Source organism: Thermalbibacter longus (assembly GCF_023806485.1).
GTDB classification, from domain to species: Bacteria; Chloroflexota; Chloroflexia; order Thermomicrobiales; family Thermomicrobiaceae; genus Thermalbibacter; species Thermalbibacter longus.
The window spans coordinates 1-56,907 of record NZ_JAMSLR010000015.1 but is presented as its reverse complement, the minus strand read 5'-3'; the positions used below and the strand labels follow the sequence as shown (position 1 = coordinate 56,907).

The window sequence follows — 56,907 nt, the reverse complement described above, 5'->3', positions numbered from 1 at the left end:
GCCGAGCGTCATCCCGGCACCCTGCAGCCGCTCCTGCATCCGCCCGGCCACGATGTTGGCCAGCTCGCGCACGGCGTCTTGCAGCATCTCGTCGTCCTCCGCCGGGCGCTCGCCCAGCAACGCCTCTGCCAGCGAGGCCAGCGCCTCGAAAGGGCCGCCCACCCAGGCGACCGCCTGGAACCCGCTCTCGCCGGTGTCGGCCAGCGAGACGAGCGCGATGCCGACCGGTGGGTCGCTCCAGGGCAGCGGCCCGGGCCCGAGCACCGTCACCTCGACCCCGCAGAGCGGGTAGATGCTCTCCACCGCGGCCTGGCTCACGAAATCGAAGAGCTGTCCGCTGGCGACTAGCTCCTCGACGATCGCGTGGCTCATGCGTCCTCCCTCGCCTACGCCCGGGCCGCCAGCAGCATGTCGAGCGTGGCAGCCAGGGCCTCCGGTGTGACCGGCTTGGTGAGCAGCGTATCGACGCCGGCATCCTTGGCCCGGTGCATCTGCTCGTCAGTGCTCTGGCTGGTGATCATCAGGAAGGGAGTGCGCCGCTTGCCGGACGCCCGCTCCCGCTCCCGCGCCGCCCGGGCGAACTCCACCCCGTCCATGCCCGGCATGTTCCAGTCGACGATCACCAGGTCGAGCGTGCCTGGCTCGAAGAGCTGGAGCGCCTCTTCACCCGAGCCGGCCTCCAGGATCTCGGCCTCGTAGCCGGCCTGGCGCAGCGAGCGGGCGTGCATGATCCGCATCATCTTGGAGTCGTCGACAATCAGGACTCTCAGCACCTGGCGTCTCCTCGCGCTACGACTGTCCCACGAGCGCCCGCCGGCCGCTCCCCGCCCAGCGGGCGATCTCACTTGGGATATCGTCAGCCGGCAGCACCTTCTGAACTGCTCCCCGCGCCAGCGCCGCCTCGATCATCCCGGCCACGACGGCTTCCCGCGGATCCTGGGCCAGCGTGTACGCCCCGGCCGCCGCCAGCCGGGTCATCCCCTCGGCGCCGTCATCGCCCATGCCGGTCAGGACCACCGCCAGGGCGCGATCTGCCAGCCCAGCGCGCGCCACGCTGAGAAAGGCGCGATCGATGTTCGGCACGTAGATGTCCCCGGGCGCCGGCAGCTCGACCTTCAGCCGCCCGCCGTGGGCGACCGTCGTGTTGTGCTGGCCTGGCGTCACGTAGACCGCGTCCGCTTGCAGGAGATCGCCTGTCGCCGCCTCGCGCACGGTATAGCCGCTGAGGCGGTCGAGCCGGTCGGCGAAGCTGCGCGTGAAGTTCGCCGGCATGTGCTGCACGATCAGCACCGCCAGCCCCAGGCCGGTCGGGAGCCGACGCAGGATCTCGGTGACGACCGCCGGGCCGCCGGTCGAGGAGCCGATGAGCAGCAGCCGTTCCCACGACGGCCGGCGCAGCGATACCAGCGGCCCGGTGCCGGCCGGTGCCGGCCGGGAGCCCCGCGCGGCGACGGTGCGGATCCGGCGGGCCAGCTCCTCGCCCAGCCCCCGGAGGGTCTCTGCGCGGTCGTCGGGCAGGACGAGCACGCCGGTTCCCCGGAGCAAACCGCTCGCTGGCCCGGCCAGCGTGAGGGCCGGAGTCGCCCGCGCCCAGGTCTCCCGACCGGCCGTAGCCAGCGCCGGGTCGGTCACCGCGTCGAGCAGCACGATGTCGGCCCCGGTCTCCCGGAGCCGCTCGGCGACTTCGGCCGGCGAGCGCGCCTCGCCGGCCAGTTCCAGGCCGGTCTGGGCCTGAAGCACCTGGCGGAGCACGACGCGGGTGGCCGGCGAGCGGCTGACGAGCAGGACGCGGAGCGGCTCGCCCCGGCGGTGGGCCGGTGAGGTGGCGGGAGGCGCGGCGGCTTCCCGCCGGCGGAACAGGTACGCCCCGGCGAGGGTGACCCGTTCGAGTTCCGGCGGGGGCGCGTCCAGCGTCTCGGCCGAGCCGATGAAGAGCGCCCCACCGGGCGGCAGCAGCTTGACCAGTCGAGCGATGACGGCCTTGCGGTGCTCGGGCGTGAGGTACATCAAGGTGTTGCGGCAGAAGACGATGTGGAAGGGACCGGCCGGCGCCTGCTCGACCAGGTTCATCTGCTCGAAGTGGACACGCTGTCGGATATCGGCGCGGATGAGCCAGTAGTCCCCGTCCTGGCGAACGTAGCCCTGCGCGTGATGCAGTCCCTGCTCGCGGAACGACCAGCGACGGTAGCGCCCCTCCCGCGCGCGTTCGAGCGCCCGGCGGTCGATGTCCACGCCGAGCACTTCGAACTCGACACCCAGTGGGGTAAGAGCGCGGTGGGCGGCGATGGCGAGCGAGTAGGCCTCTTCGCCAGTGGCGCAGCCGGCCGAGAGGATCCGCACCGGTCCGCCGCCACGCGCCAGCTCGGGAAGAAGCTGGCGGAGGGCATCGAAGTGCTTCGGCTCGCGGAAGAAGTAGGTCTCGTTGATGGTGAGGGCCTCGGCGAGCCGGTCGAGCTCGCGCTCGCCCGCCCGGAGCAGATAGCGCAGGTATGCCTCGGGAGCGTCGAAGCCGGCCTGGCGTGCCTGGTTCTGGACGACACGAGCGAGCCGCTGCCACAACAGATCGGTCGGGCTGAAGCCGAGCCGGGGAAAGACCCGCTCGCCGACGGCGCGCAGTAGCTCTTCAGGCACAGAAGATGTCCCTTCGCCGGTGCTCCAGCCACTCCCCCATGAGACTATCTCGGCGGATCGCGCCGGCGGCTAAAGGGGGCGCGAGCGGCTACTGCGATCTCCGCTCTCGCACGGAGCGGCTGCGGGGGTGAAAACCGCGCGGAGACGGGCAAGTGCTGGTATAATGGTCCGTATGGGGCAGGAGTGGCAGGAGTGTCGTTCACAGTCGAGAACTTTCGCGATCTGATCAAGCTTCTCGAGGAACACCCGGAGTGGCGGGCCGAGCTGCGCCGGCTGGTGCTGAGCGAGGAGCTGCTGACCATGCCGGAGCGCCTCGACCGGCTCACGCGCGCGGTCGAGCAGAGCGACGCGCGCCTGGCAGCAGTCGAGGCGGCCTTGCGGGAGCTGGCAGCCGCGCAGGCCCGGACGGATGCTGCGCTGTCCCGCCTCGCCGAGCGCCAGGCCGAGACCGAGGCCGCGCTGGCCCGTCTGGCCGAGCGGGTCGAGCGGCTGGAGGAGGGGCAAGCGGCGCTCTCGGCGCGGATGGATCGGGTCGAGGCGGCGCTCGCGGAGCTGGCCGCGCGCCAGGCCGAGACCGAGGCTGCGCTGACTCGCCTGGCCGAGCGCCAGGAGCGCACCGAGGCAGCCCTGCGGGAGCTGGCCGCGCGCCAGGCGGAGACGGAGGCCGTACTGGCCCGCCTGGCCGAGCGGGTCGAACGGCTGGAGGAGGGGCAGGCGGCGCTCTCGGCGCGGATGGATCGGGTCGAGGCGGCGCTCGCGGAGATGGCTGAGCGCCAGGCCGAGATGGCTGCGGCTCTGGCCCGCTTGACTGAGCGAGTAGATCAGTTGGCCGCTTCGCACGCCACGCTCCGGAGAGAGTTCGATGACCTGAAGGGCTGGACGCTGGAGCTGCGTTACGAGCGCCGGCTACCTAGTATCCTGGGCCATGTGCTCCGCAGGGCCCGTGTCGCGACGCCAGTCGTCTTTCTCGAGGAGATCGAAGACCGCATCAGCGAGGAGGCGTTCGAGGAACTGCGCAACGCCGATTTGCTGGTGCGTGGGCGCTTGAGGGACGAGCCGCAGCGGAGTGTCTGGCTGGTCGTCGAGGTCTCGTCGGCGATCGATCCCAACGACGTGGCGAGTGCCGCGCGCCGGGCGGGCCTGCTCCGCCAGGCGGGCGAGTTCGCCATCCCAGTCGTGGCCGGCGCCCGAGTGACGGCGGAAGCCGAGGCGCTCCTCGGCACGCAGCCTGTGGTGGTGATCCAGGACGGTGCCGCCTCCGGCTGGGAGCAGGCGCTCGCGCACTGGGAATCGCCCCCGGCCTCCGCGTAGTAGCCGCCGCCGAAGGCAGGGCAATCGGCCCCATCGTCACAAGGAGCATGAGCGCGCCTCGCGCGACTTCAGGGCTGCCGCCGGCGCAGCGGCCCGGCTCCCGCTCGTCCACCGAGCGGCAGCGGAGCCGGGGTACAGAGGCGCGGTGCCAGGGCGCGAGCGTTCCTAGACCTTGCGCTTGCCCGCTCGCTCGGCCATCAGGCGATGGACGGCCTCCGGCCCCTGGCGTCGGAGGTCGACGAGCGCGTCGATGAACGCGTCGATCTCCTCTTCGGTGTTGTAGTAGTGCACCGAGGCCCGCACGATCTTGTCCAACCCGCGCGCCTCCATGTCGAAGCGCGTGGAGGCGACGGTGGAGATCGTGACGTTGATCCGCTTGCTCGCGAGGTAGTCCTTGATCGTCTCCGGCGCGATGCCGTCCAGCGTGAAGGTCACGATGCCGCCGCGCTCCTTGCCCAGATCGTGCACTCGCCCTCCGGGCAGCTCGGCGACGCGCTGGCGTAGCAGCTCGGCCAGCGCGCGCAGGCGAGCCGCCCCCTCCTCGATCCCCACCGACAGCGCGTAGTCGGCTGCGACCCCGAGGCCGATGCGCCCGGCGACGTACGACTCCCAGTTCTCGAAGCGCCGGGCGTCGCCCCTGACTTCGTAGCGGTCAGGCGCGACCCAGGTGGCCGCGTGCAGGTCGAGCAGCACGGGTTCGAGCTGGGGAACCAGCGAGCGGCGGACGTAGAGAAATCCGGTACCACGCGGTCCGCGCAGGTACTTCCGGCCGGTCGCCGAGAGCATGTCGCAGCCGATGGCCCGCACGTCGACCGGTATCTGGCCCACTGACTGGCAAGCGTCGAGGAGGTAGAGAACGCCCGCCTCGCGAGCCACCCGGCCGATCTCTTCCGCCGGCTGGATAAGCCCGCCGTTCGTGGGGATATGGCTGACCGCGATCAGCTTGACCCGCTCGTCGAGCATGGCGCGCAGCGCCTCGACGGAGAGCTGGCCATGCTCGTCGTTGGGCACGACCTCGACGACGGCCCCGGTCTTGCGCGCGACTTGCAAGAAGCTGATCACGTTGCTGGCGTACTCGGACACCGAGGTGAGGATGCGGTCGCCTGGCTGGAACGGGATGGAGTAGAAGGCCATGTCCCAGGCGCGGGTCGCGTTCTCGACCAGGGCGATCTCGTCCGGCTCAGCGCCGATCAGCCGAGCCACCGCCTGGTACGTGTGCTCGACTTTGTCCAGCGCGGCGTCGTGGGCCTCGTAGCCGCCGATCCGCGCCTCCAACTCCAGGTGGTCGACAACGGCCTCGAGCACTGGGCGGGGCATCAGCGCCGCGCCAGCGTTGTTGAAGTGGATCACCTCGCTACAGCCTGGAGTCTCCTCCCGCAGTCGCTCGATATCGAGCACGGCGCCCTGCCTCCTCCCACGCCTCGTCCGCGACCCATCGTCCAGCGGGATCTTACACGACGGCATGCACTTCCTCGGCTTCGTGCTGTGCTTCTCTGGCCGAGGCTGTGCCAGGCGCCGCGCGCCGTCGGCTTTGTGCGAATGCGGCATGTTCCGCGCGGAGCCACCGTCGCGCCTACGTGGCCTGGGCGATCTCCGAGCGATCGTTGCGCGCTGATCCCCGCGCGGCAGGCAGACACTATTCAGTCCGCACCCGGCACACGGCGACGAGGTCGATCGCCTGCTCGAGGTCGCCCTCTTCGACCCGGAAATCCTCGACCGTGATCGTCGCGACTAGCTCAGGGACACGCCTGTGCAGCCAGCCCCGCACAGCCAGTGTCCCCCAGGCATGCAACCGCTCGACCACCGGCCGCGGTAGGACACCGCGCAGGCCCAGCCGGTCGAGCGCGAGCAGTCGCCCCACGATTGACCGGTTGCGTGCCCGGTAAGCTAGAACCCGCTCACTGCCGAAGACGCCCAGCAGCCGCATCTCGGGGAAGACCGGCTCGAGCAACGCCCGCAGGGCGTCGGCGTCGTACTCGCGTACATGGTGGGGGTTGAGTCCGGCCACCACTGCCGCTCGGTTGGGCGTCGTCAGCAGCAAGCGGCCGCCAGGTGCGAGCACTCGTCTCGCTTCGTTCAGGAAACGAGTGGGGTCAGGCAAGTGCTCCAGCACCTGAAAACAACAAACCAGATCGAACGTGGCATCGGGGAATGGGAGAGCTTCGGCTCGCCCGGCGACCCAGCCAAGTCCAGGCTGCCGGTAGCGGAGACCCGCCCGGGCCAACACCGCAGGGTCGACATCGAGGCCGACGGCCCACCGGGCGACGCGGGCCAGCTCCGCGGTACCGTAGCCGTCACCACTGCCGATATCGAGCACGACCGCGCCAGCGGCGAGGCGGGCTGCCCAGCGGTAAGGCGCGAGGCACTGGAGCCATGTCACCCGCAGGGCAGCCGACTCAGGGGAGACCCGCTCCGTCGTGAAGCGCCGTGACACGCTACGGACTCCCTCCCTGCCCTTCCCAGCCCCACGCTCTTGCTCCCCTCATCCTGAGCTCCCCGTAACGTTGTGTGGCACCTGTCGCGGCGCCGGTGCCTGGCACCGGTGGGGCCAGAGCGATCGCCGTGAGCCGGGCGGGGCGCGCAGGCTGGCAGGCTGACCAGGGCTTCAGACGACCCCCTCCTCGCGCAGCCGCGCGATCTCTGTGGTCGACAAGCCAAGCCGCTCCCGGAGAATTTCCTCAGTGTGCTCGCCCAGCAGCGGCGGGTGGCTCCGTACCCCGGCCGGCGTCTCGGAGAGGACGAAGGGAGGGCCGGCAAGCCGGACCGAGCCCGCTGTCGGGTGCGGAACTTCTATCACCATACCCCGGTGGAGGATCTGCGGGTGGCTGAAGACGCGGTCGAGCGTATTGATCGGGCCGCAAGGGATGCCGGCCTCGGTCATCGCGGCGAGCCAGTCGTCGGCGTCGCGCGTTTCGAAGACGGCTTGGAGCAACGGGATGAGCTCGTCGCGGTGGGCGACCCGCTGGGGATTGGTGGCGAAGCGAGGATCGTCGGCCAGCTCCTCCATGCCGAGAATACGGCAGAGCTGGCGGAACTGGCGGTCGTTGCCGACCGCTACTGTCATCCAGCGGTCGCGCGCGCGGAATGTCTGGTACGGGACGATGTTGGGATGGGCATTGCCGTAGCGCTTCGGGATCTGCCCCGAGACGAGGTAGTTGCTGCCGACGTTGGCCAGCATAGCGACGGTGCTCGGGAGGAGGGCGACGTCGATGAGCTGGCCTCGGCCGGTCTGGGACCGCGCGTGGAGGGCGGCGAGGATGGCACTGGCAGCGTACAGCCCAGTGAAGAGGTCGACGATAGCGACGCCGACTTTCATCGGCTCCCCGTCGGGCTCGCCGGTGATGCTCATCAGTCCACCCTCCCCCTGGGCGACGAAGTCGTAGCCGGCCCGCTCGGCATAGGGGCCATCGAGGCCGTAGCCGGTGATCGAGCACCAGATGAGTCGCGGGTACCGCGCCGCGAGGGCCTGGTAACCGATGCCCATCCGGTCGAGCATGCCGACCCGAAAGTTCTCGACGACGACGTCGCTGTCCCGGGCGAGCTCGACCAGGATCTCGCGCCCGCGCTCGTGCTTCAGGTTGAGCGTGATACTGCGCTTGTTGCGGTTGACGCAGAGGTAGTAGGCACTCTCGCCACCGGCCCAAGGAGGGCCCCACTGGCGCGTGTCGTCCCCGCTGCCTGGCTGCTCCACCTTGATGACATCGGCCCCGAGATCGCCGAGGATCATGGTGCAGAAGGGGCCTGCCAGCACGCGCGACAGATCGAGCACCCGAATACCTTCGAGGGGGCCAGGCATGGTGTAACGCTCCTCCCACCAGATCGCTCCCGCCGGTCACACCAGGCCGTAGCCTAGCACAGGCGATTGGGTTGCGCTGCGGATCGGACTAGAGCGGCTTCTCCGCATGCGTTCGCCTGGGCCAGCGTCAAACGAGCCCAGCAGGTCCACCCGGGTGGAGCCCGGCCACCCTAGGTGCCAGCCACAGGCACCGTGGTACCAGCGCTGCCGGCCGTCGCTGTGGCGTGCCTTTATGAGGCGTGGAGCGACGCGCTTGTATTTCGCGACGTAGTCAGGTGCTACAATTAGGAAACCGTGAGATGCTTCCCACGACGCCTGGGTGGCCTTGCGGTGGCGCTACCACTCACACGCGCCAGGGATCGGTACAGCCAATGTGAGGGCTATTATGGCTGCATCTGGCGACGGTCCGCACTCGGTGAGTCTCGCTACCGCCTTGCCAGCTCCGCTTCGACAGGGGGTGCGGGTGGCCGATGTCGTCGGCAGGCGCGTCGGCGGAGTACTGCGCTTTCTCTTTCGCAAGCTCCTCTGGATCATCTTCTCGGTTCTCCGCCTTGCCTGGCGGCATCCGGCGCTGACGCTCCTTTTGGCCATCGGCGCGTATCTCGGCTACCAGCAAGCGCAGGCGTACTTCGCCCCGCCACCCAGCACTGCTCCTCCACCGGCCATCCAGGCCGCGCCGCTGATCCAGCCGCCCGAGAGTGTCCAGCAATACCTCGAAGGACAGCGCGCCTTCGACGCCGAGGCAATGTGGGAGGCGTTCAGCGAGGAGACCAAGGCCGCCCACCTGGCCGAGGGCAGCTCCCTCTCTACGTTCAAGCGAGCGATCGAGCGCATGCGTGAGAGCGGCCTGCGCTATGGAGAGAGCCAGTATATCGGCGGATATCACCTCGAGAACGGGATCAGCTACTACTTTTATGTCACTGAGGTGCGGAACGATGCTGGCCAGTCCGCGCAGGTATACCAGGTCTTCACCGTCGACGAGCAAGGCAAAGTGATCCAGGTCGACACTCCGCAGCTTCAGCAGTGAGGACGGTGACCCATGGCGCAGAAGATCGAACCGGCTCCCACCACGCTCAGCGGGCAACCGCGTCCCCGCTACCGCGACGATCTCGAAGCGCAGATCGACGAGTTCATCCAGGGCATCATCGACCTCTTCCGCTTCCACCTGCGCGGCCTGATCTTGATCGTGCTCCTAGTGACCGGCTTCTTCCTCTGGCTCTGGCCGTCGCGGGGCACCTGGGGTCCGGTAGCCCTCATGGTCGGCTTCGCTCTGTTGCAGATTGCCTTCGCCATCGTCTTCGTCATCATCCAGTTCGGCGCGATTTTCTGGTTCCTCGGCCGCGGACGAACCTACTGGATCAAGCCAGGTGAAACCGGGGTCGGCTTCGCCGACTACAAGGGCAATCCCGAAGTGCTCGAATCTGCCCGGCGCGTCGTCACGCTCCTCCGCGGCGTGAAGGAGTTCAAGGAGATGGGAGGCGAAGCCATCCGCGGCTTGCTGCTGGTCGGCCCGCCCGGAACCGGCAAGTCCTACCTGGCCCAGTGCATCAGCACCGAGGCGAACGTGCCGTTCGGCTACGCCAGCGCGCCGTCGTTCCAGAACATGTTCTTCGGCGTCAGCAACTTGCGGATCATGATGCTGTATCGCAAGGCGCGGAAGCTAGCCCGCAAGTACGGTGCGTGCATCCTCTTCATCGATGAGATCGACGCGATCGCTCAGGCCCGCGGTGGCCGCTACGCTGGGCAAGGCTTCCTCGGTCCACTCTTCGGCTTCGGTGGCAACGCGATGCTCAACGAGCTGCTCCTGCAGCTCGATCCACCGCCCCAGGAGCTGACCCTGATCGGCCGGTTGCTCCGCCTGCTCGGACTTCGCCGCCGCCGGGTGGAGCTGCCACCAGTACTCACCATCGCCGCGACCAACATGCCCGATGCGCTCGACCCCGCCCTGCTCCGCCCCGGTCGCTTCGACCGCAAGATCGTCGTCGACGCGCCCAGCGCCGAGGGCCGGCGCGAGATCATCGAGTACTACCTCAATAAGGTCAAGCATGACCCGAACATACCGGTCGACGACATGGTATACGATACGATCGGCTATACACCCGCTGCTATTCGTTATGTCATCAACGAGGCCGTCATCCACGCGCACTTCGCCGGCCGCAACTACATCACCTACGAGGACTTCACCGCGGCCCGCGAGATGCACGAGCTGGGGCTGCGCCAGCCGATCAAGTCGATGAGTTACGAGGAGCGGCGGCGGATCGCCTACCACGAGGCCGGGCACGCGCTGGCGCAATTCATGCTGCAGCCCAAGAACCGGGTGGTCAAAGTTTCGATCATCCGCCATGGCGAGGCGCTCGGCTTCTCGGCCACCAAGCCGACCGAAGAGCGTTTCACCAAGACACGCGACGAGATCATGACGGATATCCAGGTGGCACTCGCATCGCGTGCCGCCGAGGAGCTCTTCCTCGGGATCCAGATGTCTGGCGTGACCAACGACCTCGCCCAGGCGACGCACCTCGCCAACCTGGCAGTCTCGATGTGGGGCATGGACGGCAGCCTCTACTCCGCCCTGCCCTACAATCAGATGGTGCCCGACCTGTTCCGCAAGCAGCGCGTCGAGCGTATCCTGGCGCATCAGTTCGAGAACGTGAAGCGCCTGCTGGAAGCCAACCGAGAGGCGCTCATCGCCCTCGCCGAAGAGCTGCTCGCGCGCGACGAGCTCAACGAGCAGCAGATTCGTGAGATACTGCGGCAGTTCGAGCTGGTGATCCCCCCACCGCTGCCAGAGCCGGTCGAGTCGCTGGAGGTCCGACAGGCGCAGGAGGCGGTACTGAGTCGCGTGGCTTCGCCGGAGACCACGCCCCAGCCGGAAGAGTCAATTACCGGTCCCGATGGCTCCGAGGGGCCAGCAGGGGAGAACGGTCAATTTCCCGGTTGAACTCAGCGGCCTGTATGCGGGAGAGCCGGGGACGGGCGCACCTGGCGTCTCTCGCGCAGCAACAGAGTTGCCAGTACAGCGGGGCGACACCGGCCCTGATAGGGACATCTCGGCGAGGCGACCTCACGCCAGGTGGCTCTAACAGTCCGCTTGAGATCTACATAATTCGCTCCTGCGGATAGTCCTGGGCTGCCGCGGAGATCAGTTGCTGGCGGCAGCGATTCGCTACGCTTCGGATAGTGTCGCCGCCAGCCAGTCCGCCGCGGCTGCGGTCCACTGCTCGAGGTGCGTGAACGCGACATGATTGGCATCGTCGAGGAAGAGGAGGTACTTCGGGGAGGCAGCCGCGCGATAGAGCCGGAGTGCCTCTGCGGGGGGGACGACGAGATCGGCGCCCGCCCCGACGACCATGAGAGGGACGCGGAGCGCGCGCACAGCCTCGACCAGGGTGATGTGCGAGACTAGATTCGGGAGGTCTGCCGGCGCCACTCCGATCGCCCACGCCACGTCTTGCTGGACGACGGGATGCAAGTAAGGGAGATACGGAGCGGGATCATACGGCGGCGTCACCGCCACGACCGCTGGCAGCTCCGGGAGGTGAGTGGCGAGCTGCACCGCCATCGCGCCACGCAGGCTTACGCCGAGAAGCGACACTTTCCGCGAATCGAGCTCGGGCACACGCGACGTAAAGTCGATAATCGCCTCAGCGATGTCCTCCTGCCCGGGTGCCGCCAGCGCTAGATCCCACGCCTCGCCGCTGCCCGGCGTGTCGAGCGCCAGGACGGCGAGGCCTCGCTCCAGGAAGGGTGTCGCCCAGCCGATCGTCTCTTCTTTGACAGTGCTCGATCCGTTGAGGAGGACGACTAGCGGGGCCGGACGAGAGGACGACTCTGGCAGGCGCAAGTAGCCGGGCAGCGGTGTCCCGCGCCAGTCGACCTCGACGGGGAAGGCGGGCGGAGCGAGGTGCGGCGCCACGTCGCGGAATAGCCTGGCCGCACGGCGGTAGAGCCGGCGTCGACGCTCCAGGTTCTCGAGCTCGAAGATGTGCGCGAAGTGGTAGCACAACGCGGCCGAGCGTTGCTGCTCGGCCGCGATCGCCAGATCGCCCGAGCGTCGGCCAGTGCGCGCCTGATTCAGGTACGAGCGTGCCGTCCGCACCCAGGCGACCGGCCAGGATCGGATAGTGCGGATGCGAGCGAGGGTTGCTGCAAGCTGCCGCGGGGTAATGCCGCCGACCACGAAACGGTAGCGCCCGGCTCGCGAGAGCACTGCGGCGCTAGCGACGCGGAAGGTGAGATCGATCGCTGCCAGCGGAATCCGGTTGGCGATGACATAGCGTGCACTGAGCATCTGGACCACGCGGCCTGGCCCCTCCCGCCTGTCCCGCCCTCCGCGGGCACGCCTGAGGATAGCATGTCGGCAGGCGGGAAGCTGCCGAGCACGGACGCCGTCCACCCAGGTGGAGCTTTTCATACCGGCCTCGCTGGCGCGGCGAGCATCTGCTATACTAGCTGCACGATACCCCCACCGGGTATCGGTGGGGCAGTGCGAAGGACCGAGGAGGTGGTCTGTGGTTCAGCGCGTCTATCGCGTGCCCGACGTGAGTTGCCAGCACTGCATCCGAGCCATTACCAGCGAGCTCCAGAAGATTCCAGGGGTGCGGTCGGTGCACGTCGACCTCGACAGCAAGCTCGTGACAGTGGCGGCTGAGGAGTCGGTGAGCGACGAGCAGATCCGCGCTGGCATCGAGGAGGCTGGCTACGAGATCGCTGCCTGAGCGTGGCAGTACCGTTGAGTACCAGCACTGGGCATGAGTATCAGCTACCTGGACATGCCGGCATCCCGCGGCGCTCTCACCCAATCGTCCCTGAGAAGATAGGAGACATTTCCCTGGTCATGGCCGGGGCCATGGCCGATCCTTGACAGCGTCTGCGGTGAGGTGGTAGGGTCAGCGCTATACTGAACACTTAGGAGTTCGAGCCAGTGACGGATCGGGTGCGGATCCTCATCGTCGATGATGAGGAGGAGTTCACACAGGAACTCTCTCAACACCTGACGACCTGGGCCCAGGTGCAGGTCCTCACGCGGGGTGGTGAAGCGCGGGACTGGATCGAGCAGTGGCAACCCGATGCCGTCTTCCTCAACCCGCTGTTGCCGGACTGCGACGGCTTCGAACTGATTGATGCCATCTTCACGACGAGCCAGGTTCGCCCATTGGTGTTCTGCATCACGTCCGGCGGCACTGCCCGGCTGCGCATGCCCCCGGCGAGCCACTGGCCAGTCGGTTCCCTGCCCCGCACTGCCGACCTGGCGGCGATCAGCGTTAGCCTCCGAGTCGCCTGTACTGCCCGCCGGGAACGTGCCGTCTCAGGTGAGTCACGCGGCCCTTCGGTACTCATCCCCGAACCCTAGGCTGTCACCGCGCGGAGCGCCCTCGTCTTCTGCGGCGTGGTCAGCTTCCCGGGCGGGGAGCTGGCGGCGAAGTGGGCTCCCCGAGCTGGAGTGTCTCCAGAGTCGCGGTCTCGGCGCCACGGTCTCGCAGCTCGGCGAGCGCGCGTTCAGAGTCACCAGGCTGGACATCCACACCACGCACCGCGTCCACCAGGACAGTCACCTTCAGCCCCGCCGCAAGGGCGTCGAGCGCGCTCGCCCGGACGCAATAGTCGGTGGCGAGACCTCCGACATACAGGTCAGTCACCCCGTCACGGCGAAGCCGCTCGGCGAAGCTCTCGCCCTCCGGCGTGCGCCCCTGGAAGGCGGAGTAGGCGTCCTCCTCGGGATCCGCGCCCTTGGTGATGACCACCGCATCGGTTGGTACCTCGAGCTCGGGATGGAACTCTGCCCCGGGCGTCCCCTGGACGCAGTGCGGCGGCCAGGCACCGCCGAATTCCTTGAAATGTCGAGTCCGCTCAGGATGCCAATCGCGAGAGAAGTAAACCGGGAGGCCGGCCTCGCGAAAGCGCCGGATGTACTCGTTGAGCACCGGCACTACCCGGTCTCCCTCCGGCACCGGCAGCGCACCGCCTGGCACGAAGTCGTTCTGCACATCGACAACCAGCAGTGCAGCTCGTCGTTCGGCCATGTCAGCGCTCCTCTCGGCTCGTACCCGGTGCATCTCTCAGCGCTCGTTCGAGCAGGGTGCTGATTTCCTTCACGACATAAGTAACATCTTTGGCCAATGCACGTCAACGAGCATTGTACGCTGGGAGAAACCGGCTTGTTCCTCCCGTCCCGTCGTGCCGTGCGTCCCTCTGCTGGGCCAGTGGCGGCCGAGCGCGGGAAGCAGGCGGGGCACCAGCGTTCCCAGCGAGAGCGCCGATCGCGCGCGAAATCTGCAATCGCGGGGAAGGGGAGTGCCGCTCACCCGGCGTTCGAGCGAGCCACTGTCCAGCCGGTGCTTCCGGCGCTACCAGCGTGATGCCGGTATCATCGGGCTCACATCGAGAGCCGGCTCTTGCCGTCGCCGGAGCAGTCGCGGCACTACGATCCAGCATGCGGCGGCCAGCCCGAACCCAGCGATCACGTCGAGCACGTAATGGTTGCCGGTACCCACGACTGCCAGCGCCATCAGGGTCGGATGCGTGACCCCGAGGATCCAGTGGAACCAGCGCCGGCCGATCCAGATTACACCGATGCCGCTGAACAGCGCGAACGCCGCGTGCAGGCTCGGCATCGCGGCGAAGGGGTTGTAGAGCGTCGCGATCCCCGGGTGATCGTAGTTCACGCCGTGGTAGAGCGCCAGCGTATCGACGAAGCCGCGCCAACTGAAGAACCGCGGGGGTGCGAGCGGAAAGAGCGTGTAGCTGAGCAACCCCACGCCCAGCATCGCCAGGAAGATCGCTCGAACCTCACGATAATAGTGGTAATGCCGCAAGAACACCCAGGTGCCGAACAGGATCACGCACGTCAGGTGGGTATAGGCGTAGACGAAGTTGAGGAAGCGTACCAGCGCCGGTGCCGCCAGTACCCAGCTCTGGACCCAGAGTTCGCGGAACAGACCGAGCTTCTGTTCGAGGTGCATGACCTCGAACGCGTTGGCGAATGCATCGTAGGCGCGCCCGGCAGCGATCCCTCGGGTAATGTAGTAGAGCACGAACAGGCTCGCCATGAGCCCGAACTCGAAGGGCGCGGCCCGAAGCCGGCTACCCGTCACAGCCTGGGCCTGCACCGCAACGCGCTCTGGATTCATCCCTGAGTGACTCCTCGTCTCGTCGGTCGCCGCGGCGTAGTCGGCTCGCCAGCGGCTCCTGCCAGGGAGGTATCGGCGACATCGCGAGGCAGGTGCTGTCCCCCGGCTCGACGAAGTCTTACACGAGGAGGCGCAGGCTGTCCAGGCGGCAAGCGCGGCGCGGGGACGCGGCAAAGCACGAGAGAAGCGCCGACACCGATCGCCAGCCAGGCAGTCCGCCAGCATCTCACCGTCCCGCGCGGCTGGCTATCCCGACACGCCTGCACCTCTGGCTCGACGTCGAGGTCACCCGCCTGCGCGCGGCTGGCCATCCTCAGCCGGTGCCCCGGAGGGCGCTGTAACGGTCTGCCACCTGTTCGCGCGAAACCAGTTGTTCGCTCGTCCACAATGATCTACTATGCGCCTAGCGGAGATGAGGAGCACCGTGCTGCCTGGGACACTCCGTAATCGGATCGCGAACGTCGCGTTGCGGGACAGCGTGAGTGTACGTACACTACTCGCAGCGCAAACGTTTGCCGATATCCGCAACGGAGGTACCCATGGCCGACCAGCCGGTGACCATCCAGGCAGCCGTTGAGGACTTCTTCGAGGATCTGCGCTTGTCGCCACGGAGCAAAAAGACGTATCGAATCGCTATCCAGGAGTTCCTGGTTTACCTTCGCGAGCACTGCCAGCTCGACCCAGCATGCGCACCGGTAACCGTGCTGACGGAGGACCATGCGGCCGGCTTCGCCACTACCCGGATGCCGGCCGATGTCCGCTCCCCCGAGGAGGTCTCTCAGATGCGCACCGCTCAGACGAAGCTGGCTGCCGTGCGCAAGTTCTACAGCTACCTCGTCTCCTTCGACGTGCACCCCGCGCTCTCGACCGAGAAGCTGCGTGCCCGGATCTCTGCCGTGATGCCGCGTTTTACCCCGCCTCCCCCTGATGTCTCGACTGCCGACCTCGACCGCATCGTCGAGTACGTGCGGCGGCTGCCGCGCGAGGGCAATCCTTCGCGCGACCTCCGCCGGCTCAAGCTGCGAGCACTCGTGCTGTTCCTCTACCGAACAGGGGTACGGGTCTCCGAGCTCTGCGCGCTGCGCCGGCGCGATATCGACCTCGCAAGCGGTACGGCCCACATCTATCGCGCCAAAGGAGGGAAGAGCCGCACCGTTCACTTCGACGCCGAGACCGCTGAGGCGCTGGTTGCGTACTGGACGGCACGCGGCGATGCCGGGCGTGGCACTGATTCGCTCGCAGCGTTCAGCGGGCGCGACAAACCGGGCTCTCCCGGCCGCCCGATCAGCCCGCGGACTGTTGAGCACCTCATCGGCCAGCTTGCCCAGGCCGCCGGGGTCGAGCGGCAGATTACGCCGCATTCCTTCCGCCACGGCCTGGCCACCGAACTGGTACGCCGACGCGTTCGCGAGTCGACTGTGCAGACGATCCTCGGGCACGCCTCGCCGGCGACCACGCGCATCTACGTCCATAAGACCGCGCTCGAGGTGGCCGAGGAGTACCAGGAGGCATTCGGCCGCTACCGGAGGCCTCCCGGATGGGGAACGAGCTGATGCGACTCGCCGCGCTCGGCCGCTCGATCGGTGCTCTCATCGCCCTCAGCCTGGCGCTGATTGCCTGCGAAGTCAGCCCAGCAACTCCACAAGCTACTCCCGAAGCCCGAGCCGGCTTCCTCGCGCAGCCAGAAACGCAACCTCGGCCGACGCCGGTCGCGGCGTTCCACCCGCGCATCGGCCGCTTGATTCTCACCACGGCCATCGGCGACGGTGAGGCGCCAGCCGAGGAGCTGACGAGCGTTCCCGGTGACGCTGAGGTCATCTACCTGGTCATCGAGGTCGCCGAGATGCCTGCTGGAGCAACGCTGACGGCCGTCTGGCTCCACAATGAAGCCGAGCTCTCACGGAGTGACCGGGTGCTCACCGAGCCGGTGCGCGAGCCGCGCTGGTTGGCGTTTCCTCTCCGCCCCGCGAGCCACCTGCCAGGCGGCGAATACGTCGTTCGGCTGTTCCTGGATGGCCAGATGCTCGACTCGCTGGTGTTCCACGTCAGTGGCAGCGCCAACGGGACGCCAGCCGCAGCAGAGCGCGCGCAGCTCGCCTTCGTCGGCGCGTTGCCGGCTGATGGCGAGGCCGTCGAGCCACGCACGCTCTTCTCCCCTGACACGACGCAGGTCGTTGCTGTGCTCACCGACCCACCGGCGACGTCCGAAGACCTGGTCAGCCGCTGGTACTACAACGACGGCATCCTCGCCGAGATCCCGCCTGATGAGCTACTGACGCCGGCGATGCGCACCTTCACGCTGCGCTCCGATCAGCCGTTGCCGTCCGGCTCCTACCGGGTCGAGGTCTTGATCGACGGCCAGGTGACCGCCTCGGGGCAGTTCCTGATCCAGGGGCCGCCTCCTTCCGCCAGCCAGGCCTCGGTCGAGGGCCTCACCGTCGCCGCGGCCATCGACCCGGCGAGCCAGGCGCCGGCTGGGGCGCCGCTCACCCAGATCGAGGCCCCAGCTACGGTCTATGTCGCCGTTCTGGTCCGCGATCTCGCCCCCAGCGACCTGATCGAGATCGTCTGGGTGAGGAACGACGTCGAGATCGCTCGCTTCCCGGTCACCGGCTTGCGGCTGAGCTACAACTGGGTCAGCCTGCCTTACGAGATCCCGGCACAGCCGGACGAGGGCGCCGTCACCTACCGCGCCATCGTCGTCCTGAACGGCACCCCGGTCCGCGACCACACCCTGGCCGTTCAATAAGATCGGGCGACTGCCCGCTCCGTCGACAAGGTTCTTGGGACATCGGAGATGTCCCCAGGACGGCACCTCGCGGGTGGTGTGGCGGGCCGGAGCCTAGCGGAGCTCTTCAGCGATCTGGCGGGCCGCGTGCAGCCAGCGCTCGTCGGTCTCGTCGGGCACCGAGCAGCCATTCGCCAGAATCAACTTGCGCCCGCCGGTCTGGCGCACCGCATCCTCGGCTTCTTCCCGGATCTCCTCGACCGGCCCGCGCGAGAGCGCGCCGAACTCGTGCCAGCCGCCCATCAGGCACTTGTCCGTCTTCTGGCGCGCCTCCGCCAGGCTAGGGCCTGCCAACCGGTCGCTCCAGCTCAGGACCGTGACCGGGTAGTCGAGCACCTCATCGAAGAGCAGATCCCGCTCGCCGTGCACGTGCAGCACGTTGAGCCAGCCGTCCACCGCTCCCTGCAGCGCCAGCAGGTCATAGGGCCGGCCGAGTTCACGATAGCGTTCGGCGGGCATCATGGCCCGCGTGCAGCCCTGGAGCGCGAAGAAGACACCGTCCGCGCCCTGCTCGATGCAGTCCCGGATGTGCTCGCGCAGGTTCTCGGCGATGGTCGCCAGCGCCTCGTGGACCAGTCCCGGATGGCGCTCGGCATGCTCCAGGACCAGCTCAGGGGAGGCCGCAAAGTGCATCGCTTCGGCCAGCGGGCTGAAGACGGTCATGATAATCGGGACATCGAAGCCGACGGCGTCGCGCAGGAGCCGGATAGCTGCGGCACGCTCACGGAAAAAACGGGAGCGCTCTCGGGCGATCGGCTCGATCAACAGCCAGTCCTCGGGCCGGGAGATTGCCCGCCGTGGAAAAGGATAGGGGATATCAGGCATGATCTTGATGATGTCGAGATCGAACGTATTCACGAAGAAGTCGAGCGTCGCCTCCGCCAGGCGACGGCCGGAGCCGGCGGGACGGAAGTGGTGCCAGAAGCACACCGGAACCCGATCGACCTCCTCGCCGTGGACTGCCGCCATCACCCGCTCGGTCTTGGTCATCTCCGCCGCGATAGCCATCACCCCTCCTGTCTCGCGCTTCGAACTCACCCGCTCACGACTGTATCGCTGATCGGCCCTGGCAACGCTATGCCCATCTCGATCTCGCCCGCGGGGCCGAGGATCAAGGCCCGGTCACCCGCCCCCTCGGTGCGCTCGATCGCGACCACTGTGCCTGCATCCGTCACGGTGACGGCAATGATCGGATGGCCCACGAGCCAGCGGTCCACGACCGCGAGCGTACCGGCGTCGAGCACCCAGATGCCATCGCCGAAGCCAGTCGCGCCCCCGACCGGCGCGACGACGTACAGCCGCTGTCCTTGCGTGTCGGCCACCACCCAGCGCGAAGGTTGTCCCGCAGCACGGGCATCGGATATCACTGCGCCGACGAGCCAGCGGATGATCCGCTCGATGGGCGAGAGCGGAGGCTCGCCAGCGGTCGTCAACTGAGCGCGCCGCACCTCACCGGTGACCAGGTCGACAGCGATGGCCTCCGGCGCCCAGGATGCAACGGCATAGAGCGTCTGCCCGGCGATCGCTAGTGCTGGGCTCGCGGTGTTCAGCTCTGATAGGTCGATCTGCTGCGTTACCTGCCCCGCCACTGGGTCCCAGATGAGCAAGACCGGCCCTGATGCTCCCCCAGTACAGAGCGCGTACCAGCGGAGCTCCGGCCCGGTGGCTAGCCCGCTCATCCCCGGGTAGGTAATGGGGCAGCCGGCCCAGGGCGTTGTAGCCTCGCCGGGCGAGCGGTGACTCGCCTCCACCTCGAGGTCTGACGTTCTCAGCACCGTGAGCCGGAATCCCGACTCAGGCTCCACCCGAACGACCTGCTCGGCGAGCACCAGGTGTTCGCCATCGCCGGAGACGGCGAGCTGCGGCACCACGCGGTCGCCGAGCAGCGCGCCCGGCATGATGCGCGTCGCGACGACGGTGGCGCCCTCTGGATCCATCGCGGCAAGCTGGGCATTCCAACCCTGGCCGAGCTTCCACGCCCAGTAGGCATAGAGGCGTGCCCCGCTCGGGTCAGCGGCCACCGCGCTCACCAGCGCTGGCGAGCTGCTGCTTCCGTCCTGTACCGCGGCTCGCACCTCGCCGAGCTGCACCTCGCCCGCGGGCTCGCCGGTTTGCCCATCAGTAACGACCAGCGAGAGATTCCAGCGCCCGCCGTACGCCTGGCTTACCCGATCTACCGGGCTAAGCCGGCGCTCGGTGACGAGCCAACGCTGGCCGGCGCGTAGCACCTCGTCACCGCCCAGGAGCGCCACCTGGCCGGTCGCGGGATCGACCCGATAGTAGGTCTTCCAGCGCTCACCCCGGAAGAAGACCAGGTCTTGGCTACCGGTTTCCGGGATACGGAAGCGCGGCTCCACCTCGATGAAGCGGCTCAAGCGATCGTGCCGGCCGTCGGCTGCATTCAGCTCCACTTCTACCCACCAGCGCCCGGCAGTGTTGAGCGGCACCCGGACCTCGTATCGGCCAGGCTGCTCGCCGCCCTGGCCGCGGACCGTAGCGGCCGGCGGCGGTGGCGGCTGGTTGTATCCGGTGATCGGGGCACGCAGCGCAGCCGTTACCGCCAGCTCGGGCAGTGGCTGACCGGCTTCGTCCAGCACGGTAAAAGCGAGCGTCAGGAGATCACCGGCCTGGGGGCTGATCGGCTCCATCGCCACGTCGACGAAGCGCCAGCCGGCGTCGCCGTCGGCCGCGACCGGGGCGAGGCTGGCCAGCAGCCCACAGCAGAGAAGAGCTACCAGGCCTCCCACCCGGAGTACTCCGGGACCGCGCCTTCGTGGGCTCGATGTCTCGGCCACAGCGCGCCCAACCGTCCCTTCACCGGCCGCATCGAGAGCCCCTCTTCCTGGCTATTCAGCTATCGCGGCCGGTAGTCTCCAGTATGCGCCACTTCCAGATAGCGGGCAATCAACTGCACGGCAGCTTCGATATCGGCCAGGTCAGCCATCTCATTCACCGTGTGCACATGGCGCGTCGGGATCGAGACCGTGACTGCCGGCACGCCGGCCCGCGCGCGCTGGATGGCTCCGGCATCGGTACCCCCGCGCGGCAACACCTCGAGCTGGTAGGGGATCCCGTGTTGCTCGGCTACCTCCCGCAGGTGCCGCACCAGCCGGTAGTTGGGGATATGCGAGGTGTCGAACACCTTGATGGCGACCCCTCCGCCGAGCTTCGTCACCTGCTCGTGCGCGTCGATCCCCGGCACATCGCCGGCGATCGTGATGTCGAGCGCGATCCCGATGTCGGGCTCCACCCCGAATGCCGAGGTCTGGGCGCCGCGAAGCCCCACCTCCTCCTGGGTCGTCGCGACGGCCACCACGTCTGCCTCGTGCGCGCCGAGCGCGCGCAGCGCTTCGATCATCACGAAGACGCCGACCCGATCGTCCAGCGCCTTGCTGAGCACCCGTGGGCCGGTCACCTCCAGCGGCCGGTCGAGCGTCACCATATCGCCGATCTCCACGCGGGCCCGCACCTCACTGGAGGGCAGGCCGAGGTCGACATAAAACTCCTCGATCCGAGGGGGCTTCTGCTCGTTGGGCTGGAGCAGGTGGATCGGCTTGGTGGCCAACTGGAGCGCGCCGATCAATCCCTCACCGTCGCGAGTCCAGACGCGCACGCGCTGGGCTGGCAGCACTCGGGCATCGAAGCCGCCGACCGGTTGGAGACGAAGGAAGCCCTGCTCGTCGATGTAGCGCACCATGAAGCCGATCTCATCGAGGTGAGCGGCCAGCATCACGCACGGCCCCCCGCGACCCGCCTTGCGCGCGATCACGTTCCCCAGCGCATCGACCTGGACGTCCTCAGCGACCGGTTTCAGTGCCTCGCGGGCGACTGCCGCCACGCGCTCCTCGCGCCCGGGGATGCCTGGCGTCTCGCACAGCCGCTTGAGCAGATCGAGATCGAGCTCCATGGTTCCCTCCTACCTCACCGCCGCTACTCCGCCCAGCCATGCTAGCATGCCGCCCCGCGCGACGCACCCTCGCGCGAGCGCGGCCTCGCCGGCTTCCCAGCCGTGCCCGTGTCATCAAGCCCACTTGTGGTCAAGAGGGGAGCCTGCGCTAGGAACGGGCCTGGTGTCTGATCTCTGCCGGCCCTCGGGACGTGGCCCGGGGCCGCTGGTCGGCCGCCTCGGCCACGCTTCCAGCGGCCCGCCCGAGGGCGGCGTCACGCGAGCTCAGCTCCGGCCTTAGTGCTCGCCCAGGCGCTCGACCAGGCTCTTGCCGCTCGGGGGCCGGCCGGTGCGCTCGGCCTCGTCGTCGATGCGCATGAAGCCGCGCTGGACGAAGCGCACGCCCAGCCAGCGGAGCGGCTCTGGCTCCCAGGGGCGGATCCGGTGGCTCGTCATCGGCAGCCGGGTCAGCTCCGACTCGTGCCCGGTGATCAAATCGGCCAGCACGCGACCCGAGAGGTTGGCCGTGGCCACGCCCTGACCAGTGTAGCCGCAGGCCATCGCCAGCCCCTGGCCGGGGTCGTAGCGCATGGTGGGCATCCAGTCGCGCGGCATGCCCAGCGGGCCACCCCAGGCGTGGGTAAAGCCGACTCCCTTGAGGCGCAGGATCGGGAACCAGTCGTAGCACATTTGGCGGAGCATCTCGTGCGTCGGCCCGTGGCGATCGTAGGCGTCGTCGATGCGCGAGCCGAAGTGGTAGGGGGCACCACGCCCACCGAACAGGATACGGCCATCAGCCGTCTGGGAGAGGTAGTCGACCGTGTAGCGGTTGGAGGCCACGCATTCCCGATTTCGCCAGCCGATCTCCTCCCAGACCTCGGCCGGCACCGGTTCGGTGAGGACGATCAGCGAGTAGACCGGGATCAGCGCGCGCCGCAGCCGGGGCAACTGCGAGAGATACGCCTCGCCAGCCAGCACCAGCACCCTGGCCCGCACGTCGCCACGCGGGGTGACGAAGCGGGGGGCCTGGCCAGTCACGAAGTCGACCACCGGTGTCTGCTCGTAGATGGTCGCGCCCAGCCGCTCGACCGCCCGGGCCAGCCCGCGCACCAGTCTTCCCGGGTGGACGACAGCGCACTGCTTGACGAAGATCGCGCCTTCAGCCCTGGTGACGCGGATGCGCTGCGCCAGCTCATCCGGGCCGAGCCGCTCGTACCACTCGGTCAGACCCAGGCGCTCATAGGTGCGCCACGACTCCTCGATCGCCGGGAGCTGGTGCCGGCCACGGGCGATCCTGAGCGCACCGCCCTTGTGAAAGTGCGCGTCGATCCCCTCGGCAGCCAGCACCCGCCCCACCTCGTCGACCGTCTCGAACATGGCGAGAGCGATGGCCCGCGCGGCGTCGGCGCCATAGCGCCTGGCCAGCAGGCCGAGCGAGAGCGGGAAGCCGGGAGTGACCCAGCCACCGTTGCGGCCGGAGGCGCCGAAGCCGGCGACCTCGCGCTCGAGGATGGCGACCCGCAGCGAGGGGTCTCGCTTGAGCAGGTAGTAGGCCGTCCAGAGGCCAGTGTAGCCGGCGCCGAGGATGGCGATATCGACATCGATCGAGCCGTCGAGCGGCGGGCGAGGGGTAAGGTCGTCGTCGCAGGTCTCGAGCCAGTAGCTGTACTGGCGGTAGCGCATGGCTGCGGCCGGCCCGCTGACCGGCACCGCCCAGCTTCCGGTGGACATCGCACACTCCTCCCTGCACGCGCGGCCGGACGCCCTCACGGCCACGGCCGTAGTCTACCGTGCCTCCCTCAGGTGGTCACGAGGGAGACAAGGTGACAGGTCTCGAATCGGGATCCGGAGCTGCGGGCAATCCTCGGCCCAGGAGGCAGCCACCACGAAGCCGAAGTCGCCAGCGCCTCACGCAGTTCGGCGGCTACACTCGTTGGGATCTCGAACTACGCAGGGCGGGGCACCGCCCACTCCTGCTAGTGGGTGCCGAGCGTCTCGTTGAGGAGAGCCAATGCAGTATCGCGGTGATCCGATGCCTCCTCGCCGCTCCGGGCACGTCGCCTGCCGGCCATCTCTATCCGACACCGGCCGCTAGTGCCCACCTGCCCGCTCGACCGCCGTGAACAACAAATGGCTATACAGTGGCCAGCACCCGGCCACCGATTGGTCACTACCAGAGCTGGCGATGCCGAGCAGCGCTCGCTAGAGTCTTCATACGTTTCGGATCGCTCTGAACGCGGCTGAACGAAGGCGATTGCGCGGGCGGCGTTCCACTCTTCTCCTGACCATGCCCGTCCGTGCCGCCGATGGATGTCCGGCCCAGTCACCTGGATCTCCCCGGGCATCACCGGTGCCCGCTTACCGCGCAGCGCCGTGCCGCCCCCTCGCGCCGGGTTGAGTCTGCGCAGCTCCGCCCGGGTCGCTCCAGCCCTGAGCTCGCCACCTGCAACCGGCTGGAGATGGTCAAGCCAGCATGGCGAGCCGAGGCTAGTGCCCGACCGAAGTACCGCATCGGACTGGGGATGGGAGGGCTTCAATGGATTCCAAGCATGAGCAACGAGAACACTGGTCGAGCATCAGCATGCTGCCTGCTGGCCGGCTGCTCCGCAGCGGCCTCCAGCAGGCTCGCCGCTTTCGCGAGGTGCTGTTGCTGGCGGCAGTCGCTGGCGCCATCTGGCTACTGCTGGCCTGGCCAGCGACCGGTGGGCCACAGGAGATGCGGTTCAGTCCTGACGCGGACACCTACGTCGAGGAGCGGTCTCCGGACACCAGCTTCGGGGCTGAGGCAGAGCTGCTCATCGATGGCTCACCTCGCCGGGAGACTTACCTCCGCTTCACCGTGACCGGCATCCAGGGGCCAGTCCAGCGGGCGACGCTGCGCGTCTACGTCACCGATAGCACCGCCAACGGGCCGATCGCCTACGCCGCGAGCAACGATTGGGACGAGGAGACGCTCACCTGGAGCAACCGGCCAGCAATCAAGGGAAGCCCGCTGCACGACCACTGCACCCTGAAAGCGGGCACCTGGGCGGAGTTCGATGTCACCGCGCTAGTAACGAGCGATGGGACCTACACGATCGCCCTGATCCCGAACTCCGACGACGGTCTCGATGTCTCTTCGCGCGAAGGACAGCACGCCCCGGAACTCGTGGTGGTCCTTGCAGAGTCGGAAGAGCCCACGACCCCACCGGTAGAGGACTCCGAGCCACCGGACACGCTCATCGACAGCGGCCCTCACGCACTGAGCTCGAGCACGAGCGCGAGCTTCGCCTTCCATGCAACCGAAGAGGGGAGCAGCTTCCACTGCCGCCTCGACGGAGGCGCAGCGAGCCCCTGCACCAGCCCGGTCGAATACACCGGCCTGAGCGCCGGTGACCATACTTTCGAGGTACAGGCGACCGACGCGACCGGAAACGTCGACCCCACTCCCGCGTCCTTCACCTGGACGGTCGACACATCGCCACCGAGCGTGCCCACCGGCCTGACCGCAAGCGCCGCCGGCCCCACCCAGGTCGACCTGAGTTGGTCAGCCTCGAGCGACGACCACGGGATAGCCGGCTACCAGATCTACCGTGACGACGAGCTGCTCGCCACCGTCGGCGATCAGACCGCGTATTCCGACACCACAGTGACCGGTGGATCGACCTACTCCTACAGCGTGCTCGCCTGGGACCTGGCCGGCAACCTCTCCAGCGCGAGCACCCCGGTCACGGTCACCCTCCCGGTCGCTACATCGCCGCCCGACACCGTGATCGACAGCGGGCCGCCGGCGTTCACCGATAGCCAGGAAGCCAGCTTCAGTTTCCACGCAACCGAGCAGGACAGCTCGTTCCAATGTCGCCTGGATGGCGGCGCCTACTCGCCCTGCTCCAGTGGCCAAACCTATACCGGCCTCGCGGAGGGCGAGCACAGCTTCGAAGTCCGCGCGCTCGACGCCGACGGCAACGCCGACCCCACACCCGCCGCTCACGCCTGGATCGTGGACCGCACGCCGCCCAGCCCGCCGGCCGACTTGAGCGCGGTGGTGGCAGGCCCAGGGCAGATCGATCTCACCTGGACGGCGGCGACCGATAGCAGCCCGATCGCCGGCTACGATCTGTACCGCGACGGCGCGCTGCTGGCGAGCCTGGGTGACGTGACCAGCCACAGCGACACGTCGGTCTCTCAGGGCACCACCTATACCTATGAGGTCCGAGCGCGCGACGCTGCCGGTAACCTCTCCGAGCCGAGCGCCTCAGCAACGGTGACGATGCCCGAGCCCGCTCCGCCGCCGTCTAGCGGAGACCCCGTCGTTATCGTGGCGGCTGGGGATATCGCCTGCGACCCGCAGTCGGATAGCTGGAACGACAACGCGGGGACGGACTCCGCCTGCCGCCACAAGTACACCTCGGACGTCGCGCTGGCGCAGAGCCCGGACTACGTGCTCGTTCTCGGCGACACGCAGTACGAGGACGGGGCACTCCAGGAGTACCGGGCGAGCTACGACCCCACCTGGGGCCGCCTGCTCGACCGTACCTATCCGGCGGTCGGCAACCACGAGTACCGCACCGGTGGCGCGGCAGGGTACTTCGCCTACTTCGGAGACCGCGCCACGCCATTGGAGCCGGGCTGCCGCAAGGACTGCAAGGGGTACTACGCCTGGGCGCTAGACGAGCACTGGGTCGCGATCGCTGTCAACTCGAACTGTGATGAAGTCGGAGGCTGCCGGGCCGGTTCCCCGCAATACCAGTTCGTCGCCAGCGTATTCGAGGCTAACGCCGGAAAGCACTTCCTGGTCTACATGCACCACCCGTACTGGTCGACCGGCAAGTACCACAACTGCTGCAAGGGCGAGCTCGGTGATCTGTACAAGCTGTTCGAACGCTACGGCGTGGAGCTGACGCTCTCGGGCCACGACCACAACTACCAGCGATTCGCGCCGCAGACGGCCAGCTCGGTCTGCTCGGCAGGCGGCATCCGCCACTTCGTAGTCGGCAATGGCGGGAAGAACCTGCAGGACACCGATGCGAACAAGAGCAAAGAGCCGTGCGACGAGTACCTGAACGAGACCAGCTTCGGAGTTCTGGTCCTCCGCCTCTTCCCTGACCGCTACGAGTGGTCCTTCGTGAGCGAGAGCGGCGCAGTGCTGGACCAGGGCACGACGCCTGTGGACTGACGCCTGGCTCGGAACACCACCGGGATATGGTGGCAGTATCGCCTGTACTCTGAAGCGTCCGGGAGTCGGGTATAAAGGCGGGCCAGAGAAGGCGAGAGGCACAGGGTGTGATCGCCCCTTCAGCCTCATCCCGGCTTGACAGATTGTGTAACCTCCGATACGATTTCGGCCGGTTAGGGCATCGTGTCTGTGAATTACTTGCCGGTACGGCTCTCGAACGTCGTCAGCCGGTGCGACTCGGAAGGGACAAGCTGGCCTCGTGTACGTCGTAGACGTGCATCCACCAGATAGCGGGAACCTCGCACTCGCCTTCGCTAATACCGCCGACTGGCACGCCAGCGCGCAGCCCGTCGAGACCCTCACCAGCTACGAGGCACTTCTCGATTGGGGAGAGCGCATCGGCCTGCTCGACGCCACCAGCGCGGCGCTGCTACACGAGTCAGCGCAGCGAGACCCAGCGGCCGCGCGGGCTGCGCTGGCCCGGGCCATCGAGCTGCGCGAGTCGATCTATCGCATCTTCGCCGCTATAGCCCACCGGCGACCGCCCGATACCGCTGACCTGGATCTGCTGAACGCCGCGCTCGGAGAGGCAGCGCATCACCTGCGGATCGCCAGAGTGGGTGAGCTATTCACCTGGGGCTGGGCCGATTGGGGCGAGATGCTTGACTGCCTCCTCTGGCCGATCGCGCGAGCGGCAGCCGAACTCCTGGTCTCGGGCGAGCTGGATCGGGTTCGAGCATGCGCCAACCCGCCCTGCGGCTGGCTGTTCATCGATCGCAGCCGCAATCGCAGCCGGCGCTGGTGCGACATGCGGAGCTGCGGGAACCGGATGAAGGCTCGCCGGCACTACCAGCGCAAGAAGCAGGCGGCCTCGCGGGCGACGACCGAGCAGCTCGCGCCGCCGTCGGAGCCAGCGTAGGGGTTTGGCCGTCACATGCCGGGCCATGCCTCGGCGCTAGCTCGCCTGGTAGCGAAGGCACCGCTCGACCCGGCGCGGTAAACGTGCCGCTTGCTGGGAGCGAAGGCGCCGCGCGGTGTGAAGCGATGCGAGATCGAAGGCTGGTTCAATAGGCCCCACGACCAGTGAGGACAACTGGCACGGTACGGAGCATCAGCTTGATATCCAGCCAGGGCGACCAGTGCTCCGCGTAGTAGAGATCGAGCCGGACCATCTCGTCGAAGCTCAGGTCACTGCGCCCGTTCACCTGCCAGAGTCCAGTCAAGCCCGGAGTTACCATCAAACGCTGCAAGTGCCAGTCCTGGTACTCGGCTACCTCGGCCGGGACCGGCGGGCGCGGGCCGACCACGCTCATCTCACCTTTGAGCACGTTGAAGAACTGGGGCAACTCGTCCAGGCTCGTCCGGCGCAGGAACCGGCCTACCCGTGTCACTCGAGGGTCGTCGCGCAGCTTGAAGAGGAGCGCACTGCGCCCGTAGACCTCCTGGAGCACTGGCTGCTGCTGCTCCGCTCCGTCGACCATCGAGCGGAACTTGTACAGGATGAAATGGCGCCCGCCTTTGCCCACGCGCACCTGCCGGAAGAGGATCGGGCCGGGCGAGTCGAGCTTGATCGCCAGCGCGATCAGGGCCATCACCGGCGCGGCCAGGACCAGCACAGTCAGCGCGATAGCGATGTCCATCGCTCGCTTGATCCCATAGTTCCAGCCCTGGATCTGGCCTTCCTTGATCCCGATCAGCGGTAACCCGGCCACCTCGCTGATCTGAACCCGGTCGAGCGCCAGCTCGAAGAGATCGGGCACCAGCGAGAAAGCAACGTCGAGTTCGCGGCACTGCTCGACGATCTCCAGGATCTGGTCATGATGGGCAGGTGGCAACGCGACGATTACCTCGTCGACCTGGGACGAACGCACGATCTCGGTCACCTCGCTGAGATCGCCGAGGTAGGGCGGGTGAACGACGCGCCGCTCGGTCGCCAGGGCCAGCTCCTCGGCAGGAGCCTGCACGTCGGCGAACCCGATCACGCGATAGCCCAGGCGCGGGTGGTTGTAGAGATACTGCATGATCCGCTGGCCAGCCGGTCCGGCCCCGACAACCAGCACCCGGTCGACCCCGATGCCGCGTGCCCAGAGCTGGGCCTTCACCCAGCGCCCCAGCAGCCGCTCGCCGATCAAGAGCGCGATCATCAGGATCCAGGCATAGATGAAGATCAAGCGAGACGGTGAGAAGCGGAGCAGGAAACTGTACAGAATGACGATCGCCATCGCGGTCGTGGCGCCGCTGGCGATGATCGAGCTCTCGTCCACGAGGCTGGTCCAGCGCGGCAGCCGGTAGAGCCCGCGCACGGCGAAGATACCCAGGGATACCAGGACGAGGAGCGCGGCCTTGTCGGCGAAGGCGCCGAACGGCTGCACGAAGGCCGCTGGCACATCACCGCCGAGCTCAGCTTGATAGCGCAGCGTGTGCGCCAGCCAGAACGCAGCGAGGACAAGCCCCGCGTCGATCACCATTTGGACGACGCTCGGTATCCGGGGGGAAACCTTCGAGCGCCGGCGACGCGGCACAGGCGGCACAAATAACCCGTTTATCCCGCTCGCCGGATCCCTTCCCTCTCCCGCTTGCCTCAGCGCTGCCATGCGAGTGTCTATCTCCTCGATAATGACGTTCCCTCGAGGCAACGCCTGCCGGCGTAGTATGGTACAGCGAGAGTAACGGAGTCAACCCACCCGCAGGCGATAGCTCATTTTACTGCGATCGTACGCGGGGTGCCAGTGAGGGCTGGAAGCGCGGGGGCGTGCGGGCAGTTGTCAGGACTCCTCCGATCTCGCACGCTGCCGGTCGGATACATGGGACAGGATGGGACGAGGGCTGTGTTCCTGGAAGCTGGCCAGGCAGAGGAGCTACACTCGTACTAGCCCGAAATACCTAGCCATGATCTCCATCCAGCCGGCAGACCTTTTGGGCTGAGGAGAGAGACGTCTGTGTTACGATCTGTACTGAATGTCTCGTGGGGTATGAGCGGATTCGCGGGCACGACGATGGAGCGACTCTGGACTCCCTGGCGGCTGCGCTACGTGGCCGGCGATGTACGCCACGAGGGTTGCATCTTCTGCGCCAAGCCGGCCGCTGGTGACGATGTCGAGCATTTGATCCTCTACCGGGGCGAGAGGGCGTATCTGATCATGAACCTCTTCCCCTACAACACCGGGCACGTCATGGTCGTCCCCTTCCAACACGCCGCCGAGCTGAGCGAGCTCGACCCAGCCACGAACGCCGAACTGTTCGGCTTGCTGCCCTGGCTTACCGAAGCCCAGCGCCGTGTGCTGCGCTGCGACGGGTTCAACATCGGCCTGAACCTGGGTGCCGTCGCCGGCGCAGGCATCAGCGATCATCTGCACGTTCACGTGGTACCGCGCTGGCAGGGTGACGCCAATTTCATGCCGATCCTGGCCAACACGATGGTCTTGCCCGAGCTTATCCCAGTCACATACGCCAAGCTCCGGGCCGAGCTCGAGCTCTCCGCGCTCGCCGGAGGCACCGAGACGGCTATCCCCCAGGCCGGGGCGGTCGTGCTCCTCGAGGGTCACGGCAAGGTCGCGCTCCGCCGCGCCTCCGACGGCACGATCGTCCTGCCCAAAGGCCACATCGAGCCGGGCGAGCCTGTATACCGAGCCGCGCTACGCGAAGTGCGCGAGGAGATGGGGCTGAGGGCACAGGTCATCGGCTGGGCGGGGACACTGCGCTTCACCGTTGACAGCCAGGAGAGGCTGGTCGCCTACCTCGTCGTCTCGGCCGAGCCAGAGCCTGACTTCGAGCGACATCTCGAGTCCGACACCCTGCTGCTCGACCCGGCTGACGCGGTCGTGGCGCTCACCCACGAGCCGGCGCGCGAGCTGCTGCGCGCTTCCCTCAGCCGGTTGGGTCTCCCGGTCGGAGCCAGCCGATGAGCCGCGATCGCTGGACCACTGCACTGGCTTCACTGGCGCTCGCCGCGCTGGCCGGTCTTCCGTTCGTGGCCATCCGGCCGGTAAGCGCCGCACCGGAACCGGTCTGCCTGGCGCTGGGCGACTCGATCAGCGCCGGGGTCGGCACCACGCTGCCACGCAAGCGGGCTTTCCCACGGCTGGTCTGCGATCTGCTCGCACAGGCGACGGGCCGGTCGACCCGGCTGGTCGACCTGGCCGTACCAGGCGAGACGACCCGGTCGTTCCTCCAGGGCGACCAGCTCGCTCGCCTCCGCGACGAGGTGACGCGCATCCGCTCGCAGCAAGCCGAGATCCGCGCGGTGATGCTCAGCCTGGGCGGCAACGACTTGCTCGAGCTCACGGACGCACCCCCCGAGGAGCGCCAGGCCGGGCTCGATCGCTTTCGCCAGGACTACCCGGCCGCGCTTGCTGCCCTGCGCGAGGCCGTTGGCAGGGAAACTCCCGTCGTCGTCACGACGGTGTACGACCTCAGCGAGGGAGATCCCTCCGCCGAGCGAACCGACGCCTGGTGGGTGGCCCAGTTCAACGCCGTGATCCGGGAGGCGGCCTCTCAACACGGTACCGGGATCGTTGATCTGGAGGCAGCCTTCCGCGGCCACATCGCGGAGTGGACCTGGTATCCAGGCGACGTCCACCCGACCAACGAGGGGCATGAGCAGATCGCCCGCCTAGTCTGGCAGGCGCTCGCCATCGATACCGAAGCGCCGAGCGTGCAGATCGAGCGCCCGCAGGCGGGCACGTTGCCGCGCCGCTTTGTCACCGTCCGGGTGCGGGCGACAGACAACGTCGGGGTCGAGCGGGTCGAGCTGCTAGCCGGCGATCGACCGCCGATCGAGCTCCGTTACCTGCCCGAGCAGCAGGTGTGGATCGCCCTCTGGGATAGCGCCAGCGCGACCGGCCAGGCGACGCTGACCGTCCGCGCTTCGGATTTCGCTGGCCACGTCGGCGAGTCACGGATCACAGTCACGCCGTTCGGAGGCACTCCATGACCGATCGGTTCGATCCCTCGCGGCTCGCGACCGGCGTGGAGGACTATGACCTCCAGGGCCGGTTGGGCGCGTTCACGCTCTCCGACCTTCTCCAGATGCTGAGTTTCCTCCGGAAGACAGGCACGCTCACCCTGATCCAGGGGTGGAACACGCGGACGATTACGTTCGAGCAGGGCGCCATCACGTATGTCGCGGCGGGGTCTCGCCTGCCGAGCATCCCAGACCTGCTGATCCGCACCGGCAAGGTCGAGCTCTCGCACTTGGAAGAGCTCCGGCGGAGAGGAATCCGCACCGAGGACGCGATCATCCGCCACCTCAAGATCACCCGCACCATCACCGATGCCGACTTGCAGGCCTGCCAGGAACAGCTCCTGGAGATCTCGATCTACACCCTCTTCCTCTGGCGGAACTGCCGCTTCACCTTCAAGGCTGGTCACGGTGTCTACGAAGGTGGCGTGCCGGTCAGCATCGACAGCATGCAGTTGATCATCGAGGGCACCCGCCGGGTCGACGAGTGGATCGAGATCAGCCCGGTGGTACCCTCAGTGTATGTGATCTTCCGAAAGCGAACTCCGATGCCGGTCGAGCCGGTGCCCGAGGAGCTCCAGCCGGTTTTCCGGCTGGTCGACGGGCATCGCGACGTCGCGGCGATCGCCCTCGAGGCAGGCATCACCCAGTTCCAGGCAGCCCGCGCGCTCTACCATCTCGCCCGTGCCGGCTACGTCGAGGCGGTGCCGCCGAACCGCGAGAAGATCATCGAGCTGTTTACGCTCGCGGTCGAGTCGATCTACCTGAAGCTGATCTTGTTCGACTACGCGCGCATCGCGCTTGAGTTCGAGCACCAGTTGAATCGCTTCGCCCAGCAGCACGGGCTCAAGGTGCGCATGGCCTCCGGCCGGATCATCAAGACGGACCGCGACACGCGCCTCTCGGCCACCGAGCTGATCGACCTCTACAAGCTGTTCATCGCGATCCAGAACAACAAGTTTTCGAAGATGTTCGAGCCGGTAGTCGCGCAGGGGTTGATGGAAGGGCTGTACCGTCACGCCGACCCGGAACTGCAGCAGATGCTGCGGATGTACGAGTTCTACGAGATCGAGGGCCTGCTCTTGCTCGATATGTTCCGCCAGCCTCGCCAGCAGCCAACCCGCCGCGATCGGCGGCGGTAGCGGCGGCGGGATACCACATTGAACGCTTGGATTGCTTCCGACCGGGGTTGTTCACACTGGGCAATTCTGTCCAACCTTCCCGAAACGTCGCAATGCAAGCGAGGCTGGTCTCGCTGAGCGCCTCATGAGCCGACATAGCGGTTGCAAGCCGCAAGGTTGTGTTAGGCACGGTACTTGAGCGTCATGCAGTCACAGATCGGGCCTCAGAGATCGGCTGACAGGCGAGCGACCTAGAGGTCGAGCTGGGGAACGAATCTCGGCGCACATCCCCACTCTAGTAGACAGCATCTACCTAATATGATTTCCTATTGACGAGTTTCACTACTTGGCCGATAATGGTAGTAGCTCATCCACCATGTGTGGAAGGAGCATCGGCGTCGTCTGTCGAGGCGGCGCCTGTTGTTTTCCAAGTCTCGTATTCCTTCTCAAGCTGCTGGCGTCGACGCAGGTGCTCCACACAGTAAGCAGTCCACAGCAAGACGTAGCTTCTGCGCTCGGCAAGAACAACCACGTAACTGAAATCTTCGATAGCTATGACAATTCGTTTCTGGCCTTTTCGGTCATTTTTCCACCACTTTACACGATTACACGACGCTGCCTCGATCATGGGGCGTATCCAGCGAATACGCTCACAACGCCGCAGATCGGGTCTTCGCTCCGGTTCGATACTTCCCTCAGATATGAGATGCCAGAAGGTCGACTCTCTCCCGTCTTTCTCCCGTCTTGAATCGATTCGACATGGAGTACCCAAGAACGTTGGCCGTGAACGGACGAAGTCCTCGTAGAAGTAAGCATAGACCTTTGAAACGTACCGTTCCCAATTACCCCCAAAATCCTCAAGACGAACTAACGGAGGAAGCCAGCTGGTATCATTCTCCGAAACCACGGCTCGCCCTCGGCGTCCAACAAAATACATTTACCTTCTTCTCAGCCAGAAGTGTAGAGCGTGTTAGGCTATATCCAGATCGCTCCCGCATCCGCTCAACCAAGGTGATCTTTGCAGAACTGCTGGTCAGCTTCCGATTTGCGTAGCTCACGATCCCGGTCAGCAGATCAGCCAATTGCACTTGTTCAACTTCATGCGACCGGACTGCCTGGACGCGCTCGATAATTTCACGCCGAAAGTCATACATATTATTGCATAAAACATCATGGAGTCTCCTTATTTTTTTATTTCCGTGTGTATCCTTGTAATCCAGATAGATGCGATAACGAAACGAAGGGTCGAAGAGGACTTTCAGCATATCGAAATACATCTTATAGTACCAAGTATCATGATCTTGCTTAAACTCATCGTGCCGCAGAATAGCCTTGTCCATTGCCACGAGAGCTCGAAAGTGGAGATCGTCATCGTCAAAGAAATAGTCCAGGACATCGAGGTAGAAGTGCTTCAGAGCTGGAGAAACCTTGCCCCATTTGATCTCGAAATGCGCTGGCAGGCCGTGCCGCATCTTGATTTCACGAATTCGCTGCGCGATCTCGCGTGTCCTGTCCAACGGGCACCACACCGCTCCGAGAACCATGATGGGCTGCCTATCGTGTTCCAGGTGACAACTCTCGTCGCAATAGATGTTGATGGTTTCGGCCATGGCTGCGTCCTGGAGTTTGCATCACCAGCATACAAGCGTGCGATGCGAGCGCGCCTAACGAGCAACATATTATATGCTGATGCTCATCGCAGGCGGTCGATAGGCTTGACGAGAATTTCTGCGAACTAGTTTCTCGTCCTGCTACCCGCCCTGAGTGATCACGTGAAGCATATCAATCATGTTCCGTAAGTCCCATACAAGGATCTAGCCCACCTTCTCGGACGGTGTGAGATAGCCTTCAGCTATGAGTTCGGCTGTTGCGCCCGGGGTAGGCCGCCAGGCCGGCGGCCAGGATCTCGACCGCCCGGGCCAGGGTCTCCGGTGCGTGTACCAGGGCCAGGCGCACTTCGTCGCGACCAGCGCCCGGCGTGGCGTAGAAGCTGCGCATCGGCGTGACCATCACGGTCTCGCCCCGGTGCTCGAACTCAGCCAGGAGCCAGGCGGCGAAGCGCTCAGCGTCGTCCACCGGTAGCCGTGCCACGATGTAGAACGCCCCACCGGGCCGGTGGGCCTCGACCCCCGGAACGGCCGCGAGCGCCGCCAGCACAGCGTCGCGCCTGGCACGGTAGGCCGCTACGACCTGATCCACGTAGGGGCGCGGGGCAGCCAATGCTCCGGTGACTGCAAGCTGGTCGATGACCGGCAGCGCCAGCCGAAGCTCGGCCAGCTCCAGCGCCGCTGCCATCACCGCGCGGTTGCGGGTCGCCAAGGCACCGATACGGAGACCGCAGACGTTGAACCGCTTCGACAAGCTGTCGATCACCAGGGCGTGCTCTTCGAGGCCCGGCAGCTCGAGCACGCTGGTCGCCCGCGGCCCATCGAACACGATCTCCCGGTAGGTCTCGTCGGAGAGGAGATAGAGACCAGCCTGGCGGGCCAGCTCGCCGGCCGCCGCCAACGCCGCCCGATCCCAGACGGCACCGGACGGGTTCGCCGGGCTGCAGAGCAGGATAGCCCGGGTACGAGGAGTGACCCTCGCCCTCAGCTCGACCGGATCGGGCGGCCCGAGGCTCGGGCCGGGCGGAACAGGAACCAGGCGCAGGCCCGCCGCCGCGAGTAGCCCCTGGTAGGGCGCGTAGAACGGCTCGGGCACCAGCACCTCGTCGCCGGGGTCGGTCGTCGCCAGCAGCGCCAGCCAGAGCGCCTCGCTGGCGCCGGAGGTGACCAGCACTTCCGCCGGCTCGATCTCGATCCCCTGCCGGCGGTAGTACGCACACCACGCGTCGACGGTCTCCGGCAGCCCACGGGCCGGCGCGTACACCAGCGGCAGCCGGCGAGCCTCCGCCAGCGCTTCCAGCACGCACGGCGGTGGCGGCAAGTCTGGCTGGCCGATGTTGAGATGAAGCACGCGCACGCCTCGCTGCTTCGCCGCCTCGGCGAGCGGCGCGAGCGCTCGGATCGGCGAGGGCGGCAGTTCCCGTGCCCGCCTCGATGGCCTAGTCCGCGTCGCCTCACCCATCAGCGATCTCCATCTTGCGCATGCACCTGCCCACGACTGCTGCCATCGTACCACCGCGGCTACCAGGCGATCTCATGGCACGCCCGGAAGACCGGTCTGTGATGAGGACTGAACGATACAGGCGACTGGATGGAGCAGTTTTCGGCGGGAAGGGCCCTGGAGCAGGGCCAGGGAGGGCCGAACGGGGCCAGCAGCGTCGCGATCGCTGCGGCTCTACCAAACGCGATCCCCTCGAGCAGATCAGCGCTCGCTCGGCAGTCCCGGCCAGTCCCGGCGAATGACTCGTCCCGAGGCACTGCGCGATCTTGCTCTCGCCCAGAAGGCGCGGTATCGTGCGCTGGCGCAGCTTCGGGTCGAGGGAGGGAGGCGATCAGGCATCATGGGAGTGGGCTTCGGCACCGGCAGGCCGACCCTCAAGCGCGAGGCGGTCGCCTCGCTGGGGATGGTGACCTCCAACCATCCCCTGGCATCGCTGGCCGGCGTCGAGATGCTGATACGGGGCGGCAACGCGATCGACGCGGCGGTGGCGACGCTGTTCGCGCTCTCGGTCGTCGAGCCGATGATGGTCTCGATCTTCGGGGCCGGCTTCCTCACCATCCGGCTCGCCGACGGCACGCTGACCACGATCGACGACTATGCCGTCGTTCCGCTGGCGGCGCGCGAGGACATGTACGTGCCGATCCCTGGCTCGCTGGACAACGAGGTCGAGGGCGGCCTGAACGACACCGGGTACCTGGCAGTGGCCACGCCGGGCAGCCTGCTGGGCTGGACGACGGCGCTCGAGCGCTATGGCCGTCTCCCACTCGCCGTCGTGGTGGAGCCGGCGGTGCGCTACGCGCGCCAGGGCTTCTGGGTCAGCCCCTAACTGCACGGCTTCATCCGCCTGTGCGAGGCCGCGCTGAGTCGCTTCCCCGCCTCAGCCGAGATCTTCCTCCCAGGAGGCAGACCGGCTGCCGCTGGCTCCGTCCTCCGCCGCGTCGAGTACGCGGCTACCCTCGAGCGGGTCGGCACCGAGGGCGCTGGGCACCTGTACGGAGGTCAGCTCGGCCAGGTCGTCGCGCGCGACATGGCAGCCAACGGCGGGCTGATCACGCTCGACGACCTGGCTCGCTACCGCGTCTACGAGCGAGAGCCGGTGCGCGGCACGTACCGTGGCTATGAGATCGTCTCGATGGGGCCGGCCTCTTCCGGCGGCGTCCACATCGTCCAGATGCTCAACATCCTGGAAGGGTTCGACCTGCCCACGCTGGGCTTCGGCACACCTGATACCGTGCATCTGATCGCCGAGACCATGAAGATCGCCTTTGCCGATCGCGCCCGCTACCTCGCCGACCCTGAACGGGTGCAGGTGCCGGTGGAGTGGCTCACCTCCAAAGACTACGCTGCCGAGCGACGAGCGCAGATCGACATGGGGCGAGCGCAGCAGTACGCGGCTGGGATCGCGCCGGACGGTGAGGGCACCTGCACGACCCACTGCTGCGCCGTGGACGCCGAAGGGAACATGGTCTCGGCTACCCAGACTCTGAACGGCGCCTTCGGGTCGAAGGTGACAGTGCCAGGCACCGGGATGCTCCTCAACAACTGCATGAAGCTGATGGATCCGACGCCGGGCCGCACCAACTCGATCGCTCCCGGCAAGCGCATCCTCTCCTCGATGTCGCCCACCATCGTCCTCAAGGATGGGAAACCACTGCTGGCGATCGGCACTCCTGGCGGGGTGCGCATCTTCGGCTCGGTCCTGCAAGCGATCCTGAACGTCATCGACTTCGGCATGAGCGTGCAGGAGGCTATGGAGGCACCCAGGCTCTTCGACCGCGGGCCGGTTTTGGAGCTGGAGCGCGGGTACGACCGCCTGCCGGAGCTGATGGCCGACCTGGAGCGCCGCGGGCATACCGTGCAGGTCGTGCCGAAGGTAGCCGGCGGGATGAACGGCATCCTCATCGATCCCGAGACCGGGCTACTCCGCGGGGGTGCCTGCTGGCGGGCCGATGGTGCCGCGGCCGGATACTCCGGAGGCGACGCGGCCATCACCGAAGAAGAATTCAGCCCCGGCATCCCAGTCTGAGCGGGCTGTACCTGGTCCCAGCCGGCTGCTACCCTTGGAGACTGGGAGCGGTTGTTCTCTGGGAGCGCGCATGGCCTCGCTGCCGGCGGCAATCACCTATGCGGAGAGCCAGAGCCTGCCGAGGGTGACACCTCGGCCAGCTCCGCTGGATCTCAAGGAGCCGGGAGCGATCCTGCTGCTCTCCTGCTACGAACTGGGCCACCAGCCGCTCAACCTGGCTTTCCCACTGGCCTACCTGCGTCGCGCCGGCTACCGGCCTGTCGCCGTCGACGCGGCGGTGGCCCCACCGGACGACGCGGCCATCGCCGCCGCGCGGCTGGTCGCCATCTCGGTGCCGATGCACACCGCGCTCCGGCTCGGTGTCGAGCTGGCCGCGCGCGTTAGGCGCCGGAACCCGGACGCGCTGCTCTGCTTCTACGGCCTCTACGCCTGGCTGAACGCCGAGTACCTGCTGCGCGAGTGGGCCGACTTCGTCATCGGCGGCGAGTACGAGGCTCCGCTACTGGCCCTGATCCAGGCGCTCGAGCGCGGCGATCCAGGCCCAGTCCCCGGCGTCAGCGATCGTGTCCACCGGGCAGGCCCATCACTGGCCCGGATCGACTTCCCGGAGCCTGACCGCTCCGATCTGCCGCCGCCGCGCCACTACGCCCACCTGGTCATGGACGGCCGTATCGTACCGGCTGGCTATACCGAGACAACCCGCGGCTGCCACCATACCTGCCTGCACTGCCCGATCGTCCCGCTGTATCGGGGCCGCTTTTTCGCCATCCCTCGCCAGGTGGTGCTGGCCGATATCCGCCGGCAGGTACGCCAGGGAGCGCGCCACATCACCTTCGGCGATCCGGACTTCCTCAACGGTCCCACGCATAGCCTGCGCATCTGCCAGGCGCTGCACGAGGAGTTCCCGGAGGTCACCTTCGACTTCACGACCCGGATCGAGCATATCCTGCGTCACCGCGAGCTCTTCCCCGAATTCCGGCGGCTGGGATGCGTCTTCGTCGTCTCGGCCGTCGAATCGGTCAGCGACCTGGTGCTGGAGAAGATCGACAAGGGTCACCGCAAGGCCGATATCGTCGAGGCGCTGCGCGTGCTGGACGAGGCTGGCATCGCCATGCGCCCCTCTCTGCTTCCCTTTACCCCCTGGACCACGCTCGAGGACTATCTGGAACTGCTCGACTTCATCGAGGAGCAGGGGTTGATCGAGCATGTGGATCCGGTACACTTCTCGATCCGGCTGCTGGTGCCGCCGGGTTCGGCGCTGCTCGACCGGCCGGACGCCGCCGAGTGGATCGGCCCGCTCGACGAGGCCAGCTTCACCTACACCTGGACGCACCCTGACCCGCGAGTCGATCGCCTGCAGCAACAGGTGGCAACGCTGGTGGAGCAGGCAACGCGTGAGGGCTGGAGCAGCCACACGACCTTCGCGGCCGTGCGGGCGCTCGCCTGCGAGGCTGCGGGAGTCGCAATACCAGCAGAACCACCGCGGCGTGGGCATCGCCCTCCACCGCCACGCCTCACCGAATCGTGGTTCTGCTGAGCAGAGCCGACCGCGGACCAGTTGGGTCCGATCAAGTCGTAACAGCGGGGAGATGAATGGATCGATCGCACTACGCGCCGGCAGGCACGGCCGTCTGGGTACTCACGCAGGAGTGGCCACGGATCGATCGGTGTTCAGTTATCGGCGTCTTCACCTCGCGCGATGGAGCCCTCCGGTTCCTCGCGGAGGACGTCCTCGGCACCAGCATCGCTAGCAAGATCTCCTGGCGCTGCTCACCGGATGACCCGTACTACTGGGAAGGATCGGGGCCCGATGAGCGGCGCTTCATCCTGGTGCTCGAGTTCGTGGACGGGCCGTACCAGCTCGCTCACTAGAGACCGCGGCGGTTGGCAGCGGATAGCATCGCGCGCGTTCTGTTTACGGATGCGCCAGGATCACGTCGAGCACGGCTGACTGTCCATCCCGCACGCGTGCGAGCCCGCGCTCCAGTGCCGGCAGGATCTCGGCCGGATCTTCGACCCGCTCACCGTATGCCCCGACCGACGCTGCCAGGATGTCGTAGCGCGGGGCCGGCTCGAGGTCGATCCCCACATAGCGGTCCAGCCGCACGGAGTATCCCTCGGGATAGGCGGCGATCAATGGCTGCTTCGTCGCGTTGTAGCAGGCATTGTTGCAGATCACGACGAGCACCGGCGCCCCGCTCGTCAGCGCAGTCCACAGCGTGGCCACCGGGGCGCCGAAGAGGAACGACCCGTCGCCCACCACGGCCGCGACTGGGCGATCTGGGTGGGCCAGCTTAATGCCAACCGCCGCCCCGATGCCCCAGCCGAGTCCCGAGCCGCCGCTTTGGAACCAGGTGCCGAACTCAGCCACTTGAACCTGACGCGCGATCGTCGCCCCGTTCGTGACCGCCTCTACAACGAAGATCAGCTCGGGAGCCTTGCGACGAAGCTGCTCCAGGCAGTAGCCGAGCCACTCTGGCGCGATCGGCCGGGCGCTCGCCTGCTCCAGCGCCGAGCGGTTCCACTCGTCGCGCAGCCGGGCATAGCTGGTCGCCAATTCGACTCGCCGGCTCTCGACCCGCCGCCGGTCGGCGTCGGTGAGCAGCTCGCCAGCGTAGCCCGCGATCACGTCGAGTGCCCGCGCGGTGTCGGCCCGAACGGGTAGATCCACCGGGAACGTCCAGAGCGGTACCCGCTCCTTGACCGGGTCGAGGTCGACCTGGACGACGGTCGCCTCGGGCGCAACGCTGGTTCGGGTGGGGATATAGGGAACATCGTGATCCAGGATGAGGACGACGTCGGCCGAGCGGAGCAGCGCATCAGCGGCATACCCCTGATACAGCGGGTGATCGGCCGGGAAATTCACGCGGTCGCGCCACTCAGCCACCGGCAGAGCGAGCAGCTCGGCGAGGCGCAGCAACCCCTCGAAGCCTCCTCGGGTGCGACCGCTGCTCCCAGTCAGTACCACTGGTCGCTCGGCCTGCACCAGCAGCCGCGCCACCTCGTGTAGCGCCTCAGGATCACCGGCACCGATCCGGGCCGGGGGAAAGCGTTCCGGGCGATAGATCCGCACGTCACCGGGAGAAGCCATCAGCACCTCGCGCGGCAGCGTCAGGTAGACCGGGCCAGGCGGATCACTGGCCGCGATCTGGAACGCCCGGACGATAACCTCGCCGACCTGATCCGGGCGCCTCAGCTCGTAGTCCCACTTGGTGTAGTTGCGCACGATCCCGTGCTGATCCATCTGCTCCTGCAGCCAGTGGATGTACGAGTCGCGAGCGCCGCGCACCTCGCGGTCGATGGTATAGGGTGCCCGGCCGGCCGAGATGACGACCGCCGCGCGGCCGCGCTGCGCGTTGTGCAACATGGAGCCGAGGTTCTGCGTCCCGACGTCGACGTGCACCAGCACCGCCTGTGGGCGGCCGGTCGCCGCGTAGTAGCCGTGCGCGCCGGCCAGGGCAGTGATCTCGAAGGGGCAGAGCACGACCTTCGGCACCGGCCGCCCGAGAGCCTGGCGCTTGGCCACTGCTTCCTGAATCGGGAAGGTGTCGGTGCCGGGATTCAGGAAGAGGCAGGATACCTGCTGAGCAATCAAAGCCTCCACGTACGCCTCGGCCGTCTCGGCTGCCTGGATCCACGTGACGGTTCGCTCTCCAGAGGAGATCTCTGCGCGCTGCCCGCTCATCGCCTTCCCCGATAGCCCTGTAGCCTGATCCGCGTCGTCGCCAGTGTAGGCCCGGCCCGCTCCCTGGTCAATCGACCGCGCTGCTCCCCGGGAATGCTCGCGAGGCTCGAAAAGCGTTCAGCACCTGACGCAGGACACGACAAGGCGGCGGACGACACGCGAGATCGAACCTTCCCCTTGCTATACTCAAGCCCTATCAGTGGCCGCGCCTGAATGAAGTCATCTCCCACGCCACGACCCAACGAGAGGAATCGACGCGTCATGTCCGAGCGACAGCAACCGCAGCTCCCGATCGGCTCCCGGATCGAGCAAGCCGATGAGGCCCTTACCGCCCGGATCGATCAGGCGCAGGCAGCCAACGGGCTCTCGCGTACCGGCTGGCAGATCGTCAATGCGCTGCACGAGGCCGGCACGACGACGCACGAGCAGCTCGCCGAGCTGTTGCGTCCCTTCGCCAGCGCCGAGTCGCTCGCGGAGCAGATCTCCCACCTGGCTGGGCGAGAACTTATCGAAAGCGAGCGAGGCACGGCCGCTTACCGGCTCACCGATCGTGGCCGCCAGGTCCATGCGGAGGCACTCGCGACCCAGCACCAGATCCGCTGGCGGGCCGTCCAGGGTGTGAGCGAGTCCGACTACCTCACAGCCGTACGAGTCCTCCGGCGGATCGTGGAGAACCTGAGCGAGGGCAACGCGCAGATGTCGCCAGGCACCCCTCCGCCGGAGCAGGGCAGATGACGCCCTCGTGCTCGCCAGCCGGCGTTCCTAAGAAATCTGATTAGGATCTGCCGCCGCCGGGAGGTCGACAGTGACAGTCGAGATCCGCGCTGAGCGACCGGTGGAGCGCGCTGCGATCCGAACCGTACACCTGGAGGCGTTCTACCCGAGCCCCAACGAGGCGTATCTGGTGGAGTTGCTCCGCCGGGCCGGCAGGATGACCTTCTCGCTCGTCGCGATCCACGAGGGGCTGGTCGTGGGCCACTTGGCATTCTCGCCCGTCACGATTCATCCCACACCCGCTGAGCGGATCCAGGGACTCGCGCTCGGGCCGATCGGGGTGCTACCCGCGCACCAGCGGAAAGGCACCGGCTCCCGGCTGGTCCGCGAGGGGCTGGAAGCCTGCCGGGCGAGCGGCTACGGCTTCGTCGTGCTGCTCGGCGACCCGCGGTATTACCGGCGGTTCGGATTCGTGCCGGCGAGCACCTACCGGCTGGGCAATGAATACGGGGCAGGTGACGCCTTCATGGCACTGGAGCTGCAAACGGGCATCCTGCGCGAGGTCGAGGGGCTGGTACGATACCCACGCGAGTTTGCCCAGGTAGGGTGTTGATCGCGGCGGAGGATAGCCAAATGAGCGATGATCGCGGGGTCGCGTTGATCCGCGGCATCAACGTGGGCCGGGCCAAGCGGGTCGCGATGAGCGAGCTACGCGCGCTCGTGGAGGGGCTCGGCTACAGTGGCGTGCAGACGGTGCTGAACAGCGGCAATGTGGTCTTCACCGCGCCCACCGTGTCGCCCCGCGAGGCCGCTGCTCGCATCGAGCATGCGCTGGAGACACAGCTCGGCGTTCCGGCACGGGTGCTCGCCCTCACGTCGACGGAGCTGGACGAGATCATTCGCGACAACCCGCTCACCGGCATCGCCGACGACCCATCGCGGTTGCTCGTGGCCGTCCTCGCAGACCCGGCGGACCGCGCCCGGCTGGAGCCGCTGGCAGAGCGGGAGTGGGCACCAGAAGCGCTGGCTCTCGGCAGGCGCGTCGCCTACCTCTGGTGCCCGGAGGGCGTCATGGCCAGCCGCGTCATGGAGGCTGTGAACCGGACGCTCGGCGACGCGGTGACGACCCGCAACTGGGCTACGCTGGCGAAAATCCATGCCCTGGCGATGAAGCCGAACTAGTGCCCCCGGGTGCGCCGGCGCTGAGGATCAGGGGTGGAAGAGCGCCTCACCGAAAGGAGCTGTCGTATCCAATGAACTACTACCGCACCCTGATCGCCGTCGCGGACGACTGTCCGGTATCTCACAGCGTGGTACCACCCGACCGCGGCGAGAGGAAGACGGTGGCGAGGATCCAGTACGAGCTGCTCGCGGCCCATCCCTACCGGTACACGCAGGAGGACGTGCTCTTCGCCACTTGGCTCGCCCGGCAGGGGCTCGAGGACGTACCCGAGCAGGAGATCGCCCGGCTCCACGAGGAGTTCTTCTCCCGCCCACAAGCTTGCCTGCGTTCCTCTCCGTTAGCGAAGCAGTACGGCTGGGGATTGCTCTTCGACGACGAGGGCCGAGTCGCGCTGTGCCCGGTGGAGTCCGGCGACTACCGAAGGTTGGTAGCAGGCCAGGCCGGCGAGGTGAAGGTGCTCAAGGCGTTCCGCTCGAAGCGTGCCTGAGCCCCGAAGCACGAGAGTCCAGGGCGAGTGGGCATGGCCGGGGACGCGGGACGGGATCACAGCCTGGCGAGTGCCCAGCCCGGTCGCACGTTTCCTGTCAAGGAGCGAGCTGATGGTCGAGACGCGTGTTTGCCCGGGCTGCGGGCTGGAGATGCCGCGAAGCGATCGGTCGTATGACCACTACTTCAACGCGTCGCCGGAGTGCTGGTCGCTCTTCGGAGAGATCGAAGCACGCGAGTTCGAGAACCCGGCCATCCTCAGGCGGGTACACCAGCTCACGGTGGATACGTACGCCGTCCAGCACGCCGGTGGCCCTCACCCCGACAAGTCGGTGTGTATCCACCTGGTGGGGCTGTACCTGGCGCTCGAGCGGGGTCTGCCGCCGGAACGAATCCGTCCGGCGATGCAGCGGCTGGCCGCTCGTGGCGCCTGGCCACACCTGGAACCGCCCCGCGAACGCGAGTGGCTGACGACCTACGATGTGGCGCTGGCTGCATCCCCGGAGGAGCACATCCGCTTGGTGCGGCAGTGGGCCGAGCAGGTCTGGCATGCCTGGCGCGAACACCATGCCGTCGCGCGGGCACTGGCGGAAGAGGTGCTGTCCGAGAGGTAGCCTCAGGTTGGCATAAGACTTTAGCAGGAGAACCCCGGGCCTCGTATGGCGGAGGAGGGGATCGGCGATGCCCTCGGCGTCCGGTGGCCGACGGCGACGAGCCTGTCAGCGCCGATGTCCTGCCCAACCTTCCAAGTGAGTGGAGAGCCACCCCCCCCCCAGCGGTGACGGAAGTGCGGCTTGCTGCCGGCACGCCTACGGCAGGGGCTGAGCGGTATCCCTCAGCTAGCGATCTCCCTATTGCCGAAGGTTGGCTACATACACGGTAGGGGCGACTGACCGGTCACCCCTACAGCACGATAGGATCAGGTGCTGAACCCACCCCCGCCATGCGTTGGAGAGCCACCTGTCGTCGCCCGCTGCCCTCGTGGGTGGGGTGCTATCTCCGTCCTTCTGCGTCCCCAATAACCCGCGGCGCCGGCTGTACAACCGCGGCCCAGTAGCCCGGCGAGGGTGAGCGATCGCCGCGGCTCGGGTGCGGGCCGGCGCACTGCAGGGTAAGATGGCCTCCGGTGTAGCGGTACCCCGAGCACGGAAGGGCGACGATGCGCCTGCTGCTCCTGCTCAGCGCGATCCTGCTGGCCGCCTGCCAGGCCAGGCAGCCAGCCAACCCCGCCGCGACCGCCACCCGCAGCGCTGAGCTCACCGCGGTCGCAGCCGTCCAGGCCACCGCCACCGCCGCCCGGCCGGCCAGCGCTCCCGCAGTCGCTCCCCCGCCGCTCCCCACGCCCACCCCTGCGGAGATCCCCGGCACCCCTGGCGCCACCGCCGCCCCACCGGCCAGCCTGCTCGACCGCCTGCCCGGACTGGCCGACCTCCCGTCCGGGTTCGCGCTCGACTACGAGGATCCGGATGTCACCGCCCCGGAGATCGCGGCCAACTACCCTGACCCCGACGCGCACCTCGACCGGCTCCAGCAGTGGGGCTTCGCCGGCTCCGCCTACCGAGAGTTCTCCATCCCCTCGCCGGGCGTCAACGACGCGATGCAGCGGATGATCATCTTCCGCGCCCAGGTAAGCCGTTACGGGTCTCCCGAATCGACCAGCGAGGCGCTGCGCTTCCAGCTCGAAACGACGAGGTCGCGCCAGGGGTGGAACCTGACCGAGGTCAGCACCCAACCGCTGGGCGACGAGACCGTGGCGCTCCAGGGCACCGCGGAGAGCGACGGCACGACCTTCATCGTCGCCGTCCTGCTCGTGCGCCGGGGCGACTTGCTCTACCGCTACGAGGGCGCCTCGCTCGGCTACAACCCGTACCCCGACGTGGTGTCGATCGCCGAGCGGACGCTGAGCCGCGGCTGAGCCGCAGCGACCAGCGAGCTGCGCGTCAAGTAGCCGGATAGCTGACCCGACCGCCCTCGACGCGGGCGAAGCGGGTCAGCGTGTGCGGCTGGCGGCGGGCCGGGCCGAGGATGTGCTCGACGGCCACTCCCCGCGCTACCAGCGCGTCGGCGATGAGCGAGCGGTGGCAGCGCCAGGGCACCGACTCGGCGCACATGATCGCCACCCGCTCGCGGCTGGCCAGCTCCAGCAGCTCGTCGAGCGCCGCCTCGAACTCTGGCGTGCCCATGTAGTCGGCGAAGCCGCGGAAGCCCTCGTTCTCCCAGGCCAGATTCCGCGAATCCGGGCGCGGCCGGCGGAGCCCGCCCAGGCCGGGCACGTGCCGGTATCCGATCCCGGCCGCGGCCAGCGACCCGGGCAAGGTCTCGCGGTTGAACTGCGGGTTGCGGCGCGAGCGCGGCACTGTCCGCACATCGGCGAGGAGCGTCACCCCGTGCGCCTGGAGGAGTCCGATGAACTCCTCCAGCGGGCGCGTCGAGTGGCCGACGGTGAGGACGACGAGACCTTCCTTAGGAGAACTCTTCGGGCCGGTCACCGCACGCCCCGCTCCTCGAGCCGCTGCAGCAGCAGGTGGTAGTAGAGCAGGCCGCCGTAGGCTTGCCAGGGTTCCAAGAGAGCGCGCACCCGGTCGTAGCTCAGCGGCCCGTCCAGGCCGAGCCACCGCCGCAGGTTGCGCTGGCCACCCACGTCGTCGCCGGGAAACACGTGCAGGCGCCCCAGGCCTCGCAGCAGCACGTACTCGGCTGTCCAGCGGCCCACGCCCCGTAGTGCGCGCAGGCGCTCCCCGGCCGCCACATCTCCCAACTGCTCCAACTCGTCCAGGCACAGGTCTCCAGCCACCACCCGCTCGGCCAGCGAGAGGATCGCCTCGGCCTTCTGCCGGCTGAAGCCCAGGGCTCGCAGCGCCGCCGGCTCCAACCCGGCCAGGTCAGCCGGGCGTGGGAAGGCCGGGTACGAGCCGTCCCCGCCATCGCATCGGGGGCCGAACGCGAGCGCTAGCCGGTTCAGGATCTGGATACCGAGCGTCAGGGTGACCTGCTGGCACGCGATCGCGTTCACCAGCGCCTCGAAGACCGCCGGGTGCCGGGTCGGCTTCGCGCCGCGGAAGCGCTCGACCAGCGGGCCGAGCCGCGGGTCTCCGGCGGCGAGCCGGTAGAAGCCCTCGAGGTCGACCTGGAGGCCCAGCATCCGTGAGAGCAGCTCGCCGGCGCGCTCCTCGGCCCGTGGAGGCAAGCGCTCGGCCGCAAGCTCCACCGCCAGCCTGGGCGTCTCTGGCGGCCCGATTTGACAGGCGGCCACCTCGACTGGCACGTCGTCGAGCGCCAGCACGCGCCGGTAGACCTGGCTGTCCCAGCGATCGACGACGTTGTCCGGCCGGCGGCGCAGGATCCAGGCTGTCAGATCGAGCCGGAAGGGCGGAACCGGCTCGAGCTCGAACGCGCTGCGCTCCATCGCCTTCCTCGCGCGGGAAGACAGTCCAACGCCTCTATCCTTGCCGATGCCTGAAGGGAGAGCAAGCCCCGGCTCTCAGCCCTCGCAGCCCAGGCCATCGCCCTCGCGGTCGAAGCGGTGCGGGTCGGGCGGCAGCACGCGGAAGCGCCGGTAGGGCACGTCGGAGCAGTCGAGATCCGGCGGCGGGGGAGGGATGCAGACGTCGGGATAGGCGGCATCGCACCCTTGGCGCTCGGTTCCGGAGCTCGGGGCTGGCGGCGCGACCGGCGCAGGGATGGCCGGTGTCGCGGGAGCGGCTTGCTGGCAGGCACCCCAGAGCCCGGCACCGGCAGCCTGGGCCTCCCGTTGGGCCGCCTCCAGTCGCTCGGCGTACTTCACGTCCGGCGGGTAACGCCGCGCGACCGCCGCGCCCTGCCGCACCAGCTCCTCGTTCAGCAGCACCCAGCCGTCGTCGACCGGCGCCCAGAGGTAGCGGAGCAGCCGGTCGTACGCGTCCACCTCGCTCCGGTCGCGCTCGAGCACGACCTGCCAGCCAGAGCGAGCCAGCAGATCCCGGAGCGTGGCCGTCGCCTCGGCGGCGTAGCACTCCGGCGTGGTATAGGGGCCACTCGACTCCGGAGCATCGACCCCGATCAGCCGCACGACGGCGCGCCGGCCGTCGACCTGCACGGTGACGGTGTCGCCGTCGATCACCTCGACGACCGTCGCGGACTCTCCGGCGACGCCGGGTGGGAGCGCGCTCGTTCCTGGAGAAGGGGCGTCGCCTCCAGAGGTGACCGGCGAGGGCGCCGGAGCCACCGCCCGGCCGACCGGCGGAGGTGTCCCGGCCGCCGCGGTTCCGGCTGAGGCACGCGGTGCCGCCGCTGGGGTGGTGGGCACGGGGCTGCACGCCGCGAGCGCGAGGAGAATCGCGGCGAAGGCGAGCAGTGCGGGACGAACCAGCAGCGCGCCTACCAGGAGCCGGGCGACCATCTCGCGAACAGCCTCCCGTTGGCCAGCGCTCACCCGTGCTTCTGCCCGAGCCCGGATGCTTCACCCCTCCGCCACGCGGGTGACGAGCGCGCGTCGCTTCGGCTCACTCCCAGCGCGCGATCAGCTCGCTGAGCGGGCGACGCGATCGCCGGTTCGGATCGGCCGCGGCGTAGCCTAAGGTGATCAGCGCGTGCGGGATTAGGTCGGTAGGCAACCCGAGCGTGTCCCGCACCACCTCCGGGCAGAAGAGCGGCGCGCACATCCAGCCGGTATCCAGGCCCAACCGGTAGGCCATCAGCAGCAGGTTCTGCGCGGCCGCGCCCAGGCTCTGGATCGCCATCGTCGTCTCGGCAGCCTGGCGCTCGGGATCCGGGTAACGATCGAGATCGACCAGGTAGAGGCAGATCAGGATCAGCGCCGGGGCCTCGAGCAGTCGCCGCCGGGAGCCGGCCAGCCGCTTGGCGATCGTCTCGGAGTCCTGACCGTCCAGCGCGAGCTGGCGCTCCCAGGTGTCCGCCATCGCGTCAGCCAGCGCGCGCTTGCGCTCCGGGTTCGTCAGGACGACGAAGCGCCAGGGCTGCGCCCCGTGCGGCGAGGGCGCCCAGGCTGCCGCCTCGATGACCGCCTCGATCGCCTCCGGGGGAACCGGATCGGGGCGCATCCGTCGGACCGAGCGCCGGCCGCGGATCAGTTCCGGCAGGTCGAGCTTGCGCTCGCCTGGCAGGGCCAGCGTGGCCCGGCGATCCTCCACACCTTCACCCTCACGTGGTGACCGGCTGCGCCTCAGCGGCCGGTCGCGGCGACGGGATCCAGGTCAGCGCGGTGATGGCTGACCAGAGCAGCACGAAACCCAGCACCTGTACCGCATCCACGCGGGCATCCAAGGCGAACCAGTTCACGATGACGGCCGCGGCCGGATAACTGAGCTCGGCTAGCGTGGCGTACGAGGCCCGCGTCCGGCTCAGCCCCAGATAGTAGATGAGCATGGCGAGCAGGCCGGGGACGAGCGCCAAGATGAACAGCCGCACAGGCTCCTGGGCCAGCCCCACCTCGAAGGTCGTCGTGAACACGCCCTGAACGGCTGCCAGCGCGGCCAGGAACGGCAGCGCGAAGAGGAAGCGCGCGGCGGCCAGCGTCGGGAAGCTGATCCCGTGCAGCAGGTAGCGGCCGAACACCGTCGATCCGCCCCAGAGGGCCGCCGCGCTCACCGCCAGCACGGCGGTGAGCACTCGGTCTTGCGGCAGCCGCCAGAACGGCTCGAGCGCCTGGCGCCCGAATGACACCAGATACGCTCCCACCAGGGCCACCGCGAAGCAGGGCCAGTAGAGTCGCGGCAGCCGCTCCTTGAGGATCAGCGCGGCGAGCAGCACCGCGATCATCGGCTGGAGCTTCTGCAGCAAGATCGCCGTCGTCGGGTTGCCTACCTTGAACGCCTGGGTGAAGAGCACCGTCGCCAGCCCGGAGCCTCCCCAGGCGATCGCGAGGAGCGCCAGCCAGCCGCTCAGCCGGAGCTGAGAGAAGACGCGCCGCGCGGCGATAACCATCGGAAGCGAATAGAGCGCCAGGAACAGATGCTCAGCGAACACGATCGACGTCGCCGGCAGCACGTCGGTCAGCGGCTTGCGGATCGGCGCATCGACCGCCCACAGCGAGGCGCCGAGCGCCACCACCAGCACGCCCCAGCTCGTCACCCGGCTGTTCCGCTCCGCCATCCAGTCACCCCCTTCCCGGTAAGCCACCGATCCGGTCTCCAACCCCAGCGCTCGACGAGCTCGTCGAGATCCTCCGGCGTGTCCAGGTCGACAGCAGTGCCGGCCGACCAGAACTCCAGCACGCTCAGGCCCATCTCCCACGCGGCCCGGCGATGCTGCTCCCGGCTGGCCCGGCCGAACGCCGGCACGATCGCGTCCGGCGGCCAGAGCGCGAGCAGGTTCGTCCCCAGCCCATGCCGATCCGGCGCGATCACCACGCTGCCCTCGCGCCCGAGCGCCAGCATCCGGTCGACATGGCCGGCCACCAGCAGCGGCAGATCGGCGAGCACCGTCACCACGCGTGCCCAACCCCCAGCGACCGCGAAGCGCTGGCCGAGCTCGACGGCTGCGTTCAGCCCGGTACCCGGCTGGAGCAGGCCGGCCGCGCCGGCCGCCTCGGCGAGGGCGAGCACCGCCGGGTCAGGCGTCACCACGAGCACCTGCCCGACACGGCGGGACGCCTGCAACTCGCGGAGCAGGCGCTCGACCAGCCAGCCCATCAGCTCCTCGCGGGCCTCCGGGCCGAGCTGCTGCGCCAGCCGGCTCTTGGCCCGTGCCAGCATCTGAACCGGCACGACCGCCAGCGCCGTCACCGCCGTCTCGCCTCCACGAGCCCGCGGGCGAGGTCGAGCACCGCCCGGGCAACCCGCCGGCGGTCATCGTCAGTTCGCATGACCGTATCGGCGACCTGCACCGCGATCCCCATCTCGGCGATGGCCGGCGCCAGCTCGTCGTCCAGTTGATCGATCAGGATACCATCGAGAAAGTCCTGGTACAGCCGGGCTACCCCGAGCGGCGAGACCTCGTGGCCGAGCGAGGCCAGCATCCGGTCGGCCGGCCCCTTGAGCGCCTGGCCGCCGACGATCGGGCTGACCGCCACCACCGGCACCTCAGCCGCGCGAAGCCGCTCGCGGAATCCTGGCACCGCCAGGATCGGGCCGATGCTGACCAGCGGGTTGGACGGGCAGAGGATGATGGCCGTGGCCTCGGCGAGCGCGCGCTCCACTTCCTGGGTCATGCGCGCATGCTCGACACCCTCGAAGCGGATCCCCAGCACGGTGTCCTGCTGGCGCCGTCGCACGAAATAGTCCTGGAACTCCAGCAGGCCGGCCGGAGTCTCGACCAGCGTCGCGACCGGCTCGTCGCACATCGGCAGGATGCGGGCAGTCACACCGAGCGCCGTCGCCAGCTCCGCGGTCACCTCGGTCAGCCGCGTGCCGGCACGCAGCCGCTCAGTCCGCAGGATATGGGTCGCGAGGTCACGGTCTCCCAGCCAGAACCAGGTGGAGCGGCCATAGCGGCCGATCATGCCCAGGGTCGCGGCGGTATCGCCGAGGATCCCCCAGCCAGTCGCCGGGTTGGCGATGCCGGCCAGGGTATACATCACCGTGTCCAGATCCGGGGAGATATGCAGGCCGTAGAGCTGGAAGTCATCGGCGGTATTGACGACCACGTCGAGGCGGTCGTCCAGGCCGGCCAGCAGCAGCCCATGCGCCAGCTTCGCGCCCCCGACCCCTCCGGCGAGCGCCACTACTCTCCCCTCGGGCCAGGCCGTGGTCGTCTCGCTCACCGCTTATCTCGCATCCTGATACGCGCGGCACTTGACAAATCACGCCAAGCTGGCGAGAATAGACCATCACCAGCAGAGCTGCCAGCAGAGGAGGCACCGATGGACGAGGCATCTCGCGTCGTCGAGCAGGTACTCGCACACCTCTGCGGGAAGGGATTGTACGGCGACGTCACCGAGTGGTGCGAGACGCGCAACGACTGCGTCTTCGTCGTGACCTGCCCGGACTGCCGGCGCGCCTTCACGCTGACCGAGGAGGAATTCACGCTCCTCGTCCGCCGCAGCCAGGAAGTGCAGGCGTGCGGCGTCGCGCTCGGCGGTGACCCGCCCACTCCGGCACGTGTCCGCACTCCCTCCCTCCTCTCATAGAGAGAAACCGCTCTTCCCGGCTAGGCATTCCCGCACCCCTGTCGAGGGCGAGCTAGGGGACGGCCGGTGGCGCCGCCCGGAGCAGCTCCAGCAGCAGGTCGGCTAACCCGGCTGCTCCATGCTCCGCAGGCTCCGCGGCTGGGTCGATCGGGGCCACGACGAGCTGCGAGGCAGGCAGGCGCTCCTCGTAGCCTGCCGCGACGGCAGCCGAGCAGATGACGCCCGAGTAGCGCGAGGCATCGATCTGCCCGCGCAGGCCCGCGAGCGACGGCGAGTCGGGCATGAGGTCGAGGAGATAGGTGCGGAGGTAGGGCCGCGTCAGCTCGCCGACCCAGTGGGCGAGCGCCGGGTCGACGCCGAGTTCGACCAGCGCCACGTCAGCGGTCGCGAGCGTGCGGCCGAGCCACTCGACCAGGTCGGCGCCGAAGCGTCGCTCGTAGGTCTGGTAGGCCAGCTCGGGCCAGCCCTCGCGCAGTTCCGCCATGCCGGCCGCTCCCCGCTGCCGGAGGAGCGCCTGCACCGACGGGTTGGCGCGCTCCTCGAGGAACAGCGCCTCTTGCCCGCGGCGCACCAGCTCTCTGCCGAGCGCGCGGAAGAGCGGCCCACCGGGGTTGTCGACCGTCGAGAGCACCGAGCGAACGAAGACGACCCACCGCCACCGCGTGTCGACCGATCCCATCTGCTCCCTCCGTGCACCGCTGGAGACGTCGCGAGGCGGGTAGCCGCACTGCCCCAGGCGACACGCGAGCCGGCCCGGAGCTTACGCGCGCCCGACCGGCACCGCGCTCCCCAGCGCGACCGTGATATCCGGGTCAGCCTGGTAGTCGAGGACGTAGCGTTCCTGATGCCGGCGGACACGCAAGCTGAGCGTGCGCCCGGCGAAGGAGAGCCCCTCGATCGTGACCTCGTTCAACCACTCCGGGAAGACTGGCCGCAGGATCAGGCGCCGGTCGGCCGCCCGCGGCTCTGGCCCCAGCAGCACCTGGAGGAGGAACGGCATCGTCCCTGCCGCCCAGGCCTGCGGGCTGCAGCTCACCGGGTACGAGATCGGGATCATGCAGGCCGACTCGTCCCGGCCGAAGCCACAGAACAGCTCCGGGAGGCGATAGTACGGGAAGGCCGCGGCCACTCCGAGCAGGTCAGTGACGAGCTGGCAGACCTCCCGATCGAACCCATAGCGGCGCATCCCGGCGATGATCAGCGAGTTGTCGTGCGGCCAGACGCTCCCGTTGTGATAGCTCATCGGGTTGTAGTGCGGCATCGCGCTGCTCAGCGTCCGGATCCCCCAGCCCGAGTAGAGATCGGGCGCCAGCAGCCGGCGGACGACCAGCGGAGCGCGCTCGGGGCGCACGATGCCGCTGAAGAGGCAGTGGCCCGGGTTGGAGCTGATCGCCGGCACCAGGCGGCCGGAGCCGTCGATCGCCTGCCCGTAGAACCCTTCCGACTCGATCCAGAAACGGCGCTCAAACCGCTCCTGAAGCTGCCTCGCCTCGTTGCGGAGCCGCACGGCCTGCATCCGCTGCGCCTCGTCGCCGTAGCGCTGCAGCAGGTCGGCCAGGGCCAGCTTGGCCTGGTAGACGTAGCCCTGCACCTCCACCGGCGCGATCGGCGCCGTGATGGGGCTCTGGTCAGGGAACTGGAGCGAGTTGTGGCTGTCCTTCCAGTTCTGGTGCACCAGACCACGGCGCGAGCGCTGGCCGTAGTCGACGAAGCCGTCGCGATCCCGGTCGCCGTACCGCTCGATCCAGCCGACGGCGGCTTCGACCGCTGGCAGGAACTCCTCGAACAGGTGAGGGCTGCCGAACCAGGCCATCAGCTCGCTGAAGGTGACGACGAAGAGCGGGGTGGCGTCGACGGTGCCGTAGTAGGGCGTGTGGGGCGACTCGCCCAGCCGGGCCATCTCGCCGAAGCGCAGCTCGTGGAGGATCTTCCCGGGCTCCTCCTCCGTCCAGTCGTCGTCCTTCTTGCCCTGATACTGTGCCAGGAAGCGCAGCGTATCGCGGGCCAGCTCAGGCGAGAACATCATCATCTGCAGCGCGGTAATGAGGCTGTCGCGACCGAAGGGGGCCACGAACCAGGGGATCCCGGCAGCGATCAGCCGCCCGCCGGGGAACGGCGTCAGCAGCGCCTGCAGGTCGCGCAGGCTGCGATCGAGGACGAGGTTCAGCACCTCATGGTCGGTGCGGACGCGAGCGAACTGGATCTCCTCGACCTGTGGGGCCTCGCCGATGATGGAGACATCGGGGATACGCGCCGCCTCGCGGCGCTGGAACAGTTGTCGCGGGGCGAGGCGCATGGTGATGTGCTCGCTCGACTGGGCCAGCAAGCGGAGCCGGAACACCGCGAACACGCGGGGTGGCCTGGCCGCGCCTCGCGCGCGCACGAGCTGATCCTGGCCGGGGAGAAGCATGCGCGGGATGACCAGCTCGGCCAGGTCGCCGGTACCCGGCTCGATCGTCAGCTCGTCCGGAGGGCGACTGAAGCGGATCTCGGTCTCGAGCAGCAGGTCGTCGGGCGCGCGGTAGGCCAGCGTCAGCTCGCGGCCGCGGTGGCGGGGGAGAAGCATGCGCCCGCGCGGGCGCTCGCGCGGGAACCCGCGCACTTCGAAGACATCGAGGAAGTCGGCCGCCAGCACCAGCGCCAGCTCGACGGTGACCGGGAAGGGGTTGTAGTTGTGGAGCTGCAGCTCCTCTTCCAGCCACTGGTCGATGGAGCGGCAGCGCCGGAGGCTGATCGTGTGCGCCAGCACGTGGTGGCCGTCCTCGGAGCGGAAGAGGGCGTTGCCGAACTCGAAGATACCGCTCGCGATGCGCTCGGCCGAGGAGTCGAAGAGCTCCGGCTCCTCGCCGTTCAAGAGGAGCCAGTACTCGCTAAGGTAGCGGGTATCGCGGTAGTAGACGCCGGCGCCGGGCAGTTGCCGGCGCAGGTCGCCGCGTTCGTCGCTGACGACGAACAGTTCGCCGTGCTTGAGGATCCGGGCTTCGCGGACGAGCCCCATTCGCAGACCATCCCATCGTGCCAGGCTTCCGCGCCCCCGCGGCCGAAGCCATAGCGATAAGTGTATGGCTGGACACGACAGGCGCCAACGCGCTCGGCGGGGAGGGCGCGGTCACGGGAATAGGGAGAAACCGCTGGCATCGGTGACCAGCGGAGCGTACCCTCGCCTCGAGGCGCCACCGCCGATGCCGAGGCGCTCACAGCCCGCGGATTAAAAGTCCGCTGGCACGGTTCAGCCGCTCGCCGGTGCTGGCGCGACCAGGCGCTGGGGGTGAACCGCGGCGCGGGGTCGACCGCCACGCTCACCGGCGGTACTCCGGCGCGCCGAGCCGCACCAGCGTCGTGAGCGTGACGGTGCCGCCGGTCGCCTGCCGCTGGGGGCCGGGGCCCAAGAGGAACAGGTCATCGACGGCGCGGCCCGCTGCCTGGGCGGCGAAGGCCACGCCGGAGAGCACGAGGTAGGCGAGGCCCGGCTGGTGGTCGGGCAGGCCGTCGACCCGCTGGCGGAACGTGATCGTCTTGAGCGTGACGCCGTCCAGCGTGACGTCCTCGCCTGCTTCGACGACCAAGCGAGAGCGGGCCGGGACTGCCGCCGCCTCGAGCGTGACCTCGCCGCCCTCGGCTGCCAGGACGACGCGATACGGGGTGAGGTTGACGAGCTGCATGAGGACTCCTTTCTGGCATTCATTCCTCCTGGGGAGGATCGAGACTCCGGGAGTCGCGCCCCACGGCGCGGGTACGGTCAGGGGCCGGACTCAGGCAGGGGTCGCTAGCATCCATGCTACAGGCCCGGCGGGAAGCCTGTGGTTCCCGCCTTTTGCGCCGTTCGCTGGAACCGCGTGGACATGAGGAGAGTGCGAGAGGGACTCCGAACTCGAAGCGCGCCCGCGCACGGCCGGAGAGGCACAGCCGCTGGCCGGAGCGATCGGGCAGCCGGCAGACCGGCGGCGAGAGGGCACTGCGCGCTCTGAGACACACGGTCGCAAGCGCACTACGCCGCGGTCAACTCCTAGGAGCTCAGTCCCTCTATGACGTTGCAAGCCCTCATAGGTACTGTCGAAACCGGACTCTCACCGAGGCTGAGCTGGCCCAGATAGGTTTCAAGCCCTCATAGGTACTGTCGAAACGCAAGCTTTGCTTTGCGTTGTTCGTGCTCGTTATCGAGTTTCAAGCCCTCATAGGTACTGTCGAAACTCTCTACGATGAAGACCAGCGCAAGCGTCATGAGCGGTTTCAAGCCCTCATAGGTACTGTCGAAACGGATACCAACGCTGACGACGGCGGAATTCGTTACTGGTTTCAAGCCCTCATAGGTACTGTCGAAACCGCGAGCTTATGCGGAGGTTGTAGACGTGTCGGGAGTTGTTTCAAGCCCTCATAGGTACTGTCGAAACTGGCGCTGGTGCTGGTGACGGTGACGGTGACGCGCATATATAGTTTCAAGCCCTCATAGGTACTGTCGAAACTGGCGCTGGTGCTGGTGACGGTGACGGTGACGCGCATATCTAGTTTCAAGCCCTCATAGGTACTGTCGAAACCGCGTAGCGCGCCACGGTCGATCCTTTCCTCACCACCGTTTCAAGCCCTCATAGGTACTGTCGAAACGCGTCCCGATCCAGAGCCATGAGAACGAGCCGCCCAGAGTTTCAAGCCCTCATAGGTACGGTCGAAACCGCGTAGCGCGCCACGGTCGATCCTTTCCTCACCACCGTTTCAAGCCCTCATAGGTACTGTCGAAACCGCGTAGCGCGCCACGGTCGATCCTTTCCTCACCACTGTTTCAAGCCCTCATAGGTACTGTCGAAACCGACCCTCGCCCCTGGCGCTGGATCGAGAGACTCTACGTTTCAAGCCCTCATAGGTACTGT

Annotated in this window: 49 protein-coding genes, 1 pseudogene and 1 CRISPR repeat array (1 of these 51 only partly in view); of the genes and pseudogenes, 22 read left to right on the top strand and 28 right to left on the bottom strand. The window is 67.7% G+C overall.

All coding sequences use genetic code 11. The annotated features are described in order from the left end of the window. The 3 genes in view from NET02_RS15030 to NET02_RS15020 are tightly spaced (at most 16 nt apart) and all read right to left on the bottom strand, a layout consistent with a single transcriptional unit that may run on beyond the window. On the bottom strand, nucleotides 1-372 hold the 5' portion of the coding sequence (locus tag NET02_RS15030) for a chemotaxis protein CheX (protein ID WP_284058249.1). Its footprint begins 141 nt before the window's first position; the window shows 372 of its 513 coding nt (coding positions 1-372); its start codon is at nucleotides 370-372; the stop codon falls past the left edge of the window. 14 nt (nucleotides 373-386) lie between these two features. Then, on the bottom strand, nucleotides 387-773 hold the full coding sequence (locus tag NET02_RS15025) for a response regulator (RefSeq protein ID WP_284058248.1): 387 nt from the start codon (nucleotides 771-773) through the stop codon (nucleotides 387-389). A gap of 16 nt (nucleotides 774-789) precedes the next feature. Then, nucleotides 790-2,631 (bottom strand): chemotaxis protein CheB, encoded by a 1,842-nt coding sequence (locus tag NET02_RS15020; RefSeq protein ID WP_284058247.1) that lies wholly within the window; start codon nucleotides 2,629-2,631, stop codon nucleotides 790-792. Nucleotides 2,632-2,823: 192 nt separating this feature from the next. On the opposite strand from NET02_RS15020, the gene NET02_RS15015 reads away from it, so the two are divergent. Continuing rightward, nucleotides 2,824-3,942: a coiled-coil domain-containing protein gene (locus NET02_RS15015; protein WP_284058246.1), complete on the top strand. Its 1,119-nt coding sequence runs from the start codon at nucleotides 2,824-2,826 to the stop codon at nucleotides 3,940-3,942. Between the two features lie 165 nt (nucleotides 3,943-4,107). On the opposite strand, the gene NET02_RS15010 is transcribed toward NET02_RS15015, so the two are convergent. The 3 genes from NET02_RS15010 to NET02_RS15000 form a co-directional block, all read right to left on the bottom strand. Next, nucleotides 4,108-5,340: an aminotransferase class V-fold PLP-dependent enzyme gene (locus tag NET02_RS15010; protein ID WP_284058245.1), complete on the bottom strand. Its 1,233-nt coding sequence runs from the start codon at nucleotides 5,338-5,340 to the stop codon at nucleotides 4,108-4,110. Nucleotides 5,341-5,578: 238 nt separating this feature from the next. After that, nucleotides 5,579-6,376 carry a class I SAM-dependent methyltransferase gene (locus tag NET02_RS15005; RefSeq protein ID WP_284058244.1) on the bottom strand — a complete coding sequence of 266 codons (798 nt, stop codon included), beginning with the start codon at nucleotides 6,374-6,376 and terminating at the stop codon, nucleotides 5,579-5,581. A 171-nt stretch (nucleotides 6,377-6,547) separates the two neighbouring features. Beyond that, nucleotides 6,548-7,738 carry a CaiB/BaiF CoA transferase family protein gene (locus NET02_RS15000; RefSeq protein ID WP_284058243.1) on the bottom strand — a complete coding sequence of 397 codons (1,191 nt, stop codon included), beginning with the start codon at nucleotides 7,736-7,738 and terminating at the stop codon, nucleotides 6,548-6,550. Nucleotides 7,739-8,201: 463 nt separating this feature from the next. On the opposite strand from NET02_RS15000, the gene NET02_RS14995 reads away from it, so the two are divergent. Together NET02_RS14995 and NET02_RS14990 are read left to right on the top strand one after the other, a co-directional pair. Next, nucleotides 8,202-8,765, top strand: coding sequence for a hypothetical protein (locus NET02_RS14995; RefSeq protein ID WP_284058242.1), 564 nt, complete (start codon nucleotides 8,202-8,204; stop codon nucleotides 8,763-8,765). Between the two features lie 12 nt (nucleotides 8,766-8,777). Further along, complete coding sequence (locus NET02_RS14990; protein WP_284058241.1) at nucleotides 8,778-10,676, top strand: AAA family ATPase; 1,899 nt, start codon at nucleotides 8,778-8,780, stop codon at nucleotides 10,674-10,676. 225 nt (nucleotides 10,677-10,901) lie between these two features. Here the strand turns inward: NET02_RS14990 and NET02_RS14985 are convergent, their stop codons facing one another. After that, nucleotides 10,902-12,026, bottom strand: a complete 1,125-nt coding sequence (locus tag NET02_RS14985) for an alpha/beta hydrolase (RefSeq protein ID WP_284058253.1) — start codon at nucleotides 12,024-12,026, stop codon at nucleotides 10,902-10,904. Nucleotides 12,027-12,246: 220 nt separating this feature from the next. Between NET02_RS14985 and NET02_RS14980 the strand changes: the two genes are divergently transcribed. Both NET02_RS14980 and NET02_RS14975 read left to right on the top strand, forming a co-directional pair. After that, on the top strand, nucleotides 12,247-12,453 hold the full coding sequence (locus NET02_RS14980) for a heavy-metal-associated domain-containing protein (RefSeq protein WP_284058240.1): 207 nt from the start codon (nucleotides 12,247-12,249) through the stop codon (nucleotides 12,451-12,453). Between the two features lie 206 nt (nucleotides 12,454-12,659). Continuing rightward, on the top strand, nucleotides 12,660-13,088 hold the full coding sequence (locus tag NET02_RS14975; protein WP_284058239.1) for a response regulator: 429 nt from the start codon (nucleotides 12,660-12,662) through the stop codon (nucleotides 13,086-13,088). Between the two features lie 40 nt (nucleotides 13,089-13,128). On the opposite strand, the gene NET02_RS14970 is transcribed toward NET02_RS14975, so the two are convergent. Together NET02_RS14970 and NET02_RS14965 are read right to left on the bottom strand one after the other, a co-directional pair. Next, nucleotides 13,129-13,758 (bottom strand): nicotinamidase, encoded by a 630-nt coding sequence (locus NET02_RS14970; RefSeq protein ID WP_284058238.1) that lies wholly within the window; start codon nucleotides 13,756-13,758, stop codon nucleotides 13,129-13,131. 324 nt (nucleotides 13,759-14,082) lie between these two features. Next, the gene (locus NET02_RS14965) at nucleotides 14,083-14,865 is read right to left on the bottom strand and encodes a phosphatase PAP2 family protein (protein ID WP_284058237.1); all 783 of its coding nucleotides are present in this window, start codon (nucleotides 14,863-14,865) and stop codon (nucleotides 14,083-14,085) included. A 539-nt stretch (nucleotides 14,866-15,404) separates the two neighbouring features. Here NET02_RS14965 and NET02_RS14960 point away from each other — a divergent pair. Beyond that, complete coding sequence (locus NET02_RS14960) at nucleotides 15,405-16,418, top strand: tyrosine-type recombinase/integrase (protein WP_284058236.1); 1,014 nt, start codon at nucleotides 15,405-15,407, stop codon at nucleotides 16,416-16,418. Continuing rightward, nucleotides 16,403-17,614, top strand: a complete 1,212-nt coding sequence (locus tag NET02_RS14955; protein WP_284058235.1) for a hypothetical protein — start codon at nucleotides 16,403-16,405, stop codon at nucleotides 17,612-17,614. Before NET02_RS14960 ends, NET02_RS14955 begins: the two co-directional genes overlap by 16 nt. Nucleotides 17,615-17,707: 93 nt before the next feature. Here the strand turns inward: NET02_RS14955 and NET02_RS14950 are convergent, their stop codons facing one another. From NET02_RS14950 to NET02_RS14935, 4 genes are all read right to left on the bottom strand, one after another. Further along, nucleotides 17,708-18,661, bottom strand: coding sequence for a uroporphyrinogen decarboxylase family protein (locus tag NET02_RS14950; RefSeq protein WP_284058234.1), 954 nt, complete (start codon nucleotides 18,659-18,661; stop codon nucleotides 17,708-17,710). A 26-nt stretch (nucleotides 18,662-18,687) separates the two neighbouring features. Beyond that, nucleotides 18,688-20,400 carry a hypothetical protein gene (locus NET02_RS14945; protein WP_284058233.1) on the bottom strand — a complete coding sequence of 571 codons (1,713 nt, stop codon included), beginning with the start codon at nucleotides 20,398-20,400 and terminating at the stop codon, nucleotides 18,688-18,690. Nucleotides 20,401-20,507: 107 nt separating this feature from the next. After that, the gene (locus NET02_RS14940) at nucleotides 20,508-21,560 is read right to left on the bottom strand and encodes a M42 family metallopeptidase (protein ID WP_284058232.1); all 1,053 of its coding nucleotides are present in this window, start codon (nucleotides 21,558-21,560) and stop codon (nucleotides 20,508-20,510) included. A 276-nt stretch (nucleotides 21,561-21,836) separates the two neighbouring features. Further along, complete coding sequence (locus NET02_RS14935; RefSeq protein ID WP_284058231.1) at nucleotides 21,837-23,270, bottom strand: NAD(P)/FAD-dependent oxidoreductase; 1,434 nt, start codon at nucleotides 23,268-23,270, stop codon at nucleotides 21,837-21,839. Between the two features lie 805 nt (nucleotides 23,271-24,075). Here NET02_RS14935 and NET02_RS14930 point away from each other — a divergent pair. Beyond that, entirely contained in the window at nucleotides 24,076-26,694 is a 2,619-nt protein-coding gene (locus tag NET02_RS14930) for a CBM96 family carbohydrate-binding protein (protein WP_284058230.1), read from the top strand. Between the two features lie 259 nt (nucleotides 26,695-26,953). Further along, on the top strand, nucleotides 26,954-27,613 hold the full coding sequence (locus tag NET02_RS14925; protein WP_284058229.1) for a CGNR zinc finger domain-containing protein: 660 nt from the start codon (nucleotides 26,954-26,956) through the stop codon (nucleotides 27,611-27,613). Nucleotides 27,614-27,758: 145 nt separating this feature from the next. Here the strand turns inward: NET02_RS14925 and NET02_RS14920 are convergent, their stop codons facing one another. Then, nucleotides 27,759-29,162: an undecaprenyl-phosphate glucose phosphotransferase gene (locus NET02_RS14920; RefSeq protein ID WP_284058228.1), complete on the bottom strand. Its 1,404-nt coding sequence runs from the start codon at nucleotides 29,160-29,162 to the stop codon at nucleotides 27,759-27,761. A gap of 471 nt (nucleotides 29,163-29,633) precedes the next feature. On the opposite strand from NET02_RS14920, the gene NET02_RS14915 reads away from it, so the two are divergent. The 3 genes from NET02_RS14915 to NET02_RS14905 are packed head-to-tail and all read left to right on the top strand — an operon-like array spanning nucleotide 29,634 to nucleotide 32,796. Then, nucleotides 29,634-30,599: an HIT domain-containing protein gene (locus NET02_RS14915; RefSeq protein ID WP_284058227.1), complete on the top strand. Its 966-nt coding sequence runs from the start codon at nucleotides 29,634-29,636 to the stop codon at nucleotides 30,597-30,599. Next, a complete protein-coding gene (locus NET02_RS14910; protein WP_284058226.1) occupies nucleotides 30,596-31,627 on the top strand; it encodes a GDSL-type esterase/lipase family protein in 1,032 nt (343 codons plus the stop codon). The genes NET02_RS14915 and NET02_RS14910 overlap by 4 nt, the downstream gene beginning before the upstream one ends. Next, a complete protein-coding gene (locus tag NET02_RS14905) occupies nucleotides 31,624-32,796 on the top strand; it encodes a DUF4388 domain-containing protein (protein WP_284058225.1) in 1,173 nt (390 codons plus the stop codon). The genes NET02_RS14910 and NET02_RS14905 overlap by 4 nt, the downstream gene beginning before the upstream one ends. 346 nt (nucleotides 32,797-33,142) lie before the next feature. On the opposite strand, the gene NET02_RS14900 is transcribed toward NET02_RS14905, so the two are convergent. The 3 genes from NET02_RS14900 to NET02_RS14890 all read right to left on the bottom strand — a co-directional run bounded on the left by NET02_RS14900 (nucleotide 33,143) and on the right by NET02_RS14890 (nucleotide 35,844). Then, nucleotides 33,143-33,403, bottom strand: coding sequence for a hypothetical protein (locus NET02_RS14900; RefSeq protein ID WP_284058224.1), 261 nt, complete (start codon nucleotides 33,401-33,403; stop codon nucleotides 33,143-33,145). A 262-nt stretch (nucleotides 33,404-33,665) separates the two neighbouring features. Further along, entirely contained in the window at nucleotides 33,666-34,385 is a 720-nt protein-coding gene (locus NET02_RS14895) for a DUF3800 domain-containing protein (RefSeq protein WP_284058223.1), read from the bottom strand. Nucleotides 34,386-34,623: 238 nt separating this feature from the next. After that, complete coding sequence (locus tag NET02_RS14890; protein WP_284058222.1) at nucleotides 34,624-35,844, bottom strand: pyridoxal phosphate-dependent aminotransferase; 1,221 nt, start codon at nucleotides 35,842-35,844, stop codon at nucleotides 34,624-34,626. A gap of 277 nt (nucleotides 35,845-36,121) precedes the next feature. On the opposite strand from NET02_RS14890, the pseudogene ggt reads away from it, so the two are divergent. From ggt to NET02_RS14875, 3 genes and pseudogenes are all read left to right on the top strand, one after another. After that, nucleotides 36,122-37,909: pseudogene (ggt, locus tag NET02_RS14885) on the top strand (gamma-glutamyltransferase). Between the two features lie 70 nt (nucleotides 37,910-37,979). Continuing rightward, nucleotides 37,980-39,446, top strand: a complete 1,467-nt coding sequence (locus NET02_RS14880) for a CUAEP/CCAEP-tail radical SAM (seleno)protein (RefSeq protein WP_284058221.1) — start codon at nucleotides 37,980-37,982, stop codon at nucleotides 39,444-39,446. Nucleotides 39,447-39,502: 56 nt separating this feature from the next. Beyond that, entirely contained in the window at nucleotides 39,503-39,781 is a 279-nt protein-coding gene (locus tag NET02_RS14875; protein WP_284058220.1) for a hypothetical protein, read from the top strand. A gap of 43 nt (nucleotides 39,782-39,824) precedes the next feature. Here NET02_RS14875 and NET02_RS14870 read toward each other — a convergent pair whose 3' ends face one another. Continuing rightward, entirely contained in the window at nucleotides 39,825-41,594 is a 1,770-nt protein-coding gene (locus NET02_RS14870; protein ID WP_284058219.1) for a thiamine pyrophosphate-requiring protein, read from the bottom strand. A gap of 261 nt (nucleotides 41,595-41,855) precedes the next feature. Here NET02_RS14870 and NET02_RS14865 point away from each other — a divergent pair, with 261 nt between their 5' ends. The 6 genes from NET02_RS14865 (at nucleotide 41,856) to NET02_RS14840 (ending at nucleotide 45,892) form a co-directional block, all read left to right on the top strand. Continuing rightward, a complete protein-coding gene (locus NET02_RS14865; RefSeq protein WP_284058218.1) occupies nucleotides 41,856-42,329 on the top strand; it encodes a MarR family winged helix-turn-helix transcriptional regulator in 474 nt (157 codons plus the stop codon). A 70-nt stretch (nucleotides 42,330-42,399) separates the two neighbouring features. Beyond that, on the top strand, nucleotides 42,400-42,921 hold the full coding sequence (locus NET02_RS14860) for a GNAT family N-acetyltransferase (RefSeq protein ID WP_284058217.1): 522 nt from the start codon (nucleotides 42,400-42,402) through the stop codon (nucleotides 42,919-42,921). Between the two features lie 20 nt (nucleotides 42,922-42,941). Further along, nucleotides 42,942-43,490, top strand: coding sequence for a DUF1697 domain-containing protein (locus tag NET02_RS14855; RefSeq protein WP_284058216.1), 549 nt, complete (start codon nucleotides 42,942-42,944; stop codon nucleotides 43,488-43,490). A gap of 71 nt (nucleotides 43,491-43,561) precedes the next feature. After that, entirely contained in the window at nucleotides 43,562-43,978 is a 417-nt protein-coding gene (locus NET02_RS14850) for a DUF6157 family protein (RefSeq protein WP_284058215.1), read from the top strand. Between the two features lie 112 nt (nucleotides 43,979-44,090). Further along, complete coding sequence (locus tag NET02_RS14845; protein ID WP_284058214.1) at nucleotides 44,091-44,591, top strand: DUF5946 family protein; 501 nt, start codon at nucleotides 44,091-44,093, stop codon at nucleotides 44,589-44,591. A 545-nt stretch (nucleotides 44,592-45,136) separates the two neighbouring features. Continuing rightward, nucleotides 45,137-45,892, top strand: a complete 756-nt coding sequence (locus tag NET02_RS14840; RefSeq protein WP_284058213.1) for a hypothetical protein — start codon at nucleotides 45,137-45,139, stop codon at nucleotides 45,890-45,892. A gap of 25 nt (nucleotides 45,893-45,917) precedes the next feature. Here the strand turns inward: NET02_RS14840 and NET02_RS14835 are convergent, their stop codons facing one another. The 7 genes from NET02_RS14835 to cofD all read right to left on the bottom strand — a co-directional run bounded on the left by NET02_RS14835 (nucleotide 45,918) and on the right by cofD (nucleotide 51,676). Beyond that, nucleotides 45,918-46,466 (bottom strand): DUF488 domain-containing protein, encoded by a 549-nt coding sequence (locus NET02_RS14835; protein WP_284058212.1) that lies wholly within the window; start codon nucleotides 46,464-46,466, stop codon nucleotides 45,918-45,920. Then, nucleotides 46,463-47,383 carry a DNA-3-methyladenine glycosylase 2 gene (locus NET02_RS14830; RefSeq protein ID WP_284058211.1) on the bottom strand — a complete coding sequence of 307 codons (921 nt, stop codon included), beginning with the start codon at nucleotides 47,381-47,383 and terminating at the stop codon, nucleotides 46,463-46,465. Before NET02_RS14830 ends, NET02_RS14835 begins: the two co-directional genes overlap by 4 nt. A gap of 75 nt (nucleotides 47,384-47,458) precedes the next feature. Further along, nucleotides 47,459-48,355: a thermonuclease family protein gene (locus NET02_RS14825; RefSeq protein ID WP_284058210.1), complete on the bottom strand. Its 897-nt coding sequence runs from the start codon at nucleotides 48,353-48,355 to the stop codon at nucleotides 47,459-47,461. Between the two features lie 103 nt (nucleotides 48,356-48,458). Beyond that, nucleotides 48,459-49,106, bottom strand: coding sequence for a nitroreductase family protein (locus tag NET02_RS14820; RefSeq protein ID WP_284058209.1), 648 nt, complete (start codon nucleotides 49,104-49,106; stop codon nucleotides 48,459-48,461). A 10-nt stretch (nucleotides 49,107-49,116) separates the two neighbouring features. Next, nucleotides 49,117-50,067 (bottom strand): DMT family transporter, encoded by a 951-nt coding sequence (locus tag NET02_RS14815; RefSeq protein WP_284058208.1) that lies wholly within the window; start codon nucleotides 50,065-50,067, stop codon nucleotides 49,117-49,119. After that, nucleotides 50,043-50,699 (bottom strand): 2-phospho-L-lactate guanylyltransferase, encoded by a 657-nt coding sequence (gene cofC, locus NET02_RS14810; protein WP_284058207.1) that lies wholly within the window; start codon nucleotides 50,697-50,699, stop codon nucleotides 50,043-50,045. The genes NET02_RS14815 and cofC overlap by 25 nt, the downstream gene beginning before the upstream one ends. Further along, nucleotides 50,696-51,676 (bottom strand): 2-phospho-L-lactate transferase, encoded by a 981-nt coding sequence (cofD, locus tag NET02_RS14805; RefSeq protein WP_284058206.1) that lies wholly within the window; start codon nucleotides 51,674-51,676, stop codon nucleotides 50,696-50,698. The genes cofC and cofD overlap by 4 nt, the downstream gene beginning before the upstream one ends. 99 nt (nucleotides 51,677-51,775) lie before the next feature. On the opposite strand from cofD, the gene NET02_RS14800 reads away from it, so the two are divergent. After that, nucleotides 51,776-52,042 (top strand): hypothetical protein, encoded by a 267-nt coding sequence (locus tag NET02_RS14800; RefSeq protein ID WP_284058205.1) that lies wholly within the window; start codon nucleotides 51,776-51,778, stop codon nucleotides 52,040-52,042. Between the two features lie 52 nt (nucleotides 52,043-52,094). On the opposite strand, the gene NET02_RS14795 is transcribed toward NET02_RS14800, so the two are convergent. The 3 genes from NET02_RS14795 to NET02_RS14785 form a co-directional block, all read right to left on the bottom strand. Further along, on the bottom strand, nucleotides 52,095-52,721 hold the full coding sequence (locus tag NET02_RS14795; protein ID WP_284058204.1) for a hypothetical protein: 627 nt from the start codon (nucleotides 52,719-52,721) through the stop codon (nucleotides 52,095-52,097). An 81-nt stretch (nucleotides 52,722-52,802) separates the two neighbouring features. Then, nucleotides 52,803-55,040 carry an amylo-alpha-1,6-glucosidase gene (locus tag NET02_RS14790; RefSeq protein WP_284058203.1) on the bottom strand — a complete coding sequence of 746 codons (2,238 nt, stop codon included), beginning with the start codon at nucleotides 55,038-55,040 and terminating at the stop codon, nucleotides 52,803-52,805. A gap of 301 nt (nucleotides 55,041-55,341) precedes the next feature. Continuing rightward, nucleotides 55,342-55,704 carry a hypothetical protein gene (locus NET02_RS14785; protein ID WP_284058202.1) on the bottom strand — a complete coding sequence of 121 codons (363 nt, stop codon included), beginning with the start codon at nucleotides 55,702-55,704 and terminating at the stop codon, nucleotides 55,342-55,344. A gap of 368 nt (nucleotides 55,705-56,072) precedes the next feature. Further along, a CRISPR array of direct repeats spans nucleotides 56,073-56,846; the repeat unit is 30 nt; unit sequence GTTTCAAGCCCTCATAGGTACTGTCGAAAC. Nucleotides 56,847-56,907 lie beyond the last annotated feature (61 nt).

Excerpts from the sequence above, each read along its gene's own strand:
- NET02_RS15000 (WP_284058243.1), bottom strand. The coding sequence starts at position 7,738 with ATGCCTGGCCCCCTCGAAGGTATTCGGGTGCTCGATCTGTCGCGCGTG.
- NET02_RS14990 (WP_284058241.1), top strand. The coding sequence starts at position 8,778 with ATGGCGCAGAAGATCGAACCGGCTCCCACCACGCTCAGCGGGCAACCG.
- NET02_RS14985 (WP_284058253.1), bottom strand. The coding sequence starts at position 12,026 with ATGCTCAGTGCACGCTATGTCATCGCCAACCGGATTCCGCTGGCAGCG.
- NET02_RS14970 (WP_284058238.1), bottom strand. The coding sequence starts at position 13,758 with ATGGCCGAACGACGAGCTGCACTGCTGGTTGTCGATGTGCAGAACGAC.
- NET02_RS14965 (WP_284058237.1), bottom strand. The coding sequence starts at position 14,865 with ATGAATCCAGAGCGCGTTGCGGTGCAGGCCCAGGCTGTGACGGGTAGC.
- NET02_RS14960 (WP_284058236.1), top strand. The coding sequence starts at position 15,405 with ATGGCCGACCAGCCGGTGACCATCCAGGCAGCCGTTGAGGACTTCTTC.
- NET02_RS14955 (WP_284058235.1), top strand. The coding sequence starts at position 16,403 with ATGGGGAACGAGCTGATGCGACTCGCCGCGCTCGGCCGCTCGATCGGT.
- NET02_RS14950 (WP_284058234.1), bottom strand. The coding sequence starts at position 18,661 with ATGGCTATCGCGGCGGAGATGACCAAGACCGAGCGGGTGATGGCGGCA.
- NET02_RS14940 (WP_284058232.1), bottom strand. The coding sequence starts at position 21,560 with ATGGAGCTCGATCTCGATCTGCTCAAGCGGCTGTGCGAGACGCCAGGC.
- NET02_RS14935 (WP_284058231.1), bottom strand. The coding sequence starts at position 23,270 with ATGTCCACCGGAAGCTGGGCGGTGCCGGTCAGCGGGCCGGCCGCAGCC.
- NET02_RS14930 (WP_284058230.1), top strand. The coding sequence starts at position 24,076 with ATGGATTCCAAGCATGAGCAACGAGAACACTGGTCGAGCATCAGCATG.
- NET02_RS14920 (WP_284058228.1), bottom strand. The coding sequence starts at position 29,162 with ATGGTGATCGACGCGGGGCTTGTCCTCGCTGCGTTCTGGCTGGCGCAC.
- NET02_RS14910 (WP_284058226.1), top strand. The coding sequence starts at position 30,596 with ATGAGCCGCGATCGCTGGACCACTGCACTGGCTTCACTGGCGCTCGCC.
- NET02_RS14905 (WP_284058225.1), top strand. The coding sequence starts at position 31,624 with ATGACCGATCGGTTCGATCCCTCGCGGCTCGCGACCGGCGTGGAGGAC.
- NET02_RS14900 (WP_284058224.1), bottom strand. The coding sequence starts at position 33,403 with ATGATCGAGGCAGCGTCGTGTAATCGTGTAAAGTGGTGGAAAAATGAC.
- NET02_RS14895 (WP_284058223.1), bottom strand. The coding sequence starts at position 34,385 with ATGGCCGAAACCATCAACATCTATTGCGACGAGAGTTGTCACCTGGAA.
- NET02_RS14890 (WP_284058222.1), bottom strand. The coding sequence starts at position 35,844 with ATGGGTGAGGCGACGCGGACTAGGCCATCGAGGCGGGCACGGGAACTG.
- NET02_RS14880 (WP_284058221.1), top strand. The coding sequence starts at position 37,980 with ATGGCCTCGCTGCCGGCGGCAATCACCTATGCGGAGAGCCAGAGCCTG.
- NET02_RS14875 (WP_284058220.1), top strand. The coding sequence starts at position 39,503 with ATGGATCGATCGCACTACGCGCCGGCAGGCACGGCCGTCTGGGTACTC.
- NET02_RS14870 (WP_284058219.1), bottom strand. The coding sequence starts at position 41,594 with ATGAGCGGGCAGCGCGCAGAGATCTCCTCTGGAGAGCGAACCGTCACG.
- NET02_RS14865 (WP_284058218.1), top strand. The coding sequence starts at position 41,856 with ATGTCCGAGCGACAGCAACCGCAGCTCCCGATCGGCTCCCGGATCGAG.
- NET02_RS14855 (WP_284058216.1), top strand. The coding sequence starts at position 42,942 with ATGAGCGATGATCGCGGGGTCGCGTTGATCCGCGGCATCAACGTGGGC.
- NET02_RS14850 (WP_284058215.1), top strand. The coding sequence starts at position 43,562 with ATGAACTACTACCGCACCCTGATCGCCGTCGCGGACGACTGTCCGGTA.
- NET02_RS14845 (WP_284058214.1), top strand. The coding sequence starts at position 44,091 with ATGGTCGAGACGCGTGTTTGCCCGGGCTGCGGGCTGGAGATGCCGCGA.
- NET02_RS14840 (WP_284058213.1), top strand. The coding sequence starts at position 45,137 with ATGCGCCTGCTGCTCCTGCTCAGCGCGATCCTGCTGGCCGCCTGCCAG.
- NET02_RS14830 (WP_284058211.1), bottom strand. The coding sequence starts at position 47,383 with ATGGAGCGCAGCGCGTTCGAGCTCGAGCCGGTTCCGCCCTTCCGGCTC.
- NET02_RS14825 (WP_284058210.1), bottom strand. The coding sequence starts at position 48,355 with ATGGTCGCCCGGCTCCTGGTAGGCGCGCTGCTGGTTCGTCCCGCACTG.
- NET02_RS14815 (WP_284058208.1), bottom strand. The coding sequence starts at position 50,067 with ATGGCGGAGCGGAACAGCCGGGTGACGAGCTGGGGCGTGCTGGTGGTG.
- NET02_RS14800 (WP_284058205.1), top strand. The coding sequence starts at position 51,776 with ATGGACGAGGCATCTCGCGTCGTCGAGCAGGTACTCGCACACCTCTGC.
- NET02_RS14795 (WP_284058204.1), bottom strand. The coding sequence starts at position 52,721 with ATGGGATCGGTCGACACGCGGTGGCGGTGGGTCGTCTTCGTTCGCTCG.
- NET02_RS14790 (WP_284058203.1), bottom strand. The coding sequence starts at position 55,040 with ATGGGGCTCGTCCGCGAAGCCCGGATCCTCAAGCACGGCGAACTGTTC.
- NET02_RS14785 (WP_284058202.1), bottom strand. The coding sequence starts at position 55,704 with ATGCAGCTCGTCAACCTCACCCCGTATCGCGTCGTCCTGGCAGCCGAG.